Origin of the sequence: Pseudonocardia sp. NPDC046786 (genome assembly GCF_040645415.1) — a bacterium.
GTDB classification, from domain to species: domain Bacteria; phylum Actinomycetota; class Actinomycetes; order Mycobacteriales; family Pseudonocardiaceae; genus Pseudonocardia; species Pseudonocardia kongjuensis.
This window is the reverse complement of sequence record NZ_JBEYYF010000015.1, coordinates 56,835-112,420: the sequence shown is the minus strand read 5'-3', so window position 1 is coordinate 112,420 and position 55,586 is coordinate 56,835. Positions and strand designations below refer to the sequence as shown.

The 55,586-nt window shown below is 74.3% G+C and carries 58 protein-coding genes and 1 pseudogene (2 of these 59 cut by a window edge); 41 read left to right on the top strand and 18 right to left on the bottom strand.

Annotation, left to right across the window (positions count from 1 at the left end; all coding sequences use genetic code 11):
* The 7 genes in view from ABZ881_RS19475 to ABZ881_RS19445 are tightly spaced (at most 51 nt apart) and all read left to right on the top strand, a layout consistent with a single transcriptional unit that may run on beyond the window.
* Positions 1-33, top strand: the end of a protein-coding gene (locus ABZ881_RS19475; protein WP_358486451.1) for a carboxyl transferase domain-containing protein. It extends 1,545 nt beyond the left edge of the window; the window shows 33 of its 1,578 coding nt (coding positions 1,546-1,578); its start codon lies off the left edge, out of view; its stop codon occupies positions 31-33.
* A 17-nt stretch (positions 34-50) separates the two neighbouring features.
* Positions 51-2,060, top strand: a complete 2,010-nt coding sequence (locus ABZ881_RS19470; RefSeq protein ID WP_358486450.1) for a biotin carboxylase N-terminal domain-containing protein — start codon at positions 51-53, stop codon at positions 2,058-2,060.
* Entirely contained in the window at positions 2,057-3,214 is a 1,158-nt protein-coding gene (locus tag ABZ881_RS19465; protein WP_358486395.1) for an acyl-CoA dehydrogenase family protein, read from the top strand. Before ABZ881_RS19470 ends, ABZ881_RS19465 begins: the two co-directional genes overlap by 4 nt.
* A gap of 32 nt (positions 3,215-3,246) precedes the next feature.
* Positions 3,247-4,278: an NADP-dependent oxidoreductase gene (locus ABZ881_RS19460; RefSeq protein WP_358486394.1), complete on the top strand. Its 1,032-nt coding sequence runs from the start codon at positions 3,247-3,249 to the stop codon at positions 4,276-4,278.
* Between the two features lie 49 nt (positions 4,279-4,327).
* The gene (locus ABZ881_RS19455; protein WP_358486391.1) at positions 4,328-5,794 is read left to right on the top strand and encodes a fused MFS/spermidine synthase; all 1,467 of its coding nucleotides are present in this window, start codon (positions 4,328-4,330) and stop codon (positions 5,792-5,794) included.
* 41 nt (positions 5,795-5,835) lie between these two features.
* A complete protein-coding gene (locus tag ABZ881_RS19450; protein ID WP_358486390.1) occupies positions 5,836-6,276 on the top strand; it encodes a hypothetical protein in 441 nt (146 codons plus the stop codon).
* Positions 6,277-6,327: 51 nt separating this feature from the next.
* Positions 6,328-6,927 (top strand): superoxide dismutase, encoded by a 600-nt coding sequence (locus ABZ881_RS19445; RefSeq protein ID WP_358486388.1) that lies wholly within the window; start codon positions 6,328-6,330, stop codon positions 6,925-6,927.
* Positions 6,928-6,933: 6 nt separating this feature from the next.
* Here the strand turns inward: ABZ881_RS19445 and ABZ881_RS19440 are convergent, their stop codons facing one another.
* Positions 6,934-7,701 carry a glucose 1-dehydrogenase gene (locus ABZ881_RS19440; RefSeq protein ID WP_358486385.1) on the bottom strand — a complete coding sequence of 256 codons (768 nt, stop codon included), beginning with the start codon at positions 7,699-7,701 and terminating at the stop codon, positions 6,934-6,936.
* Between the two features lie 349 nt (positions 7,702-8,050).
* Here ABZ881_RS19440 and ABZ881_RS19435 point away from each other — a divergent pair, with 349 nt between their 5' ends.
* Positions 8,051-8,416, top strand: coding sequence for a helix-turn-helix domain-containing protein (locus ABZ881_RS19435; protein WP_358486384.1), 366 nt, complete (start codon positions 8,051-8,053; stop codon positions 8,414-8,416).
* A 9-nt stretch (positions 8,417-8,425) separates the two neighbouring features.
* Here ABZ881_RS19435 and ABZ881_RS19430 read toward each other — a convergent pair whose 3' ends face one another.
* Positions 8,426-9,199, bottom strand: a complete 774-nt coding sequence (locus ABZ881_RS19430) for a 5'/3'-nucleotidase SurE (protein ID WP_358486381.1) — start codon at positions 9,197-9,199, stop codon at positions 8,426-8,428.
* Positions 9,200-9,318: 119 nt separating this feature from the next.
* Here ABZ881_RS19430 and ABZ881_RS19425 point away from each other — a divergent pair, with 119 nt between their 5' ends.
* A complete protein-coding gene (locus ABZ881_RS19425; RefSeq protein ID WP_344021436.1) occupies positions 9,319-10,695 on the top strand; it encodes an ATP-dependent 6-phosphofructokinase in 1,377 nt (458 codons plus the stop codon).
* 16 nt (positions 10,696-10,711) lie between these two features.
* Here ABZ881_RS19425 and ABZ881_RS19420 read toward each other — a convergent pair whose 3' ends face one another.
* Positions 10,712-11,542: a transglutaminase-like domain-containing protein gene (locus ABZ881_RS19420; protein WP_358486380.1), complete on the bottom strand. Its 831-nt coding sequence runs from the start codon at positions 11,540-11,542 to the stop codon at positions 10,712-10,714.
* Positions 11,543-11,589: 47 nt separating this feature from the next.
* Complete coding sequence (locus ABZ881_RS19415; protein ID WP_358486378.1) at positions 11,590-12,552, bottom strand: ATP-binding protein; 963 nt, start codon at positions 12,550-12,552, stop codon at positions 11,590-11,592.
* Between the two features lie 222 nt (positions 12,553-12,774).
* On the opposite strand from ABZ881_RS19415, the gene ABZ881_RS19410 reads away from it, so the two are divergent.
* Entirely contained in the window at positions 12,775-13,227 is a 453-nt protein-coding gene (locus ABZ881_RS19410; protein ID WP_358486376.1) for a MaoC family dehydratase, read from the top strand.
* Between the two features lie 24 nt (positions 13,228-13,251).
* Positions 13,252-14,463 (top strand): acetyl-CoA C-acetyltransferase, encoded by a 1,212-nt coding sequence (locus ABZ881_RS19405; RefSeq protein ID WP_358486375.1) that lies wholly within the window; start codon positions 13,252-13,254, stop codon positions 14,461-14,463.
* A gap of 45 nt (positions 14,464-14,508) precedes the next feature.
* On the opposite strand, the gene ABZ881_RS19400 is transcribed toward ABZ881_RS19405, so the two are convergent.
* A complete protein-coding gene (locus ABZ881_RS19400) occupies positions 14,509-14,997 on the bottom strand; it encodes an inorganic diphosphatase (protein WP_085913285.1) in 489 nt (162 codons plus the stop codon).
* A 228-nt stretch (positions 14,998-15,225) separates the two neighbouring features.
* On the opposite strand from ABZ881_RS19400, the gene dacB reads away from it, so the two are divergent.
* The 4 genes from dacB (at position 15,226) to hpt (ending at position 19,519) form a co-directional block, all read left to right on the top strand.
* Entirely contained in the window at positions 15,226-16,635 is a 1,410-nt protein-coding gene (gene dacB, locus ABZ881_RS19395; protein ID WP_358486372.1) for a D-alanyl-D-alanine carboxypeptidase/D-alanyl-D-alanine-endopeptidase, read from the top strand.
* Positions 16,636-16,689: 54 nt separating this feature from the next.
* Positions 16,690-17,787, top strand: coding sequence for a zinc-dependent metalloprotease (locus ABZ881_RS19390; RefSeq protein WP_358486370.1), 1,098 nt, complete (start codon positions 16,690-16,692; stop codon positions 17,785-17,787).
* A gap of 55 nt (positions 17,788-17,842) precedes the next feature.
* Positions 17,843-18,889, top strand: coding sequence for a tRNA lysidine(34) synthetase TilS (gene tilS / locus ABZ881_RS19385; RefSeq protein WP_358486447.1), 1,047 nt, complete (start codon positions 17,843-17,845; stop codon positions 18,887-18,889).
* 69 nt (positions 18,890-18,958) lie between these two features.
* Positions 18,959-19,519: a hypoxanthine phosphoribosyltransferase gene (gene hpt / locus ABZ881_RS19380; protein WP_344021420.1), complete on the top strand. Its 561-nt coding sequence runs from the start codon at positions 18,959-18,961 to the stop codon at positions 19,517-19,519.
* Between the two features lie 19 nt (positions 19,520-19,538).
* On the opposite strand, the gene ABZ881_RS19375 is transcribed toward hpt, so the two are convergent.
* Positions 19,539-20,519: a serine protease gene (locus ABZ881_RS19375; RefSeq protein ID WP_358486368.1), complete on the bottom strand. Its 981-nt coding sequence runs from the start codon at positions 20,517-20,519 to the stop codon at positions 19,539-19,541.
* A gap of 347 nt (positions 20,520-20,866) precedes the next feature.
* Between ABZ881_RS19375 and ftsH the strand changes: the two genes are divergently transcribed.
* The 15 genes from ftsH to ABZ881_RS19300 all read left to right on the top strand — a co-directional run bounded on the left by ftsH (position 20,867) and on the right by ABZ881_RS19300 (position 37,240).
* Positions 20,867-23,482 carry an ATP-dependent zinc metalloprotease FtsH gene (gene ftsH, locus ABZ881_RS19370; RefSeq protein ID WP_358486366.1) on the top strand — a complete coding sequence of 872 codons (2,616 nt, stop codon included), beginning with the start codon at positions 20,867-20,869 and terminating at the stop codon, positions 23,480-23,482.
* 59 nt (positions 23,483-23,541) lie between these two features.
* The gene (gene folE, locus ABZ881_RS19365; RefSeq protein ID WP_344021763.1) at positions 23,542-24,129 is read left to right on the top strand and encodes a GTP cyclohydrolase I FolE; all 588 of its coding nucleotides are present in this window, start codon (positions 23,542-23,544) and stop codon (positions 24,127-24,129) included.
* Between the two features lies 1 nt (position 24,130).
* Positions 24,131-25,024, top strand: a complete 894-nt coding sequence (gene folP, locus ABZ881_RS19360) for a dihydropteroate synthase (RefSeq protein ID WP_358486365.1) — start codon at positions 24,131-24,133, stop codon at positions 25,022-25,024.
* Positions 25,017-25,382 carry a dihydroneopterin aldolase gene (folB, locus tag ABZ881_RS19355; protein ID WP_358486363.1) on the top strand — a complete coding sequence of 122 codons (366 nt, stop codon included), beginning with the start codon at positions 25,017-25,019 and terminating at the stop codon, positions 25,380-25,382. Before folP ends, folB begins: the two co-directional genes overlap by 8 nt.
* Positions 25,379-25,900, top strand: coding sequence for a 2-amino-4-hydroxy-6-hydroxymethyldihydropteridine diphosphokinase (gene folK, locus ABZ881_RS19350; RefSeq protein WP_358486362.1), 522 nt, complete (start codon positions 25,379-25,381; stop codon positions 25,898-25,900). The genes folB and folK overlap by 4 nt, the downstream gene beginning before the upstream one ends.
* Before the next feature lie 56 nt (positions 25,901-25,956).
* The gene (locus tag ABZ881_RS19345) at positions 25,957-26,424 is read left to right on the top strand and encodes a DUF3180 domain-containing protein (protein ID WP_358486360.1); all 468 of its coding nucleotides are present in this window, start codon (positions 25,957-25,959) and stop codon (positions 26,422-26,424) included.
* Positions 26,425-26,500: 76 nt separating this feature from the next.
* Entirely contained in the window at positions 26,501-28,063 is a 1,563-nt protein-coding gene (locus tag ABZ881_RS19340) for a PrsW family glutamic-type intramembrane protease (RefSeq protein ID WP_358486358.1), read from the top strand.
* 145 nt (positions 28,064-28,208) lie between these two features.
* Complete coding sequence (locus tag ABZ881_RS19335) at positions 28,209-29,132, top strand: DUF2520 domain-containing protein (protein ID WP_358486357.1); 924 nt, start codon at positions 28,209-28,211, stop codon at positions 29,130-29,132.
* Positions 29,129-30,001 carry a pantoate--beta-alanine ligase gene (gene panC, locus ABZ881_RS19330; RefSeq protein WP_358486354.1) on the top strand — a complete coding sequence of 291 codons (873 nt, stop codon included), beginning with the start codon at positions 29,129-29,131 and terminating at the stop codon, positions 29,999-30,001. The genes ABZ881_RS19335 and panC overlap by 4 nt, the downstream gene beginning before the upstream one ends.
* Positions 30,002-30,015: 14 nt before the next feature.
* The gene (gene panD / locus ABZ881_RS19325; protein WP_358486353.1) at positions 30,016-30,426 is read left to right on the top strand and encodes an aspartate 1-decarboxylase; all 411 of its coding nucleotides are present in this window, start codon (positions 30,016-30,018) and stop codon (positions 30,424-30,426) included.
* A 3-nt stretch (positions 30,427-30,429) separates the two neighbouring features.
* Complete coding sequence (locus ABZ881_RS19320) at positions 30,430-31,242, top strand: type III pantothenate kinase (RefSeq protein WP_358486351.1); 813 nt, start codon at positions 30,430-30,432, stop codon at positions 31,240-31,242.
* 153 nt (positions 31,243-31,395) lie between these two features.
* Positions 31,396-32,910 (top strand): lysine--tRNA ligase, encoded by a 1,515-nt coding sequence (gene lysS, locus ABZ881_RS19315; protein WP_344021396.1) that lies wholly within the window; start codon positions 31,396-31,398, stop codon positions 32,908-32,910.
* 268 nt (positions 32,911-33,178) lie between these two features.
* Positions 33,179-33,523 (top strand): Lsr2 family protein, encoded by a 345-nt coding sequence (locus ABZ881_RS19310; RefSeq protein ID WP_344021394.1) that lies wholly within the window; start codon positions 33,179-33,181, stop codon positions 33,521-33,523.
* Positions 33,524-33,635: 112 nt separating this feature from the next.
* On the top strand, positions 33,636-34,463 hold the full coding sequence (locus ABZ881_RS19305) for a siderophore-interacting protein (RefSeq protein ID WP_358486349.1): 828 nt from the start codon (positions 33,636-33,638) through the stop codon (positions 34,461-34,463).
* A 233-nt stretch (positions 34,464-34,696) separates the two neighbouring features.
* On the top strand, positions 34,697-37,240 hold the full coding sequence (locus tag ABZ881_RS19300) for an ATP-dependent Clp protease ATP-binding subunit (RefSeq protein ID WP_344021390.1): 2,544 nt from the start codon (positions 34,697-34,699) through the stop codon (positions 37,238-37,240).
* A 126-nt stretch (positions 37,241-37,366) separates the two neighbouring features.
* Here ABZ881_RS19300 and ABZ881_RS19295 read toward each other — a convergent pair whose 3' ends face one another.
* Complete coding sequence (locus ABZ881_RS19295) at positions 37,367-38,020, bottom strand: nucleoside/nucleotide kinase family protein (protein ID WP_358486347.1); 654 nt, start codon at positions 38,018-38,020, stop codon at positions 37,367-37,369.
* 27 nt (positions 38,021-38,047) lie between these two features.
* Between ABZ881_RS19295 and ABZ881_RS19290 the strand changes: the two are divergent.
* Positions 38,048-38,263: pseudogene (locus tag ABZ881_RS19290) on the top strand (YhjD/YihY/BrkB family envelope integrity protein); the annotation flags it as partial.
* Between the two features lie 105 nt (positions 38,264-38,368).
* On the opposite strand, the gene ABZ881_RS19285 reads toward ABZ881_RS19290, so the two are convergent.
* On the bottom strand, positions 38,369-39,796 hold the full coding sequence (locus tag ABZ881_RS19285; protein WP_358486346.1) for a GAF domain-containing protein: 1,428 nt from the start codon (positions 39,794-39,796) through the stop codon (positions 38,369-38,371).
* Positions 39,797-39,965: 169 nt separating this feature from the next.
* Between ABZ881_RS19285 and adh the strand changes: the two genes are divergently transcribed.
* The 3 genes from adh (at position 39,966) to ABZ881_RS19270 (ending at position 42,541) form a co-directional block, all read left to right on the top strand.
* Positions 39,966-41,489: an aldehyde dehydrogenase gene (gene adh, locus ABZ881_RS19280; RefSeq protein WP_358486343.1), complete on the top strand. Its 1,524-nt coding sequence runs from the start codon at positions 39,966-39,968 to the stop codon at positions 41,487-41,489.
* Complete coding sequence (locus tag ABZ881_RS19275; protein WP_358486341.1) at positions 41,489-41,887, top strand: DUF779 domain-containing protein; 399 nt, start codon at positions 41,489-41,491, stop codon at positions 41,885-41,887. The genes adh and ABZ881_RS19275 overlap by 1 nt, the downstream gene beginning before the upstream one ends.
* 63 nt (positions 41,888-41,950) lie before the next feature.
* Positions 41,951-42,541, top strand: coding sequence for a cysteine hydrolase family protein (locus tag ABZ881_RS19270; RefSeq protein WP_344021366.1), 591 nt, complete (start codon positions 41,951-41,953; stop codon positions 42,539-42,541).
* Here ABZ881_RS19270 and ABZ881_RS19265 read toward each other — a convergent pair.
* From ABZ881_RS19265 to ABZ881_RS19255, 3 genes are all read right to left on the bottom strand, one after another.
* Positions 42,520-43,296, bottom strand: a complete 777-nt coding sequence (locus ABZ881_RS19265) for a Sir2 family NAD-dependent protein deacetylase (protein ID WP_358486339.1) — start codon at positions 43,294-43,296, stop codon at positions 42,520-42,522. The genes ABZ881_RS19270 and ABZ881_RS19265 overlap by 22 nt on opposite strands.
* A gap of 74 nt (positions 43,297-43,370) precedes the next feature.
* Positions 43,371-43,688 (bottom strand): antibiotic biosynthesis monooxygenase, encoded by a 318-nt coding sequence (locus tag ABZ881_RS19260; RefSeq protein ID WP_358486338.1) that lies wholly within the window; start codon positions 43,686-43,688, stop codon positions 43,371-43,373.
* A gap of 9 nt (positions 43,689-43,697) precedes the next feature.
* Positions 43,698-44,051: a hypothetical protein gene (locus ABZ881_RS19255; protein WP_358486335.1), complete on the bottom strand. Its 354-nt coding sequence runs from the start codon at positions 44,049-44,051 to the stop codon at positions 43,698-43,700.
* Positions 44,052-44,073: 22 nt separating this feature from the next.
* Here ABZ881_RS19255 and ABZ881_RS19250 point away from each other — a divergent pair, with 22 nt between their 5' ends.
* Positions 44,074-44,877 carry an alpha/beta hydrolase gene (locus ABZ881_RS19250; RefSeq protein WP_358486333.1) on the top strand — a complete coding sequence of 268 codons (804 nt, stop codon included), beginning with the start codon at positions 44,074-44,076 and terminating at the stop codon, positions 44,875-44,877.
* On the opposite strand, the gene ABZ881_RS19245 is transcribed toward ABZ881_RS19250, so the two are convergent.
* Together ABZ881_RS19245 and ABZ881_RS19240 are read right to left on the bottom strand one after the other, a co-directional pair.
* On the bottom strand, positions 44,871-45,365 hold the full coding sequence (locus ABZ881_RS19245) for a 2'-5' RNA ligase family protein (protein ID WP_358486331.1): 495 nt from the start codon (positions 45,363-45,365) through the stop codon (positions 44,871-44,873). The genes ABZ881_RS19250 and ABZ881_RS19245 overlap by 7 nt on opposite strands.
* Positions 45,365-46,228 carry an A/G-specific adenine glycosylase gene (locus ABZ881_RS19240; protein WP_358486329.1) on the bottom strand — a complete coding sequence of 288 codons (864 nt, stop codon included), beginning with the start codon at positions 46,226-46,228 and terminating at the stop codon, positions 45,365-45,367. Before ABZ881_RS19240 ends, ABZ881_RS19245 begins: the two co-directional genes overlap by 1 nt.
* A 278-nt stretch (positions 46,229-46,506) precedes the next feature.
* Here ABZ881_RS19240 and ABZ881_RS19235 point away from each other — a divergent pair, with 278 nt between their 5' ends.
* Positions 46,507-47,304: a hypothetical protein gene (locus tag ABZ881_RS19235; RefSeq protein ID WP_358486326.1), complete on the top strand. Its 798-nt coding sequence runs from the start codon at positions 46,507-46,509 to the stop codon at positions 47,302-47,304.
* A 6-nt stretch (positions 47,305-47,310) separates the two neighbouring features.
* On the opposite strand, the gene radA is transcribed toward ABZ881_RS19235, so the two are convergent.
* Positions 47,311-48,684, bottom strand: a complete 1,374-nt coding sequence (gene radA / locus ABZ881_RS19230) for a DNA repair protein RadA (protein ID WP_358486445.1) — start codon at positions 48,682-48,684, stop codon at positions 47,311-47,313.
* Positions 48,681-49,397 (bottom strand): copper chaperone PCu(A)C, encoded by a 717-nt coding sequence (locus tag ABZ881_RS19225; protein ID WP_358486325.1) that lies wholly within the window; start codon positions 49,395-49,397, stop codon positions 48,681-48,683. The genes radA and ABZ881_RS19225 overlap by 4 nt, the downstream gene beginning before the upstream one ends.
* A 331-nt stretch (positions 49,398-49,728) precedes the next feature.
* On the opposite strand from ABZ881_RS19225, the gene ABZ881_RS19220 reads away from it, so the two are divergent.
* The 3 genes from ABZ881_RS19220 to ispF are packed head-to-tail and all read left to right on the top strand — an operon-like array spanning position 49,729 to position 51,428.
* Positions 49,729-50,220, top strand: a complete 492-nt coding sequence (locus ABZ881_RS19220) for a CarD family transcriptional regulator (protein ID WP_085910376.1) — start codon at positions 49,729-49,731, stop codon at positions 50,218-50,220.
* Between the two features lie 10 nt (positions 50,221-50,230).
* Entirely contained in the window at positions 50,231-50,941 is a 711-nt protein-coding gene (ispD, locus tag ABZ881_RS19215; RefSeq protein WP_358486323.1) for a 2-C-methyl-D-erythritol 4-phosphate cytidylyltransferase, read from the top strand.
* Positions 50,942-50,954: 13 nt separating this feature from the next.
* Complete coding sequence (gene ispF / locus ABZ881_RS19210; RefSeq protein ID WP_358486321.1) at positions 50,955-51,428, top strand: 2-C-methyl-D-erythritol 2,4-cyclodiphosphate synthase; 474 nt, start codon at positions 50,955-50,957, stop codon at positions 51,426-51,428.
* On the opposite strand, the gene ABZ881_RS19205 is transcribed toward ispF, so the two are convergent.
* Complete coding sequence (locus ABZ881_RS19205; protein WP_358486319.1) at positions 51,419-51,844, bottom strand: VOC family protein; 426 nt, start codon at positions 51,842-51,844, stop codon at positions 51,419-51,421. The two genes, ispF and ABZ881_RS19205, sit on opposite strands and share 10 nt — an antisense overlap.
* Positions 51,845-51,911: 67 nt before the next feature.
* Between ABZ881_RS19205 and cysS the strand changes: the two genes are divergently transcribed.
* Together cysS and rlmB are read left to right on the top strand one after the other, a co-directional pair.
* Entirely contained in the window at positions 51,912-53,303 is a 1,392-nt protein-coding gene (cysS, locus tag ABZ881_RS19200; RefSeq protein WP_358486317.1) for a cysteine--tRNA ligase, read from the top strand.
* A gap of 14 nt (positions 53,304-53,317) precedes the next feature.
* Positions 53,318-54,292 (top strand): 23S rRNA (guanosine(2251)-2'-O)-methyltransferase RlmB, encoded by a 975-nt coding sequence (gene rlmB / locus ABZ881_RS19195; protein ID WP_358486315.1) that lies wholly within the window; start codon positions 53,318-53,320, stop codon positions 54,290-54,292.
* Positions 54,293-54,305: 13 nt separating this feature from the next.
* Here the strand turns inward: rlmB and ABZ881_RS19190 are convergent, their stop codons facing one another.
* Positions 54,306-55,526, bottom strand: a complete 1,221-nt coding sequence (locus ABZ881_RS19190) for an MFS transporter (protein ID WP_358486314.1) — start codon at positions 55,524-55,526, stop codon at positions 54,306-54,308.
* Positions 55,523-55,586, bottom strand: the end of a protein-coding gene (gene wrbA, locus ABZ881_RS19185; protein ID WP_358486311.1) for an NAD(P)H:quinone oxidoreductase. 560 nt of this gene lie beyond the right edge of the window; 64 of the gene's 624 nt are visible here — the last part of the coding sequence; its start codon lies beyond the right edge, outside the window — the gene reads right to left on this strand; its stop codon occupies positions 55,523-55,525. The genes ABZ881_RS19190 and wrbA overlap by 4 nt, the downstream gene beginning before the upstream one ends.

Here is a 55,586-nt window from a genome sequence, read left to right as displayed (position 1 = left end):
GCTGATCCGGCCTTCGGCGTCTTCCGGATGTGAGGCCCGACATGTCCCGCATGTTCGACACCGTGCTCGTCGCGAACCGCGGCGAGATCGCGGTCCGGGTGATCCGCACGCTGCGCGCGCTCGGGGTGCGCAGCGTCGCCGTGTACTCCGACGCCGACGCCGCCGCTCCGCACGTCCGGGCCGCCGACGAGGCCGTCCGGATCGGCCCGGCCGCGGCCGCCGAGTCCTACCTGTCGATCGACGCCGTGATCGGCGCCGCCCGGGCCACCGGCGCGCAGGCGATCCATCCCGGCTACGGCTTCCTCTCCGAGAACACCGCGTTCGCCGCCGCCTGCGAGGCGGCCGGGATCGCCTTCGTCGGCCCGCCGTCGTCGGCGATCGACGCGATGGGCGACAAGATCCGCGCCAAGCAGACCGTCGCCAAGGCCGGCGTGCCGGTGGTGCCCGGTTCGGACGGCGCCGGGTTGTCCGACGAGGACCTGCGGGCGGTGGTCGCCGAGGTCGGCTACCCGGTGCTGCTCAAGCCGTCCGCCGGCGGCGGCGGCAAGGGCATGCGCGAGGTGCACGCCGAGGCCGGGCTCGCCGACGCCATCGCCGGGGCCCGGCGCGAGGCCCGCAACTCCTTCGGCGACGACACGCTGCTCGTCGAGCGGCTGGTCACCACGCCGCGGCACATCGAGATCCAGGTGATGGCCGACACACACGGCACCGTCGTGCACCTCGGCGAGCGCGAGTGCTCGCTGCAGCGGCGGCACCAGAAGATCATCGAGGAGGCGCCGTCGGCGCTGCTCACCCCCGCGCAGCGCGCCGAGATGGGCCGCGCCGCCTGCGAGGCGGCCCGCGCGGTCGGCTACGCCGGCGCCGGCACCGTCGAGTTCATCGTCAGCTCCGACAACCCGGGAGAGTTCTTCTTCCTGGAGATGAACACCCGGCTGCAGGTCGAGCACCCGGTCACCGAGGAGGTCACCGGCCTGGACCTGGTCGAGCTGCAGCTGCGGGTCGCCGCCGGCGAGCCGCTGCCGATCACCCAGGACGACGTCGTGCTCACCGGGCACGCGATCGAGGCCCGGGTGTACGCCGAGGCCACCGCCGTGTCCGGGGACGCCCTCAGCTTCCTGCCGTCCGGCGGGCCGGTGCTGGAGTGGGACCCGCCGCCCGGCGTGCGGGTCGACGCCGGGATCGAGACCGGCACCGTCGTCGGCTCGGACTACGACCCGATGCTCGCCAAGGTCATCGCGCACGGCGCCGACCGGGACGAGGCGCTGCGCCGGCTCGACGCCGCGCTGGGCGGCACCACGCTGCTCGGCCTGGACAGCAACATCGGCTTCCTGCGCCGGCTGCTCGCCGACGACGACGTCCGCGCCGGCCGGCTGGACACCGGCCTGATCGCCCGCCGCGGCGCCGCGCTCGCCGACACCGGTGTGCCCGCCGACGTGCTCGGCGCGGTCGCCGGGAACACGCTGCTCGGGCTGGAACCGGACGGCGCCGTCGTCGACCCGTTCGACATCCCCGGCGGCTGGCGGGTCGGCGAGCCGGCCTGGACGGTGCGCCGGCTGGTCACCGACGGCCCGGACGCCGTCGAGGTCCGGGTCCGCGGCCGGGCGTCCGGCTTCGACCTGGCCCTGCCCGAGGTGCCGGTCGCACCCTGCCGCACCGTCGCCGTCGCGCCGGGGGTGGTCGAGCACAGCCAGGACGGCCGCACCCGCCGCTACCGGATCGCCCAGGTGTCCGGCGGGATCGTCTGGATCTCCCGGGACGGCCGCACCTGGGGGGTGCGCGAGCAGGAGCCGCTGGAGGCCGCGCGCACCGCGGGCGGCACCGCGGGCGGGCCGGTGGTGTCACCGATGCCCGGCACCGTGACCGTCGTCGAGGTCGCCGAGGGCGACACCGTCACCGCCGGTCAGAAGCTGGTCGTCGTCGAGGCCATGAAGATGGAACACGTGCTCACCGCCTCGGTCGACGGGACGGTGCGCGAGCTGAGGGCACGCCCCGGAGCCACCGTCGCCAAGGACGCGGTGCTGTGCGTGGTCGAGCCCGAGAACGAAGGGGAGCAGGCATGACCACCACCGAGCAGACCTCCGCGGAGGAGTACGAGGCGCTGCGCGCCGCCGTCGAGGAGTTCGCGCGCTCCGAGGTCGCCCCGGTGATCGGGGACCTCTACATCCGCGAGGAGTTCCCTTACGACATCGTCGCCAAGATGGGCGCGATGGGCCTGTTCGGCCTGCCCGTCACCGAGGAGTACGGCGGCCAGGGCGGCGACTACTACGCCCTCTGCCTGGCCCTGGAGGAGCTGGCCCGGGTCGACTCGTCGGTCGCGATCACCGTCGAGGCCGGCGTCGGGCTGGGCGCGATGCCGATCATGCGGTTCGGCACCGACGAGCAGAAGGCCCGCTGGCTGCCCGACCTGGCCGCCGGCCGCGCGCTCGGTGCCTTCGGGCTGACCGAGCCGGGCGGCGGCTCGGACGCCGGCGCCACCCGCACCACCGCCCGCCTCGACGGCGGCGAGTGGGTGATCAACGGCTCGAAGTGCTTCATCACCAACTCCGGCACCGACATCACCTCGGTCGTCACGGTCACCGCGGTGACCGGGGAGAAGCCGGACGGCCGCAAGGAGATCTCGGCGATCCTGGTCCCGGCCGGCACGCCCGGGTTCACGGTGAGCGAGAAGTACTCCAAGGTCGGCTGGAACTGCTCTGACACCCGTGAGCTGTTCTTCGACGACGTCCGGGTGCCGGAGGCGAACCTGCTCGGCGACCGGGGCCGCGGCTACGCCCAGTTCCTGTCCATCCTGGACGAGGGCCGGATCGCGATCGCCGCGCTGTCGGTCGGGCTGGCCCAGGGCTGCGTCGACGAGTCGCTGCGCTACGCGGGCGAGCGCGAGGCGTTCGGCCACACCATCGGCTCCTACCAGGCGATCCAGTTCACGATCGCCGACATGGAGGTGCGCGCGCACACCGCGCGGCTGGCCTGGCAGCACGCCGCCCGGCTGATGCTGGAGGGCAAGCCGTTCAAGCACGAGGCGGCGATCGCGAAGCTGGTCGCGTCGAACGCCGCGATGGACAACGCGCGCGCCGCCACCCAGGTCTTCGGTGGTTACGGCTTCATGAACGAGTACCCGGTCGGGCGGTTCTACCGGGACGCGAAGATCCTGGAGATCGGCGAGGGCACCTCCGAGGTGCAGAAGATGCTGATCGCGCGGCACCTGGGTCTCTGACTCCCGGCCGCCCCGGGGAGTAGAACGTACTCATGGGTGACTCCGAGGGGAACACGACGGTCAACCACCAGGTCCGGCTCGCGGACCGGCCGACCGGTACGCCGGGCCCGGAGGTCTGGGAGCACACGACCGAGCCGGTCCCGGTCCCCGGGCCGGGCCGGCTGGTCGTGCGGGTCAGCCACATCTCGCTGGACCCGGCGATGCGCGGCTGGATGAACGCCGGCCGGTCCTACGTTCCGCCGGTCGAGATCGGCGCGGTCATGCGGGCGCTCGGGCTCGGCGAGGTCGTCGCGTCCGAGCACCCGGACTTCGCCGTCGGCGATGTCGTCACCGGGATCTTCGGCGTGCAGTCCCACGCCGAGAGCGACGGCTCCGGGCTGCAGAAGGTCGCCCCCACCGGCGACGTGCCGCCGGAGCGCTACCTGGCGCTGCTCGGCATGACCGGGATGACCGCGTACTTCGGGCTGTTCGACGTCGGCGCGCTCGCCGAGGGCGAGACCGTCGTCGTGTCCGGCGCGGCCGGCGCGGTCGGTTCCGTCGTCGGGCAGCTCGCGAAGATCAAGGGCTGCCGGGTGGTCGGCATCGCGGGCGGCCCGGAGAAGTGCGCCTGGCTGGTCGACGAGCTCGGCTTCGACGCCGCGATCGACTACCGCACCGAGGACGTCCGGAAGGCGCTGCGCAGCGCCGCACCGGACGGCCTCGACGTGTACTTCGACAACGTCGGCGGCGAGATCCTGGACGCCGCGCTGACCCGGCTGCGGCGCGGCGCCCGGGTGGTCATCTGCGGGTCGATCTCCACCTACAACGCGACCGAGCCGCCGCCCGGGCCGTCGAACTACATGAGCCTGCTGGTCAACCGGGCCCGGATGGAGGGCTTCGTGGTGTTCGACTACACCGACCGCTACGGCGAGGCCGCCGCCGAGCTGTCCGGCTGGCTGGCGCAGGGCCGGATCCGCAGCCGGGAGGACGTCGTCGACGGCACCGTGGACGACTTCCCGGACGTGCTGCTGCGGTTGTTCCGCGGCGAGAACACCGGCAAGCTGGTGCTCCGGCTGACCGGCTGATCAGGCCCCACCGGTCCGGGGCCGCGGCGCGGACCTCCATGATGGCGGGGTGCGCCTCGCGATCGCCCGGACCGCCGTCGTCGTCTCGGGGGCGGCGATCCTCGTGGTCGAGACCCTCGCGACCCGACTGGTCGCGCCCTACGTCGGGCTCACCCTGGAGTCGACGACCGCGGTGATCGGGGTGGCGCTGGCCGGGATCGCAGCCGGCGCCGCGCTCGGCGGGCGCTGGGCGGACCGGCACGACCCGGTCGCGGTCGCCGCGCTGATGCTGGTGGTCGGCGGGCTCGGGACGCTCGCGGTGCGCCCGGTCGTCCGGCTGCTCGGCCCGCTGCTCGGCGCCGGTCCGGTCGCCGCGGTGCTGCTCGTCGCGGCGTCCACCCTGGTATCGGTGACCGCGCTGGCCGCGGTCACCCCGGCGGTGACCAAGGCCCGATTGACCGGGCTGGACCGGTCCGGCGAGGTTGTCGGCGGGCTGTCCGCCGCCGGCACGCTCGGGTCGCTGGCCGGCAGCTTCCTGACCGGCTTCGTGCTGGTCGCGTTGCTGCCGGTGAGCGCGATCCTGCTGGTGACCGCGGCCGCCTGCCTGTTGCTCGGGCTGGTCGTCGCACCCCGGCGGCGGCGCGCCGACGTCGCGAAGGGCGGCGCGGCGGCGGTGCTGCTGGCCGTCGCGCTGGTCGCCGTCCCGGGCCGCTGCGACGCCGACACGACCTACTACTGCGCCTCGGTCACCGCCGATCCCACCGATCCGGCCGGCCGCTATCTGGTGCTCGACGACCTGCGACACTCCTACGTGCGCCTCGGCGACCCGGCGCACCTGGAGTTCGCCTACACCCAGCGGTTCGCCGCCGCGATCGACACCGCCTTCGCCCCCGGCCGGCCGCTGGACGTCGTGCACGTCGGCGGCGGGGCGCTCACCATGCCGCGCTGGCTGGACGCGACCCGCCCCGGCGGTACGTCCACCGTGCTGGAGCTGGACGGCGGCGTGATCGATCTCGCCGTCCGCGAGCTGGAGGCGGGCGGGATCCCCGGCACCACCGTGCGCACCGGCGACGCCCGGGTCGGCCTGGCCGAGCTGCCCGACGACTCGGCCGACGTGCTGATCGGCGACGCGTTCGGCGCCCGCTCGGTGCCCTGGCACCTGTCCACCACCGAGTTCCTCGACCACGTGCAGCGGGTGCTGCGGCCCGGCGGGCTGTACCTGCTCAACGTGATCGACCGGGACCCGCTCGACCTGGTCCGCGCCTCGGTCGCGACGGTGGACACCCGGTTCGGCACCACCATGGTGGTCGCCCGGCCCGCCGAGTTCGAACCCGGCGGGGGCGGCAACGTCGTGCTCGTCGCCGCGGACCGGCCGGTGGACCCGGTCACGCTGGACGCCGCCGTCACCGGGCGGGGCGAGCCGGGTGCGGTGCTCGACCCGGGCCGGACCACGGCGTTCGCCGGTGAGGCGCCGGTGCTCACCGACGACCGGGCCCCGGTCGACCAGCTGATCACCACGGCCGCCGGGAACCGCTAGGGTCGCCCGCGTCGGGGCGGACTCATCGAGGGGGACACGACGTGGCGACCTGGGACGACCTGCAGTCCTACGTGCGGGTGCGGTACGAGATCGTCCGGCAGAGCGCCGACGAGCTGCGGTTCCGGCTGCCGACGACCGGGGACCGGACCCAGCTCGTGGTCGTCAAGCGGATCCGGGAGGACGTCGACCGGCCGGGCGTCGAGGTGACCGAGGCGGCCGCCGCCGTCGCCGATCCGGAGCAGGAGTGGGTGCAGATCGAGTCGCCGGTCGCCCGGCTCGCCGAGGTCGATCTCGCGAAGGCCCTCGAGCTGGCCGGCCCGTCGCCGGTCGGCGGGCTCGCCGCGGAGGAGGGCGTCGTGGTGTACCGGCACTCCATCCCGCTGCGGCCCGCCGCGCTCGACGGCTTCGAGTTCCCGTTCCGGCAGGTCGTGCACCTGGCCGACGAGCTGGAGCACGCGCTGACCGGCCGCGACGAGCACTGAGGGGCACCTCACAGTTGACCTGAAGTCCGGTGCAGGTCGGAGGCTGTCCGCATGGCCGACTACACGCTTCCCGACCTTCCCTACGACTACTCCGCCCTGGCGCCGCACATCGCGCCGGAGATCATGGAGCTGCACCACTCCAAGCACCACAACACCTACGTCCAGGGCCTGAACGTCACCCTGGAGAAGCTCGCCGACGCGCGGGAGAAGAACGACTTCGGCGCGATCGTCGGTCTGGAGAAGACCCTCGCGTTCAACCTGGGCGGGCACGTCAACCACTCCGCGTTCTGGAAGAACCTGTCCCCGGACGGCGGCGACAAGCCCACCGGTGACCTCGCCTCGGCGATCGACGAGGACTTCGGTTCCTTCGACGCCTTCCGGGCCCACTTCACCGCCGCCGCCACCACCATCCAGGGCTCCGGCTGGGCCATCCTCGGCTACGACCAGCTCGGCGGGAAGCTGCTGATCCACCAGCTCTACGACCAGCAGTCCCAGCTGCCGGCCGGGCAGACCCCGATCGTGCTGCTCGACATGTGGGAGCACGCGTTCTACCTGCAGTACCGCAACGTGAAGCCGGACTACGTGAAGGCCTGGTGGAACGTCGTGAACTGGGCGGACGCCGCGCAGCGGTTCGCCGCCGCGAAGGGCTGAGCGCGCTCAGTCCGGGATCGGGGCGCCCGCGGTGTAGCCGCCGTCGACAGCGAGCTCGGCCCCGGTGATCAGAGACGCCTCGTCGGAGAGCAGGAACAGGGCTGCGTAGGCCACCTCGTCGGCCTGCCCGATGCGCTGCATCGGGACCAGCTTGAGGAGCCTGCGCAGCTCGTTCTCCGGCACCCCGTTCCGGATCAGCGGGGTGTCGATCATCGTGGGGTGCACCGAGTTGACCCGGATCGCCTCCGGCGCGTACTGGACGGCGGCGGTCTTGGTGATCAGCCGGACCGCGCCCTTGGTCCCCTGGTAGGCGGTGGCCAGGCCGGAGCCGGTGAGCCCGTAGATCGAAGAGAAGTTGACGATCGATCCGCCACCGGCGCGGCGTAGTGCCGGGATCGCCGTCTTCATCCCGAGGATCACCCCGAGCTGGTTGATCGCGGTGATCGTGTTGAACAGCTCGACGGTGGTCTCCTCGACGCCCTCCGGCCGGAAGATCCCGGCGTTGTTGCTGAGTGCGTGCAGGCCGCCGAGCTCGTCCTCGGCGAGCGCGACGACCCGGATCCAGTCGTCCTCGGACACCACGTCGGCGGTGGTGTGGACGACCCGGTGGCCGTCGGCGACGAGTTCCGCGGCCAGCTTCGCGACGCCCTCGGCGTCGATGTCGAACAGCGCGAGCCGGGCGCCTTCGCGGGCGAACAGGCGGGCCTGCGCCGCCCCGATCCCGTGGGCGGCCCCCGAGATGATCACGGACTTCCCGGACAGTCGTGCGGACATGCTCTCTCCTCGGTGGTGGTCGTGGTGGTGATGATGTGTGCCGGTCAGCCGTGCACGGTGAGATCGGCGGCCAGGCCGCCGTCGGTGGCGAGATCGGCGCCGTTGATCCAGACGCTGTCCCCGCCCATCAGGAACCGGAAGACCGGACCGGGCGAGACGCAGTTGACCCGGATCCCGTGCGGCCGCTGCCCGGCCGCGGCGACCTTCGTCCAGACGACGAGGGCCTCCTTGAAGTACGGGTAGCCCCGGTCACCAGCACCGTCTTCTGCGACATGCGTGAGAGCATGCGTCGACGCATGTCGATCGGGAAGAAGGCACCTCGTAGTGCTGTACGCACCAGGAGGAGAGTGTGCAGGAAGAGCCGCAGTGGGACCCGTACTCGAAGGACTGCCCGACCCGCCAGCTGCTGGACCGGATCGGTGACCGGTGGACGGTGCTCGTCGTCGGCGCGCTGGCCGGCGGACCGATGCGCTACACCGCGCTGGCCCGCCGGATCGAGGGCGTGAGCCAGAAGATGCTGACCCAGACGCTGCGCGCGCTGGAACGGGACGGGCTGCTCGTGCGGACGGTGCACCCGGTCATCCCGCCGCACGTGGAGTACGAGCTCAGCACGCTCGGCCGGAGCCTGCTCCCGGTGCTCGGCGCGCTCGAACGGTGGGCGATCGACAACATCTCCGGCGTTCTCGCCGCCCGCGACGGCTACGACCGGGACTGAACGGCCGGCTCAGCCCGGGTAGCCGGTGGCGCCGGCCCGGTGCCCGATCGGGGCGAGCTCGGTGATCGTCGGGTGCCCGGCGGCGAGCAGCGCCACGTCGGTGCCCGGCTCGGCCTCGCCGTAGTGCTCGGAGACCAGCGCCCGCAGCCCGCCCGGCCGCTCGCCGTCGGGCCCGCGGTGCACCATCCGCACCCGGACCGCACCCGAGTCGCACAGCCGCGCCTCGCGCAGCGCGGGCAGCTCCGGCTGCGGCACGTCCGGGACGTTGACCGACCAGGCGGTCCCGGCGGGGCGGCCGGCGAGCCGATCCAGCAGCTCGCCGAGCAGCCCGGTCGCCGACGCCCAGTTCGGGCGCTCGGGCAGCCGCAGTCCGCAGTGCAGCGAGAACGCGATCCCGGACCAGCCGTTCAGGGTGCCGGCCAGCACCGCGCCGACGGTCCCGGAGTGCAGCACCTGCCCGCCGGTGTTCGCGCCCGGGTTGATCCCGGACAGCACGAGATCGGGCTCCCGGTCGAACCAGCCCTGCCCGGCCGCCCGCACGATGAACCCCGGATCGGCGTCCACCCCGTACGCGGGGATCCCGTCCAGCGCCGGGATCTCGTGCTCGGTGACGCCGATGTGCCCGTCGGTCAGCACGCAGCGCACCGAACCGCCGGCGCCGCTGGCGTCCCCGGCCGGGGCCGCGACGATCACGTCCAGGCCGGCGTCGCGGGCCGCGCGGGCCAGCGCGTGCAGGCCGGGGGCGTGCACGCCGTCGTCGTTGGTCAGCAGGGCGAGGGGCACGCTCGTCACACTAGGCGCGGCCCGGCCTGACACCGGGACCGGTGGTGCAGCATGATCGGGCACCGGATCGCGGCGCGGACCGTCTGCATCGATCCACCCGGAATCCGGAGGAGGACAGCGTGACGACCTGGGAGTACAGCAGCATCACCCCGGACGACCTGGCGATCGACACGCTCGGACCCGCCCGGATCACCTCGCCGCTGGCCCCGCTGCTGGACGCCCGCCGCACCACCGAGCACTACGTGGACGCCGGGGACAGGGTGTTGCTCGACGACACCGCCGCCGGGCTCAAGTCGCGCGGCGTCGACGTCGAGGAGCTGCCCGGCCTGGAGCCGTGCGGCCCGCGCCGAGAGATCTACTTCGACCCGTCGAAGACCCGGGCCGGGATCGTCACCTGCGGCGGATTGTGCCCCGGCCTGAACGACGTCATCGCCGGCCTGGTCCGCACCCTGACCTACCACTACGGCGTCCGGCGGGTCGTCGGCTTCCGCAACGGCTACCGCGGCTTCATCTCCTCCTACGGGCACGACGTCGTCGAGCTGTCCCCGGAGTCGGTGCGCGACATCCCGGTCGACGGCGGTACCTTCCTCGGCACCTCGCGCGGCCCGCAGGACCCGGGGGAGATCGTCGACTGCCTGGAGCAGATGCACCTCAACGTGCTGTTCGTGATCGGCGGCGACGGCACCATGCGCGGGGCGATGGAGATCGCCAGGGTGGTCGCCGAGCGGGGCCTGCGGATCGCCATCGTCGGGATCCCGAAGACGATCGACAACGACATCCCCTTCATCGACCAGAGCTTCGGCTTCCAGACGGCGTTCTCGCAGGCCAGCGAGGCGATCCGGTCGGTGACGGTGGAGGCCAAGTCCACCCCGGGCGGGGTCGGCCTGGTGAAGCTGATGGGCCGGCACTCCGGCTTCATCGCCTGCTACGCCTCGCTGGTCCGGTCCGACGCCGACGCGGTGCTGATCCCGGAGGTCCCGTTCGAGCTGGACGGCGAGACCGGCCTGCTGCACCACCTGCGCCGGCGGGTGTCCCAGCGCGGGCACGCGGTCGTCGTGGTCGCCGAGGGGGCCGGGCAGGAGCTGCTGCCGCCGGTCGGGCGGACCGACGCCTCGGGCAACGCCAAGCTCGCCGACATCGGCCCGTGGCTCAAGGAACGGATCGGCGACTCGTTCGCCGAGGCCGGCATGGAGACCACGGTCCGCTACGTCGACCCGAGCTACATCATCCGCAGCGTCCCGGCGAACCCCTACGACAGCGTCTACACCGTCCGGCTGTCGCAGGCCGCGGTGCACGCGGCGATGTCCGGGCGGACGTCGATGGTGGTCGGCCGGGTCCGGCGCCGGTTCGTGCACATCCCGATGACCCTGGCGGTGAGCCGGCGCAACCAGGTCGACCCGCACGGCGACCTGTGGATGGCGGTGCTGGAGTCGACCGGGCAACCGTGGCGGTTCGGCGAGGACTCCGGCGCGCCGACCAGGGCGCCGCACTCCTGACGGTCCGGCCCGGCGCTCAGTTCAGGTGCGCGCGGTGCCTGCGGGCCTCGACGCGCACCTCGTCGAGCACCTCGGCGCCGGACCGCGATCCCCGGCCCGGGCCGTCCGCCCAGGACTCCATCAGCCGGGCGGCCTCGTCCCAGCGGGCCTGCGCGGCCAGCACCTCGCCGAGCTGGCGGATCAGGTCGGGGCCCTGGTGCCGCAGGCCAAGCCGCATCCGCAGCACCCACTCCAGGTTCACGTGGTCCTTCGTGCGGGCGTAGTTGGCGCGCAGGTTGTCCAGCATCCGGGCCAGGATCTGCCGGGTCGAGGTACGGGGGAGCAGGCCGGGCCCGAACGGCACCTGGGGCCCGGCCCCGGTGGTGGCCCGGTACAGCGCCTCGCAGCCCGCCAGGTCCAGCCGCCGCCCCTGGTCGAACATGTCCAGGTAGCGCTGGGTGCCGGGCAGCCGGACCAGGAAGTGCCCTGGCATCCCGACGCCCTCCAGCGCCACCCCGGCCCGGCGCCCGACCTCTATCGCCACCACCGACAGCGTGATCGGGATGCCGGTGCGGCGCTCCAGCACGTCGGGCAGGAACGAGTTGCGCGGGTCGCGGTAGTTCGCGGTGTCGCCGGTGAACCCGGCCTCGGTGAACAGCCGGTGCAGCAGCGACTCCGGCCCGCTGACGCCGTCGGCCAGCTCGTCGAGGCGGGTACGGGCGCGGACTGCGTCGGCGGCGGCCCGCGCCGGGTCGGCGGCGGCTCCGGCGGCGATGGCGAGGGCGCCCTCGTCGAGCGAGGGCTCCGGGCCGGTCACCATCCGGAGGAAGCGGGACACCGGGTCGGCGGCGCGATCGGGCTGCGTCACCTCGTCACTCTGTCACTTCCCCGGCACCTCCGGCCGCGTCACATCCGTCACGGCGGGTTCATCACGACCCGGACGACGGTGCCCTGGACCTGACCGGGATCGTCGTCGGCGGTCCACACCTGCAGCACGTCGGCCAGCTCGGAGGCCAGCCACAGGCCGCGGCCCCGCTCGCCGGACGGCGGCGGGGCGGCCAGGCCGGGGAAGGCCAGCCGGCCGGGCACCGTGTCGGTCATCTCGGCTACCAGGCCGGCGGGGGTCCGCCACATGCGCAGCACCGGGCACCCCGATCCGTGCTCGATCCCGTTGCTGACCAGCTCGTTCACCGCGAGCACCAGGTCCTCGACGCGGGCCGGGCCGAGCCCGGACAGCTGTCCCTCGCGGCGCACGGTGTGCCGCATCCCGGACAGCCGGTGCAGCTCGACCGGTTCGACGAGCAGCGGCTGTCCGAGATCGGCAGGCGGCCGCTGCGGGTTCTCCTGCAGCAGCTCGTGGTCGTCGCGGCGGTGCGTGCTGGGCACGGCCGCGCCGTCGACGAGGAACTCGTCGTGCAGCGCGCCGGCCTGCTCGCGGGCGCCGTCCTGGTCGGCGAAGCAGCACAGCATCTCCACCGGCAGCGCCCGCATCGCGTACCCGATCGCGAGATCCAGCCGGGTCCAGTACGACGGATCGGCCCCGGGCAGGGCGACCGGCTGGGCGACCGCGCAGACGCCGGACGCGCCCTCGGCGATCGCGTCCCGCACGGTGCGGCTCCACCGGCCCGCGACGGTGAACGGCGGCGCCGAGTGCAGCTCCTCCGGCCGGACGTAGCGCACCCCGGCCTCGTCACCGAGTGCCCGCTCCAGCTCGGCGCGGCACCGCGGCTCGACGACGACGATCGCCCGGCGGCCGCGTTCCAGCGCCCCGGTGACCGGCCCGGTCAGCACCTGGGCCTGGTGCTCCGGGGTGCGGTACGGCACGGCCCGGTGCACGAGCCCGGGCGGCGGATCCTGCGTCGTGGGGGGCGAGCTCATCGGCACTGGCGGTGGGTCGTGTTCATCGGCGTCGGCGCTCCACGTCGGAGTCGGCCCGGCGGGCTGCAGGCCGTCCTACGCGCTCCGACCATAGCCAAGGAGCGCCGATCGCGCGGGACGGGGCGTGTGGGTTTGGTGACTTCACCGACCCCGGGTACCCGTGGTGGGGTAGAGACACGGTGATCGGCACCGGTGGGTGTGCCGGAGCGAGGGGAGTGACGGATGCGCGTCTTCAACGGGGTCGACGAGCTGCGGGCGGCGAAGGGGACCGAGGTCGGTGTCTCGGAGTGGTTCGCCGTCGCCCAGGAGCGGATCGACGGGTTCGCCGACGCGACGGAGGACCACCAGTGGATCCACGTCGACGCCGCGAAGGCCGCCGACGGCCCGTTCGGCACCACCATCGCGCACGGCTTCCTGACGCTGTCGCTGCTGCCGAGGCTGGTACAGGACGCCTACCGGGTCGACGGCGTGCGGATGGGCGTCAACTACGGCCTCAACAAGGTCCGGTTCACCAGCCCCGTCCCGGTCGACAGCCGGGTCCGGGCGCGGGTCGAGCTGGTCGACGTCACCGACGTCACTGGCGGGGTGCAGCTCACCATCGGGGTGACGGTCGAGATCGAGGGCTCCGAGAAGCCCGCGCTGGTCGCCGAGTGGCTCACCCGCCAGTACGTCTGAGTGGAACGTCGAAGGAGCGAGTTCATGCGTGATGCGGTGATCTGCGAGCCGCTGCGGACCCCGGTGGGCGGATTCGGCGGGTCGCTGCGCGACGTGCCGGCGCACACCCTGGCCTCGACCGTGATCGGGGCGTTGATGGAGCGGACCGGGCTGGACCCGTCCGCCGTCGACGACGTGGTGCTGGGCCACTGCTACCCGACGATGGACGCGCCGGCGATCGGCCGGGTCGCGGCGCTGGACGCCGGCCTGCCGGTGACCGCGGGCGGGATCCAGATCGACCGCCGCTGCGGCTCCGGGCTGCAGGCGGTGCTCTACGCCGCGATGCAGGTGCAGACCGGCGCGGCCGAGGTGCTGCTGGCCGGCGGCGCCGAGTCGATGTCCGGGGCGTCGTTCTACTCCACCGGGATGCGGTGGGGGGTCAAGGGTGGCGCCGGGGTGCTGCTGAACGACTCGCTGGCCCGCGGCCGGGTGACCGCGGGCGGGCGGAACCATCCGGTGCCCGGCGGGATGCTGGAGACCGCGGAGAACCTGCGCCGCGAGTACGCGATCCCGCGCGAGGAGCAGGACGAGTTCGCGGTCCGGTCGCACCGGCGGGCGGCGGCGGCGCAGGCCGCGGGCCGGTTCGCCGACGAGATCGTGCCGGTGACGGTGCCGGGCCGCAAGGGCGACACCGTGGTCGACGCCGACGAGCACATCCGGCCGGACTCCTCGGTCGAGAAGCTGGCGACGCTGCGCCCGGTGCTGGGCCGCGACGACCCGGACGCGACGGTCACCGCGGGCAACGCCTCCGGGCAGAACGACGGCGCGTCGATCTGCGTGGTGACCAGCCCGGAGACCGCCGCCGAGCTGGGGCTGCGGCCGCTGGTCCGGCTGGTGTCCTGGGGACTGGGCGGGGTGCCGCCCGCGACGATGGGGATCGGGCCGGTCCCGGCGACGGCGACGGCGCTCGGCGCGGCCGGGCTCGGCCTGGCCGACATCGACCTGATCGAGCTGAACGAGGCGTTCGCGGCTCAGGTGCTGGCCTGCACCCGGGAGTGGAAGTTCACCGAGGCCGACTTCGAGCGGACCAATGTGAACGGCTCCGGGATCTCGCTGGGCCACCCGGTCGGCGCGACCGGCGGCCGGATCCTGGCCACGCTGGCCCGGGAGATGCACCGCCGGGACGCCCGGTACGGGCTGGAGACGATGTGCATCGGCGGCGGTCAGGGCCTGGCCGCCGTGTTCGAGAAGTTCTGAACCCCGGCCCCGGGGCGGCCGGCCGGGCCGCCCCGGGGGCGCGGATCAGTGACCCGCCTGCTTGGCCCGCTCGTAGGACGCCTTGATCTCGCGCTCGGCGTCGGCGCGGCCGACCCAGGTGGCGCCCTCGACGCTCTTGCCCGGCTCGAGCGTCTTGTAGATCTCGAAGAAGTGCTGGATCTCCGCGCGGTCGAACTCCGCCAGGTGGTGGATGTCGCGCAGGTGCTCCTGGCGCGGGTCGCTGGCCGGCACGCACAGGACCTTGTCGTCGCCGCCGGCCTCGTCCTTCATCCGGAACATGCCGATCGTCCTGGCGCGGATCACGCAGCCGGGGAAGGTGGGCTCCTGGACGAGCACCAGCGCGTCCAGCGGGTCGCCGTCCTCGCCGAGGGTGTCGTCGATGAACCCGTAGTCGGCCGGGTACTGGGTGGCGGTGAAGAGGGTCCGGTCCAGCCGGATCCGGCCGGTCTCGTGATCGACCTCGTACTTGTTGCGGCCACCCTTGGGGATTTCGATGGTGACGTCGAAGTCCACGATTCGTTGCTCCTTGAAGAGGGTCACGGTCGCGCCGGGGCCGGGCGGAGCCGGGTGGCCCGCCCACTCCGGCGGTGTCTGTGCTGCCCCCTAGTGTGAGGGACCGGGGGCCGACGGTGGCAGGCCGGTGACCCCGAACCGGTGCTGATGTGGCGGGTGTCGCACCATCGGCCGGGCAGGTCGGCCGGTCCCGGAGCCCGGGGCCGGACGTCACGAGCAGGAGGCGGAGTGGGACGCAGGCATCGCCGGCCGGACCGCAGCACCCGGCGGATCGCCGTCATCGCGGTCGCGGTGATGGCACTCGCCTCGCTGTTCGGCGCGGTCGCGCTGGCCGGTCCGGAGACCCGCGACCGGCTCGGGCTCGGTGAGACGGCGGCCCAGTACCCGCCGGTCCCGATGCCCGCGCTGCGCCCGCTGACCCCGACCGCCCCGGTCCCGACCGCGGCCGGCATCACCCAGGCGCTGGCCGACCAGATGGAGTCGCCGGCGCTGGGCGACGTGACCGGCGTCGTCATCGACTCCTCGGCGCCGCGCGGCGTGGAGCCGCTGTGGGAGCGCGACGGCGGGCGGGCGATGGTCCCCGGCTCCACCACCAAGCTGCTCACCGCGGCCGCCGCGCTGCTGTCGATGAACCCGACCGACCGGCTCGCCACCCGGGTGGTGCCCGGCCCGGACCCGGGTTCGGTGGTGCTCGTCGGCAGCGGCGATCCCACGCTGACCGCGCTGCCGGCCGGCGAGACCGGGCTCTATCCCGACCCGTCCCGGATCGACGATCTGGCCGCCGAGGTGCGGGAGGCGGTCGACCAGCCGGTGCGCACCGTCTACGTCGACACCTCGCAGTGGACCGGGCCCGCGCTCTCGCCCGGCTGGGGCCCCGGCGACGTCGCCGACGGCTACGTCGCGCCGATGTCGCCGCTGATGCTCGACGGCGGCCGCACCGACCCGCAGCAGCAGGACGGGCCCCGCTCGTCCGACCCGGCCCGGGCCGCCGGGCAGGCGCTGGCCGCCGCGCTCGGCGCCACCGAGGTCCGGGAGGGCACCGCCGCCCCGAACGCGCCGGTGCTGGGCAGCGTCGCCTCCCCGCCGATCGCCGCACTCGTCGAGTACATGCTCACCGCGTCGGACAACGTCACGGCCGAGGCGCTGGCCCGCCAGGTCGCGATCGTCCGGGACACCGAGGCGTCGTTCGACGGCGGCTCCCGCGCGGTCACCGAGGCCCTGGTGCAGGCCGGGTACGACGTCAGCGGCCTGGTCGCCGCCGACGGCAGCGGACTGTCCCGGGAGAACCGGGTCCCGGCCCGGCTGCTCGGCGCGGTGCTGGCCTCGGCCGCCGCCCAGTCGGACAGCCCCGCCGACGTCCAGTTCCTCCGGCCGATCCTCACCGGGCTGCCGGTCGCCGGCGGCGCCGGCACGCTGACCGAGCGGTTCACCGACGGGCCGTCGATCGCCGGCCGGGGCGTGGTCAGGGCCAAGACCGGCACCCTCAGCGGGGCGTCCAGCCTGGCCGGCGTGGTCACCGACGTCGACGGCAGGCTGCTGGTCTTCGCGCTGCTGTCCAACGGCACCTCGCCGGCCGACGCCCGCCCGGCGCTGGACCGGATCGCCGCCACCCTGAGCCGCTGCGGCTGCCGGGACTGACCGGCCCCCCTCGGCGGACCGGCCCGCGGCGCGGTCGCGGGTAGCGTGGCGGCCATGCAGCCCGACGCGACCGGCCCGGCCACCGTGACCGATCCCGCACCCGCGTCCGACCGGTGCGCCGCGCGGGGCCTGCCCGTCAACTGGTCGCTGGCGGCGAGCACCGCGACCCGGCTGATGCCGGCCGGCCCGCGCACCACCCCGGCGGCCGCGCGCGAGCTGGTCGAGCGGCTGCGCACCGACTCGGCGCGCGCCGAGGGGCACGTCCGCGAGGTCACCGGCCTCGGCGCGGGCCTTCCGCTGCTGCCCGCCGACGTCCTGGACCGCCCGGCCTGGGCGCGGGCCGCCACCGAGGGCATGGACGCGCTGACCTCCGGCGCGGAGCTGCCCGCCTCGCCCTGGCCGCTGCGCAGCGTCACCGCGGCCGGCTCCGGCGTCCAGCTCGGTGCGCTGCTCGCCTACCTCGGCGCCCGGGTGCTCGGCCAGTACGACCCGTTCGGCGGCCCGGACGGCGCCGGGCGGCTGATCGTCGTCGCCCCGAACGTGCACGCCGCGACCGGCACCCTCGGCGTCGACGGCGAGCAGTTCGGGCTCTGGGTCTGCCTGCACGAGGCCACCCACCGGCTGCAGTTCACCGCGGTGCCGTGGCTGCGCGACCACTTCGCCGGCCTGGTCACCGAGCTGCTGTCGCTGCAGGAGCCGGACACCGCGAAGCTCACCCGGCTGCCCGAGGCGATCCGCTCGATGCGCGGGGAGAACGGCGAGAAGGGTGACGTGCTTGCGCTCGTCGAGCTGCTGCAGGGCCCCGAGCAGCGGGCCGTGCTCGACCGGCTGCTCGCGCTGTCCACCCTGCTGGAGGGGCACGCCGATCACGTGATGGACGCGGTCGGCCCGGACGTCGTGCCGGACGTCGCGGTGATCCGCCGCCGGTTCACCGAGCGCCGCCGCGGCGGCGGGCTGGTCGACCGGCTGCTGCGGACGCTGCTGGGCGTGGAGGCGAAGATGCGGCAGTACGCGGTCGGCGCGGCGTTCTGCCGGGAGATCGAGGCCGCCGTCGGGATGGACGGCCTCAACCGGGTCTGGGTGTCGCCGCAGACCCTGCCGACCCGGGCCGAGCTCGCCGAGCCGCAGGCGTGGCTGCGCCGCGCCGGCTGAGGTGAACCCTCCGGCCGCGCGGCGGGTGCTGGCGGCGGTGCGCGAGGCGTTCGGCCTGCTCGGCGACCCCGACCGGCCCGGTTGCGCGGCGCCGCTGGTCGGCTGCTCGGGCGGCGCCGACTCCACGGCCCTGGTGCACGCCGTCCGCGAGGTCGTCGACGGTCCGGTGCACGCGCTCGTCGTCGACCACGGCCTGCAGGACGGTTCCGCGGAACGCTCCGCGGAGCTCGCCGCCGCGCTGCGCCGCTCCGGGGTGGACGCCGCGGTGCAGGCGGTCCGGGTGACCGGCCCGGGCGGCACCGAGGCCGCCGCCCGCCGGGCCCGCCGGGCGGCGCTGCTGGCCGCCCGCCCCGGCCCGTCGTCGCCGGTGCTGCTCGGGCACACCCTCGACGACCAGGCCGAGACGGTGCTGCTCGGGCTGGCCCGCGGGTCCGGGGCGCGCTCACTCGCCGGGATGCGGCTCTGGTCGGCGCCCTGGCTGCGCCCGCTGCTGGGCCTGCGCCGGGCGGACACCGTGGCCGCCTGCGCCGAGCTCGGGCTGCCGGTCTGGGACGACCCGCACAACGCCGATCCGCGGTTCACCCGGGTGCGGCTGCGCCGGGAGGTGCTGCCGCTGCTGGAGGAGGTCCTGGGCGGCGGCGTCGCCCCGGCGCTCGCCCGCACCGCCGCCCAGCTGGCCGACGACGACGCCGCCCTCACCGAGGCGGCGGCGCGGCTGCGGGAGCTCGCCTCCCGCACCGGTCCGCCGGACCCGCCGGCACCCGCGCCGACGGGTGATCTGAGCGACAGCGGCAGCCCCGCGCCCGGCCCGCCGGGGCCCGCCGGACCGCCCGCCGCCGGTCCCGGCGACCCGGTCGCGCCCGCTCTCGACACCGCGGTCCTGGTCACCGCTGCGGCCGCCGTGCGCCGCCGGGTACTGCGCGAATGGCTCACCGGGCACGGCGTACCGGCCCTCACCGACGAGCAGCTGCGGCGCGCCGACGATCTCGTCGGCCGGTGGCGCGGGCAGGGCGGACCCGCCCTCGGCGGCGGCTTGGAGCTGGTCCGCACGCGTGGCAGGCTCGTGCTGCGCCGCCGTCGCTGGGGGCGTGACCGGGCGTGACCGAGACCGCCCGGTGGCGGAGAGCCGGCCGGGACCGGTGGGTGCCGGGCACGAGGGAGACGTGAGCGCGTGTACGACGGTGACATCTCGTCGGTGCTGGTCACCGAGGAGCAGGTGCGGGACAAGACCGCCGAGCTGGCCCGACAGGTCGCCGAGGACTACGCCGACGTCGTGCAGGGCGGCCGGGAGCACGACCTGGTGCTGATCGGCGTGCTCAAGGGCGCGGTCATGTTCATGACCGACTTCGCCAGGGCGCTGCCGCTGCCGACCCAGCTCGAGTTCATGGCGGTGAGCTCCTACGGCTCGTCCACCTCGTCCTCCGGCGTGGTGCGCATCCTCAAGGACCTCGACCGCGACATCGCGGGCAGGCACGTGCTGATCGTCGAGGACATCATCGACTCCGGGCTGACCCTGAACTGGCTGCGCGGCAACCTGCAGACCCGCTCGCCCGCCTCGCTCGAGGTGGTCACCCTGCTCCGCAAGCCGGACGCGGTGAAGGTCGACGTGCCGGTCCGCTACGTCGGCTTCGACATCCCGAACGAGTTCGTCGTCGGGTACGGCCTGGACTACGCCGAGCGCTACCGGGACCTGCCCTACATCGGCACCCTGGACCCGAAGGTCTACGCCTGAGCGGTGCCCGGCCGGCGGCTCAGCGGCCGAGCCCGGGCCCGGCCGGCAGCGCCAGCGCCCGCGGGTCCACCCCGGGCGGGGTCGCGGTGAACGGCGCGCCCGCGGCCAGCGTCAGCCCCGGCGGGCCGTCGGTGCGCTCGGCGTAGGCCAGCGCGCGGGCCAGGTCGGTGTACTCGATGCTGGGCCGGTCCGCCGTCGTCGACAGGCTGGACAGGACGCCGACTGCGCGGCCCTCGCCGTCCAGCAGCGGGCTGCCGGACTCCCCGGCCACGCCCGGCGTCAGCGAGTACACCGAGTGTCCCCAGCCCCCGCCGACCTCGCCGGCGATCGCCCCGGCCCGCGCCCCGACGGTGCGCACCCCGGCCGCGTCCGGCGGGTTGGCCAGGCCGAACACCGGCGTGCCGACGGCCGGCGCTGCGCTGCGGACCCGGTCCGGGCCGCCGAAGAACGGCACCGCGGCGCCCACCGCGGAACGAGCGTCCCGGGGCAGCTCGACCAGCGCCAGGTCGTTGTAGGCGCAGGTGTCGCGGTCGCGCTCGCCGCGGGCCTGCATCGTGTTCCACGAGCTCCACGCCAGGGTCCCGGTCACCGTGCGGTCGGTGCCCCGGACGGTCACCGGGGTGCCGAGCGGCACCGCGTCGGAGGTGCAGCCGTCGGTCTCGGTCTCGTCGCCGGTCCCGCCGCAGTGCGCGGCCTGCGCGAGGAAGGTCCGGTCGCCGGAGGTGAACACGAACCCGGCGGTGCACAGCCCGGCGCCCGCGGTCTCGGTCACCACACCCGGCCCGACCGGCGCCGGGCCCGGCAGGACCGCCGGGCGGGCGGGCGCCGGCTCGGCGCGGGCGGTGGTCACGGTCCCGGCCGGCCGGGTCCCCGGCGGGGCCGGCTCCGCGGCCGGCGGGACCGACGGCGCGACGGCCAGGGTCAGCGCGGCCGAGACGGCCAGACCGACCGCCAGCGCCGGCACCGTCCGGCGGGCACCGCCGCCAGCGCGCCATGTCATCCGATCCGCCCCTCCCGACCCGCAGACCAGCCCGGTTCGGCCGGACGGAGCAGGACCCGAGCGCGGTGTGCCGCCGGTCCGGCACCGAGCGTGCCGCACAGTTGTCCCACACCCCGCGCGGCAGGTGTGCGGCGGGACACCCCTGTGGGGGAACCGGGCAGGTCGGCCGGGCGTTGATCGGGTGGACGGCCGGGAACGGTCGTCGACAGCCGGATCCGCCCGGCGCGCTCGCTCCGGCGTGCGGCTATCCTGGCGGGTCAGGGCCGTCCGGCGGGGCGGTCGCACTCTCCGCCGCCGCTGCCGTGAACCACTCTCGGGAAGGTGAAGGCCACCCAGGCCGACGTTGCATGGATCGCAAGCGCCTGCTCCGCAACCCGTTGATCTGGATCCTCGTCGCGCTCCTGATCTATCTCGGGTTCAGCTTCATGTTCGACGACACCCGGGGCTACACGGAGGTCCCGACCTCGGTGGCGCTCGCGCAGATCCAGGAGGGCAACGTCCGTGACGCCCTCGTCGAGGACCGCGAGCAGCAGCTCCGGCTGACCCTGAACACGCCGGTCGACGGCGAGACCCAGCTCATCACCCAGTACCCGGCCCAGCTGTCCGGGCAGATCTTCGACTCGCTGCGCGGGGTCCCGGGCATCGGCGAGTACGACACCGTGGTGCGCCAGGACTCGTTCCTGTCCTCGCTGCTGATCATGATGATCCCGCTGGCGCTGGTGCTGATCATCCTGTTCTGGTTCCTGAACAACGCCCAGGGCGGCGGGAACCGCGTGATGAGCTTCGGCAAGTCCAAGGCCAAGCAGCTGAACAAGGACATGCCGAAGAACACGTTCGCGGACGTGGCGGGCTCCGACGAGGCGGTCGAGGAGCTCCACGAGATCAAGGACTTCCTGCAGAACCCGGCCCGCTACCAGGCGCTGGGGGCGAAGATCCCGAAGGGCGTGCTGCTCTACGGCCCGCCCGGCACCGGCAAGACGCTGCTGGCCCGCGCGGTCGCCGGCGAGGCGGGCGTGCCGTTCTACACGATCTCCGGCTCCGACTTCGTCGAGATGTTCGTCGGTGTCGGTGCATCCCGGGTGCGGGACCTGTTCGAGCAGGCCAAGCAGAACGCGCCGTGCATCATCTTCGTCGACGAGATCGACGCGGTCGGCCGGCAGCGCGGCGCGGGCCTCGGCGGCGGGCACGACGAGCGCGAGCAGACGCTGAACCAGCTGCTGGTCGAGATGGACGGCTTCGACGCGCGCGGCGGCATCATCCTGATCGCCGCCACCAACCGGCCGGACATCCTGGACCCGGCTCTGCTGCGCCCGGGCCGGTTCGACCGGCAGATCCCGGTCGGCGCCCCCGACCTGGCCGGCCGCCGGGCGATCCTGAACGTGCACAGCAAGGGCAAGCCCTTCGCCGACGACGTCGACTTCGAGTCGCTCGCCAAGCGCACCGTCGGCATGTCCGGCGCCGATCTCGCCAACGTGATCAACGAGGCGGCCCTGCTGACCGCCCGCGAGCACGGCACGCTGATCAACGGCGCGGCGCTGGAGGAGTCGGTCGATCGCGTGGTCGGCGGCCCGAAGCGCAAGTCGAAGATCGTCTCCGAGCGGGAGAAGAAGATCACCGCCTACCACGAGGGCGGGCACGCGCTGGCCGCGTGGGCGATGCCGGACCTGGAGCCGGTCTACAAGCTCACGATCCTGCCGCGCGGCCGGACCGGCGGGCACGCGCTCGTCGTCCCGGAGGACGACAAGGGCCTGATGACCCGGGCCGAGATGATCGCCCGCCTGGTGTTCGCGATGGGCGGCCGGTCGGCCGAGGAGCTGGTGTTCCACGAGCCGACCACGGGCGCCTCGTCGGACATCGACCAGGCCACCAAGATCGCCCGCGCGATGGTCACCGAGTACGGCATGAGCGCCAAGCTGGGCGCCGTGCGCTACGGCCGCGAGCAGGGCGATCCGTTCCTCGGCCGGTCGATGGGCAACCAGGCGGACTACTCGCTGGAGATCGCCCACGAGATCGACGAGGAGGTGCGCAAGCTGATCGAGGCGGCGCACACCGAGGCGTGGGAGATCCTCAACACCTACCGCGACGTGCTCGACGACCTGGTGCTGGAGCTCCTGGAGAAGGAGACCCTGAACCGGCGCGACCTGGAGCGGATCTTCGGCTCGGTGGAGAAGCGGCCGCGGATCACGGCGTTCGACGACTTCGGTGAGCGCACGCCGTCGGAGAAGCCCCCGATCAAGACGCCGCGCGAGCTGGCGCACGAGCGCGGCGAGACGCTGCCCGACGAGCAGGAGCGGACCCCGGCGCAGGTGGGTGCGGGCGTCAACGGCTACGGCGACGCCCCGGGCATGCCCGGCGCCTCCCCGTTCCCGGCCGGCGGATCGACCCAGGCCCGGCCGGACGCGCCGAACGACGGCGGCTACGGCGCGGGGAACGGCAACGGCGCCCCGCACGGCAGCGCACCGCAGGGCAGCGCGCCCTCCGGTGGTGCCCCGAACGGTGGCGCCGCGAACGGTGGGTCCCCGAACGGCGGGTCCCCGAACGGCGGGTCCCCGAACGGTGGAGCCCCCTACGGCGGCGCGCCCCACGGCGGTGCCCCGAACGGCGGCGCGCCGTACGGCAACGGCGCCCAGGGCGGCAACGGCTGGGGCGGCGCCCCGGCCGGCCCGGCGCGGACCGGCTACCAGGGCGGCTACCCGCAGCCCCCGCCGGCCGTCGCCCCGAACTACGGCGCCCCGCCGGACTGGCGGCCGGCGACGACGCCGCGCGGCCAGACCTGGCCGCCGCCGAACTGGAGCGGCCAGCAGGCACAGCAGCCCGGCCGGCCCGCACCCGGCCAGGGTGAGGACCAGCAGCAGGGCGGCCCGTCCCGCAACGGCCCGTGGACCGGATCCGGCGCCGACGGCGGCAGCACGACCGAGCCCGGCGAGAACCGGCGAGGCAGCGACCCGGAGGCAGGACACTGAGCACGTCGACCACGGACGGCCAGCCGGGCACCGTGCACCCGGCCGCCGTCGCGGCCGGGATCACCGACGCCGTGCCGGCGGGCGTGGACCTCGCCCGCGCCGAGAACGCCGTCCGCGAGCTGCTGATCGCGATCGGCGAGGACCCGGACCGCCAGGGCCTGCGGGAGACCCCGGCCCGGGTCGCCCGCGCCTACGGCGAGATCTTCGCCGGGCTGTTCGTCGATCCGGACACGGTGCTGGAGAAGACCTTCGACGAGGGCCACGGCGAGCTCGTGCTGGTCAGGGACATCCCGATGTTCTCGACCTGCGAGCACCACCTGGTGCCCTTCCACGGGGTGGCGCACGTCGGCTACATCCCGGCGGTCGACGGCCAGGTCACCGGCCTGTCCAAGATCGCCCGGGTGGTCGATCTCTACGCCAAGCGCCCGCAGGTGCAGGAGCGGCTCACCGCCCAGGTCGCCGACGCGCTGGTGCGCAAGCTGAACCCGCGCGCGGTGATCGTCGTGATGGAGGCCGAGCACCTGTGCATGGCCATGCGCGGCATCCGCAAGCCGGGCTCGCGCACCACCACCTCGGCGGTCCGTGGCCTGTTCAAGAGCTCCGCCTCCTCGCGCGCGGAGGCTCTGTCATTGATCAGGGGGGCCTGACATGGTCGCCCCCGACGGCACCCTCCCCGACCTGGGCCGCTGCGCGGTGATGGGGATCCTCAACGTCACCCCGGACTCGTTCTCCGACGGCGGCCGCTACCTGGACCGCTCGCACGCCGTCGCGCACGGGATCGCGATGCGCGACGCCGGTGCCGATCTCGTCGACGTCGGCGGCGAGTCCACCAGGCCGGGCGCGCAGCGGGTGGACGCGGCGACCGAGCGGGACCGGGTGCTGCCGGTGGTCCGCGAGCTGGTCGACGCCGGCGTCCGGGTCAGCGTCGACACCACCCGCTCCGAGGTCGCCGCCTCCTGCGTCGAGGCGGGCGCCGCGATGGTGAACGACGTCTCGGGCGGCCTGGCCGATCCGCGGATGGCGGCCGTCGTCGCCGAGACCCGGGTGCCCTGGGTGCTCATGCACTGGCGCGGCCACAGCTCCACGATGCAGCAGCTGGCCGGCTACGAGGACGTCATCGGCGAGGTGCGCCAGGAGCTCGTCGCCCGGGTGGACCACGCGGTGATGGCCGGGGTCGATCCGGGCCGGATCGTGCTCGATCCCGGCCTCGGCTTCGCGAAGACGGCCGCGCACAACTGGGCACTGCTGCGCCGCCTCGACGTGCTCGTCGGGCTGGGCTTCCCGGTGCTGGTCGGTGCGTCACGTAAGCGCTTCCTCGGTGAGCTGCTGGCCGCCGAGGACGGCACCCCGCGCCCGCCCGCCGGGCGCGAGATCGCCACCGCCGCGATCAGCGCGATCGCCGCGAACGCCGGCGCCTGGGGCGTCCGGGTGCACGACGTCGAGTCCACGATGGACGCCGTCGCGGTGAGCGCAGCCTGCTGGCTGGGTGCGACCCGGGCCCGGTCCACGCCCGGATCGTCCCGGGGGCCGGGCGGTGAGTGACCGCATCGAGCTGCGCGGGCTGCGGGTCCGCGGCACGCACGGGGTCCTCGCCCACGAGCGCCGCGACGGCCAGGAGTTCGTCGTCGACCTGGTCGTGCACGCCGACCTGACCGCAGCGGCGGCGTCCGACGAGCTGGCCGACACCCTCGACTACGGCGCGCTCGCCCAGCTCGCCGCGACCGTCGTCGGCGGGCCGCCGCGGAACCTGATCGAGTCGGTCGCCGGCTCCGTCGCCGACGCGGTCCTCGGCTCCGACGGGCGCATCCGCGAGGTCGAGGTGACCCTGCACAAGCCGTCCGCGCCGATCCCGCTGACCTTCGACGACGTCGCGGTCGTGCTGCGCCGGAGCCGGGCGTGACCCGCGCCGTGCTCTCCCTCGGCTCCAACCTGGGCGACCGGATCGGCCACCTGCGGGCCGTCGTCGCGGACCTGGGGCCTGCCCTCGTCGCCGTCTCGCCGGTGTTCGAGACCGCACCGTGGGGGGTCACCGACCAGCCGGACTTCCTGAACGCGGTGGTCGTCGCCGACGATCCCGCGCGGGACGCGTGGGGCTGGCTGCGCCGCGGCCAGGCACTCGAGGACGCCGCCGGCCGGGTCCGCGAGCAGCGGTGGGGCCCGCGGACGCTCGACGTCGACGTCGTGCAGGTGGACGGGCCGGACGGGCCGGTGCTCTCCGACGATCCCGAGCTGCTGCTGCCCCATCCCGGGACGCCCGCACGGGCGACCGTGCTGCTGCCGTGGCTGCTCGCCGATCCCGGCGCCGTCCTGCACGGCCACGGACCGGTCGCCGACCTGCTGGACCGGCTCGGCCCGGACGGCTGCGCCGGCGTCCACCGGCGCGACGACCTGCTGCTGCACCCGGACGGCCCGCGATGATCGGCCCCGGACCCGGCCGGTACCGCCCGGGCTCCGGCGAGGACCCGCGGCCCACGGTGACGCCGACCCGGTACCGCGACCTGATCGCGATCGCGGTGGTCGCGACCCTGCTCGGCAACATTCTCGTCCAGCTGACGTACTCGACCACCCCGCCGCTGCCGGTCGCGGCCGGGGTCACGATCGGGGTGCTCGCCGTCGCCGAGTTCGGCGTCGGGATCGTGCTGCGCCGCCGGATCGAGCGCCGCGGCGGCGCCGCGCCGGTACCCCCGCTGGTGGCCGCGCGGGCGGTGCTCCTGGCGAAGGCGTCCTCGGTGGCCGGCGCGGTGATCGCCGGGCTGTGGGCGGGCCTGCTGGTGCACACGGTGCCGCGGGCCGACGTCGTGGTGGCCGCGTTCCGGGACAGCGTGACCGCCGGGATCGGGCTGGTCTGCGCGTTGCTGCTGGTCGGCGGCGCGCTCTGGCTGGAGTACTGCTGCCGGGCGCCCGAGGACCCCGACGACTCCGACGGCGCCGCGCGCTCCTGATCCCACGCCGGTGTGACCCGGACCGGCGGCGCGTGCGACGGGTGCACCGGCGACGAGTTCTCTAGGCTTCCGGACCATGGGATCTCCCGCCGTGTCCGGACGCACCTACGCCCCGGTGCCGGCCCCCTCGGCGAAGCGGCGCGGGGTCCTGCTCCCGGTCGTCGGGCTCGTCGTGCTCGCGCTGCTGACCGTCATCACCATCGGGATCCTGCAGCGGGCGGTCGGGACGGCCGGCGTCGTCGTCGGCACCCTCGCCGCGCTGCTCCCGGTCGTCCCGGTGGTCGCCGCGTTCCTGTGGGTCGACCGGTGGGAGCCGGAACCGCCGCGGATGCTGATGGGCGCGTTCCTCTGGGGTGCCGGCTTCGCGGCGCTCGTCTCGCTGCTGATCAACACCAGTGCCTCGGTGGTGCTCGACGCCGCGGCCGGGCGCGGCGCCGGCGACCTGTTCGGCCCGGTCGTCGTCGCGCCGATCGTGGAGGAGTTCGCCAAGGGGCTGTTCCTGGTCGGCCTGCTGCTGTTCCGGCGCCGCGAGTTCGACGGCATCATCGACGGCATCGTCTACGCCGGGATCGTCGGCGCCGGCTTCGCGTTCAGCGAGAACATCCTCTATCTCGGCCGGGCGGTCTCCGACCCGGAGACGGCGGGCGTGCTCGCGACGCTGTTCATGCGCGGCGTCGCCTCGCCGTTCGCGCACCCGCTGTTCACCTGCATGATCGGCATCGCGGCCGGGGTGGCGGTGGCCAGTCGCAGCGTCGGCCTCCGGGTGCTGGCACTCGCCGCCGGCTACGTCGCCGCGGTGGTGCTGCACGCGCTGTGGAACGGCGCATCCGTGCTGGCCGCGACGCCCGGCGGCTTCTTCCAGATCTACGCCTTCGTGATGGTCCCGATCTTCGCCGGCCTGGTCATGCTGGTGGTCTACGCCCGCCGCCGCGAGGCGCGGATCGTCGCCGCCCAGCTCCCCGGGTTCGCCGCGGCCGGCTGGATCGCGCCCAGCGAGGTGCCGCTGCTGGCCCGGCTGTCCCGGCGGAAGGGCTGGCGGGCGCTGGTCCGGAAGCGCTCCGGCCGGGCCACGGCCAAGGCGGTCGCCGACTACCAGGCCGCGGTCACCGAGCTGGCGTTCATGCGGAACCGGATCGCCCGCGGCGCGGTGCGGGAGTCGGCGCGCGCCCTGCACGACGAGAAGCTGGCCGCGGTGCTGCGGACCCGGGCGATCGCGGTGGGGGTGCCGGAGGCGCTGGTCGCGGCCTGGGCCCGGCAGCGGCCCTCGGGCTGGGAGCCGCCGCCCCCCGCCGCCCCGGACGGCAGCTTCTCCGGGGCGCACCGGATCCCGACCTTCGACGACGTGCCGCCGGGGGGCGACGGCCCGCCCCGGGGCTGGGCGCCGCCCGGCCCGAGGGGCGCAGCGCCGTGGGTGGGGCCGCCGGGCCCCGGCCAGGTCCCCTACCCCGGCGCCGGGCCCACGCCCACCCCGGGCCCCGATCCGCGCCGCGCCACCGAACCCGGTCCGGCACGCCCCGGGCCGGACCCGGGCGAGGGCGCCACCCGGCCGGTGGAGCGCCCCGCCGGACCCGAGCCCCGGGGCCGCCACCACGACGATCCCGGCGACCCCGGTCCGACCCGCCCGATGCGCAGGCCGTGATCAGGTGAATCCCGTCATAGCGGGTGCTCGGGGGTTCCCGGGCGCGTCTACCCTCGCGGCTGGCGCGGCCACCGGAGGTCGCGTGCACCGCGGATTGCCCGACCGGTACCGACACGGACCGGAGCGGGAGGAAACGGACTGAGAAGTGAACGATGCCGGCCGCCCTGCGCGGCTCGCCGTGGGCGTGGTCTCCGCCGGACGTGTCGGTTCGGTGCTGGGGGCAGCCCTCGCCAACGCGCGCCATCACGTCGTCGCCGCCTCGGGGGTGTCCCGCGCCTCGCTGCGCCGGGCCGCCGAGCTGCTCCCGGACGTCCCCCTGCTGCCGCCGGACGAGGTCTGCACCCGTTCCGACCTGGTGCTCCTCGCCGTCCCCGACGACGTGCTGCCCGGCCTGGTCCGCGGCCTCGCCGCCGCGGACTGCTTCCGCCCCGGCCAGATCGTGGTGCACACCGCAGGCTCGCACGGCGTCGCCGTGCTGGAGCCCGCCGCGGCGCACGGGGTGCTGCCGCTGGCCCTGCACCCGGCGATGACCTTCACCGGCCGCTCCGAGGACGTCGAGCGGCTCGCCTCATGCTGCGTCGGAGTGACCGCGCCGGGCACCGCCGACACCGGGGAGGCGGACCCGCGTGACGCCGTCGGCTGGAGCGTCGCCGAGGCGCTGGTCCTGGAGATGTCCGCCGAGCCGGTGCGCATCCCCGAGGCGGTGCGACCGCTCTACCACGCGGCGCTGGCGCACGGCGCCAACCACCTGATGACGCTGGTCGGGGACTGCGTGCAGCTGCTGGAGTCGGCGGGCGTGCGGCCCGCCGACCGGCTGGTCGCGCCGCTGCTGTCGGCGGCCCTGGACAACGCGCTGCGACACGGTGACCGGGCGCTCACCGGGCCGGTCGCCCGGGGTGACTCGGGCACCGTCCGGACCCATCTGGAACGCATCACGGCCGCGGATCCTGACCTGGCCGCGGGCTACCGCGCGCTGGCCGGGCGGACCGCCCGGCGGGCCGCGGCCGCCGGGCTGCTGGACCGGGCCGCCCTGGACGACGTCGAGAAGGCCCTGGAGGAGGACCGGTGACCGCCACCCGCAACGGCTACGCGACCGGCCGGCTGACCGTGCACGCCGATCCGGCGAAGCTGGCCCCGGTGACCAGGGCGCTGCGCGGCGCCGGCCGCAAGGTCGTGCTGGTCCCGACGATGGGCGCCCTGCACGAGGGCCATCGCGAGCTGATCCGGCACGCCCGGCGGATGCCGGGCGCCGTCGTCCCGGTCGTGTCGATCTTCGTGAACCCGCTGCAGTTCGGTGCCGGGGAGGACCTGGACCGCTACCCGCGCCCGCTGGAGGCCGATCTCGACGCCTGCCGGGAGGAGGGCGTCGAACTGGTCTTCACCCCCGGCGTCGAGCACATGTACCCGCCCGGATCGGAGATCCGGGTCTCGGCCGGGCCGCTCGGCGCGGAGCTGGAGGGCGCGGTCCGGCCGGGCCACTTCGACGGCGTGCTCACCGTCGTCGCGAAGCTGTTCCACATCGTCGCCCCGGACGCGGCGGTGTTCGGCGAGAAGGACTACCAGCAGCTCACCCTGATCCGCCGGATGGTGCGCGACCTGGATTTCGGCCTGGACATCGTCGGCGTGCCGACCGTCCGGGAGGACGACGGCCTGGCCCTGTCCTCGCGCAACGTCTACCTCGATCCCGAGCAGCGGGTCCGCGCCGGGGTGCTGTCCCGGGCGCTCGCCGCGGGCGCCGGGGTGTCCGCCCGCGGCCACGACGCGGTCCTGGCGGCCGCCCGGGCCGCGCTCGACGGCGTGCCCGGGATCGAGCTCGACTACCTGACGCTGCGCGGGACGGACCTCGGCCCGCCGCCCGGCACCGGTGCCGCCCGGCTGCTGGTCGCCGCCCGGTTCGGCCGCACCCGCCTGATCGACAACGTCCCCGTCGCGCTCTGATCCGAGGAGATCCCGTGTACCGCACGATGATGAAGTCCAAGATCCACCGCGCGACCGTGACCCAGGCCGACCTGCACTACGTCGGCTCGGTCACCGTCGACGCCGACCTGATGGCCGCGGCGGACCTGCTGGAGGGCGAGCAGGTCTCGATCGTCGACATCACCAACGGCGCCCGCCTGGAGACCTACGTGATCACCGGCGAGCCCGGCTCCGGGGTGATCGGGATCAACGGCGCCGCCGCGCATCTGGTGCACCCAGGCGACCTGGTCATCCTGATCTCCTACGGCGCCTACGACGAGGCGGAGCTGCCCGGCTACCGGTCCCGGGTGGTGTTCGTCGACGCCGACAACCGGATCGCCGAGCTGGGCACCGATCCCGGTCACGCCCCGGCCGGCTCGGGGCTCCTGTCCTCCGCGGCGCGGTAGCCGGTGCTGCTCTGCATCGACGTCGGGAACACCCACGTCTCGCTCGGGCTCTACCCGGAGCCCGGGCCGGGGACCGACCCGTCCTCGCTCACCCCGGAGCCGGAGCACCGCTGGCGGATGCGCACCGACACCCGGGCCACCGCCGACGAGCTCGACCTGACGATCACCGGGATGCTCGGGCCGCGGTTCGCCGCGGTGACGGCGGTCGCCGCGCTGTCCACCGTCCCCGGCCCGTCCCGCGAGCTGCGCACCCTGCTGGCGCGCTGGTCGGACCGGATGCGGACGCTGGTCGTCGGCCCGGGGGTGCGCACCGGTGTCCCGCTACTGGTCGACCATCCGCGCGAGGTCGGCGCCGATCGGGTGGTGAACACCCTCGCCGCGCACCACCTGTTCGGCACCACCTGCATCTGCGTCGATCTCGGGACCTGCACGAACATCGACGTCGTCTCGGCGCGCGGCGAGTTTCTCGGCGGCGCGCTGGCGCCCGGGATCGACATCGCGATGCAGGCGCTCGCCGAGCGCGCCTCCTCGCTGCGCCCGGTCGACCTGCTCGAGCCCCGCTCGGTGATCGGCCGGACCACGGTCGAGGCCGTCCAGGCCGGCGTGCTCTACGGCGCCGCCGGGCAGGTCGACGGCCTGGTCCGCCGGATCCTGGCCGAGCTCGGCCCGGACGCGCAGCCGGTGACCGTGGCCGTCACCGGCGGGCTGGCCGAGCTGGTGTACCGCCGGGCGGACACGGTCACCGTGCACGTCCCGGACCTCACCCTGCACGGCCTGCGACTGACCCACCTGCGCCACCACCGCCCGGCCCGCTGAGTGCTCAGCGGCGCCGGGCCCGCTGCACGATCGTGCGCATCGGCACCCGGGACGCCCTGGCCCGCGGGACCTTCGATGCGGTGGGCGCGCGCTCGGTCGTCGTCGGGGGGCGCCGCCCGGGCGGCCCGGGCGGCGCCGATAGCCTGACCGGTCGTGAACACTCCCGGCACCCCGAGCGACCCCGGATCCGAGGCGGACCTGCCCGAGCAGCTGCGGGTGCGCCGGGCGAAGCGCGCGGATCTGCTGGCCGCGGGCACCGAGGCGTATCCGGTGCAGGTGCCCCGCACGCACACCCTGCGCCAGGTCCGCGACGCCCATCCCGATCTGCCCGCGGACACCGCGACGGGGGAGAAGGTCGCCGTCGCCGGCCGGGTGATCTTCGTGCGGAACACCGGCAAGCTGTGCTTCGCGACGCTGCGCGAGGGCGACGGCACCGAGTTGCAGGCGATGCTGTCGCTGGACCGGGTCGGCGCCGACGAGCTGACCCGCTGGAAGTCGGTGGTCGATCTCGGCGACTTCGTGCTGGTTCGCGGCGAGGTGATCACCTCCCGGCGGGGGGAGCTGTCGGTCCAGGCCGACGAGTGGTCGATGGTCTCGAAGTCGGTCCGACCGCTGCCGACCGCGCACAAGGAGCTCTCCGAGGAGAACCGGGTCCGGCAGCGCTACGTCGACCTGATCGTCCGCCCGCAGGCGCGGGAGACCGTGCGTGCCCGCTCCACCGTGCTGCGGACCGTCCGCGAGGCGCTCACCGGCCGCGACTTCATCGAGGTGGAGACGCCGATGCTGCAGCTGCTGCACGGCGGCGCGACCGCGCGCCCGTTCGTGACGCACGCGAACGCGCTCGGCTCCGATCTGTACCTGCGGATTGCGCCGGAGCTGTTCCTGAAGCGCTGCGTGGTCGGCGGTATCGAGCGGGTCTTCGAGCTGAACCGGGTGTTCCGTAACGAGGGGATCGACTCGACGCATTCGCCGGAGTTCGCGATGCTCGAGGCGTACCAGGCATACGCGACCTACGACGACATGGCCGTGCTGACGCGCGAGCTGATCCAGTCCTCGGCGCGGGCGCTGTTCGGCTCGACGACTGTCCGGCACCACGACGGCACCGAACACGATCTCGGCGGTGAGTGGCGTTCGATCACGCTCTACGGCGCCGTCTCCGATGCCGTCGGACGCGCTGTGAGCCCGGACACGGAACTGTCGGATCTGCAGCGGATCGCGGCCGAGCACGACGTCGACGTGACCGATTATCCGACCGCCGCACAGATCGTCCTGGAGTTGTTCGAGAAGCTCGTCGAGCACACCCTCGTCGAGCCGACGTTCGTGCGCGACTTCCCGGTCGAGGTGCGGCCGCTGACCCGCGCGCACCGGGACGACCCGCGATTGTCGGAGTCCTGGGACCTGATCGTGTTCGGGGTCGAGCTGGCGACCGCGTACTCCGAGCTGGTCGACCCGGTGGAGCAGCGGGAGCGGCTCCAGGCGCAGTCGCTCAAGGCCGCGGCGGGCGATCCCGAGGCGATGCAGCTGGACGAGGACTTCTTGCGCGCCATGGAATACGGGATGCCGCCGACCGGCGGACTCGGGATGGGCGTCGACCGGCTGCTGATGACGCTGACCGGACTCGGTATCCGGGAGACCATCCTGTTCCCGCTGGTCCGCGGGGAATCCTAGGCACGGTCCGCCCCCCGCCGGTCGCCCCCGGTCGCGTCGTCCGCGGCCGGGGACGACGGCTATGCGCGGCCCGATCGAGTGGCTTTCGGCCGGATTCTGCATTGAACTCGACCCTCGCTCGACGCAGCCAACAATTCTCGGTTACTGTTGAATCGAGTCGGTTCCGGTGCTCTGCATGTCAGTGTCATTGCGTCCGGGTATTGCTTCGGCGTCCGCCGGACCGGTTCGCCCGCATATACCTGCACGGTCTTTCAGGGAGGCTGCGACGATGGCGCAGATCAAAGAGGTCCGGCTCGTCGACGATCTGACCGGCGACGCGGCAGATGAGACGATCGAGTTCGGTCTCGACGGCCGCAACTACGAGATCGATCTGACCGGTGACAACGCGAAGAAGCTGCGCGACGTTCTCGCCGACTACGTGGCCGCCGCCCGGCGTGCGGCCGGTCCGTCCCGGCGGCGCGGTTCCGCGTCGGGTTCCGCCGCCCGCCGCCCGTCGGTCGACCGCGAGCAGAACCAGGCGATCCGCGAGTGGGCCCGCAAGCGCGGGATGAAGGTCTCCGACCGCGGCCGGATCCCGGCCGAGGTGCTCGAGGCGTATCACCAGGAGAACTGAGGGCCCCGCGCGTTGAACCGGTCACACCAGGCAAGGCTCACCTGAGCGGGGCGGCCGGGAGGGGTACCGTCGCCCGGGCCCCTTCCCACCCCCGCACCGGGAGGCAGCCGCCATGGCCCGTCGTGTCACCGAACTCGAGGTCCTCCGGACCGAGCGTCTGAGCCCACACCTGGTGCGCGTCGTCGCCGGTGGCCCGGGCCTCGCGGCGTTCCCGGAGACCGGGTACACCGACCGCTACGTCAAGATCCTCTTCCTGCGGCCGGGCGTCGACTACCCGGAGCCGTTCGACCTGGACCGGGTGCACGCCGAGCTCCCCCGCGAGCACTGGCCGGTGCAGCGCACCTACACCGTCCGCGCACTCGACCACGACGCGGGCGAGCTCGTCATCGACTTCGTGCACCACGGCGACATCGGCCTCGCCGGGCCGTGGGCGGCGTCGGCCCGGCCGGGCGACCGGCTGCGGCTGGTCGGGCCGGGCGGCGCCTACGCGCCGGATCCCGAGGCCGACTGGCATCTGCTGGTGGGCGACGAGTCCGCGCTGCCCGCGATCTGCGCCGCCCTGGAGCGGATCCCGGCCGGTCGCCGGGCCGTCGCGGTGCTGCAGGTCGACGGCCCGGACGACGAGCTGAAGCTCCCCGGCGACGCCGACCTCACCGTGCACTGGCTGCACCGCTCGGCCGTTGGTGGCGACCCGGACAGCGTCCAGCTCCCCGAGGCCGTCCGCGCACTGGACTTCCGCCCGGGCCGGGTGCACGCCTTCGTGCACGGCGAGGCGATCGCGGTCCGTGAGCTGCGCCGCCATCTCGGCCGCGAGCGCGGCGTCCCGCGCGACGACCTGTCGATCTCCGGGTACTGGCGGCGCGGCCGGGACGAGGAGGGCTTCCGCGAGTTCAAGGCGGCCGAGCGGGCCCGCGAGGAGGCGGCCGCGGAGGCCGGCTGACCGCACCCGGGAACACGGCCGGCGGATCGGCTGTTACGCCCGGCAGTCCCTCTGTGCACGTCAGGTGGAGGCGCCGGAGGCCGGTCGACCGATACAGTGGTATGAGGTCTTCCCCCGCGGGGGCGGGCCGGCGCAGTGTCACGCGAGGCGCAGTGCCGGTTCCCGGCGTGCCGGGTCCGGGCAGAAGATGCTGGTCGCGCCGTACGTGAGGCGCAGCAGGCAAGGAGTGCGAATTGTTCGAGAGGTTCACCGACCGAGCGCGACGTGTTGTCGTTCTGGCCCAGGAAGAGGCCAGGATGCTCAACCACAACTACATCGGGACCGAGCACATCCTCCTTGGCCTGATCCACGAGGGTGAGGGTGTCGCCGCGAAGGCACTCGAGTCCCTCGGAATCGCTCTGGAGGGCGTGCGGCAGCAGGTCGAGGAGATCATCGGCCAGGGTCAGCAGGCCCCGTCCGGCCACATCCCGTTCACCCCCAGGGCGAAGAAGGTGCTGGAGCTGTCGCTGCGCGAGGCGCTGCAGCTCGGCCACAACTACATCGGCACCGAGCACATCCTGCTCGGGCTGATCCGCGAGGGCGAGGGTGTCGCGGCCCAGGTGCTGGTCAAGCTCGGCGCCGACCTCAACCGGGTCCGCCAGCAGGTGCTCCAGCTGCTGTCCGGCTACCAGGGCAAGGAGCCCGCCGAGAGCGGCACCGCCGGTCGCGGCGAGGGCACCCCGTCGTCGTCGCTGGTGCTGGACCAGTTCGGTCGCAACCTCACCCAGCAGGCCCGCGAGGGCAAGCTGGACCCGGTCATCGGCCGGGAGAAGGAGATCGAGCGGATCATGCAGGTCCTCTCCCGGAGGACCAAGAACAACCCGGTGCTGATCGGCGAGGCGGGCGTCGGCAAGACGGCCGCGGTCGAGGGGCTGGCCCAGGCGATCATCAAGGGCGAGGTCCCGGAGACGCTGAAGGACAAGCAGCTCTACACCCTCGACCTGGGCTCGCTGGTCGCCGGTTCCCGCTACCGCGGTGACTTCGAGGAGCGCCTCAAGAAGGTGCTCAAGGAGATCCGCACCCGCGGCGACATCATCCTGTTCATCGACGAGATCCACACCCTCGTCGGGGCGGGTGCCGCCGAGGGCGCGATCGACGCGGCCTCGATCCTGAAGCCGATGCTCGCCCGCGGCGAGCTGCAGACCATCGGTGCGACCACGCTCGACGAGTACCGCAAGTACGTCGAGAAGGACCCGGCGCTGGAGCGGCGCTTCCAGCCGATCCAGGTGTCCGAGCCGTCGGTCGCGCACACCATCGAGATCCTCAAGGGCCTGCGCGACCGGTACGAGGCGCACCACCGCGTCACGATCACCGACGACGCGCTGGCCTCGGCCGCCACGCTGGCCGACCGCTACATCAACGACCGCTTCCTCCCGGACAAGGCGATCGACCTGATCGACGAGGCCGGGGCCCGGATGCGCATCCGCCGGATGACCGCTCCGCCGGACCTGCGGGAGTTCGACGAGAAGATCGCGAACGTCCGCCGGGACAAGGAGTCGGCGATCGACGCGCAGGACTTCGAGCGGGCCGCGCACCTGCGCGACCAGGAGAAGACCCTGCTCGGCGAGAAGGCCGAGCGCGAGAAGCAGTGGAAGTCCGGTGACCTCGACGTGGTCGCCGAGGTCGACGGCGAGCAGATCGCGGAGGTGCTGGGCAACTGGACCGGCATCCCGGTGTTCAAGCTGACCGAGGAGGAGACCACCCGGCTGCTGCGCATGGAGGACGAGCTCCACAAGCGCATCATCGGCCAGGAGGACGCGGTCAAGTCGGTCTCCCAGGCTATCCGCCGTACCCGCGCCGGCCTGAAGGACCCGAAGCGCCCATCCGGCTCCTTCATCTTCGCCGGCCCGTCCGGTGTCGGTAAGACGGAGCTGTCCAAGGCGCTGGCCAACTTCCTGTTCGGCGAGGACGACGCGCTCATCCAGATCGACATGGGTGAGTTCCACGACCGCTACACCGCCTCGCGGCTGTTCGGTGCCCCTCCCGGGTACGTCGGCTACGAGGAGGGCGGCCAGCTCACCGAGAAGGTGCGGCGCAAGCCGTTCTCGGTGGTGCTGTTCGACGAGATCGAGAAGGCGCACCAGGAGATCTACAACACGCTCCTGCAGGTGCTGGAGGACGGGCGTCTCACCGACGGCCAGGGCCGCACGGTCGACTTCAAGAACACCGTGCTGATCTTCACCTCCAACCTGGGCACCCAGGACATCTCGAAGGCCGTGGGGCTGGGCTTCTCCTCCGGCAACGACGAGGCCTCGAACTACGAGCGGATGAAGACCAAGGTCAACGACGAGCTGAAGAAGCACTTCCGCCCGGAGTTCCTGAACCGCATCGATGACATCATCGTCTTCCACCAGCTCAACCAGGAGCAGATCATCGAGATGGTCGACCTGATGATCGGGCGGGTGGAGAAGCAGCTGGCCAACAAGGACATGGCCATCGAGCTCACGGACAACGCCAAGAAGCTGCTGGCGCGCCGCGGGTTCGATCCGGTCCTCGGCGCCCGGCCGCTGCGCCGGACGATCCAGCGCGAGATCGAGGACCAGCTGTCGGAGAAGATCCTCTTCGGCGAGATCGAGGGCGGCCAGATCGTCCTGGTCGACGTCGAGGGGCTCGACACCGACGCACCGGAGGACTCGAAGGCCTACGACGACAAGGCGCACTTCGTGTTCCGCGGAGAGCCGAAGCCGTCGGAGCCGGTCCCGGACACCCCGCCGACCGCGCTGGCCGGCGAGGAGTGAGCTGAGCAGCAGGTTCTGGCGGAGGGCCCGTCCCGGACGATCCGGGGCGGGCCCTCCGTCATGTCCGAGGGGTCACAACTCGCGCAGGTTCGACTCGTGCTGTGGGTGGCGTCCGGCGGGGACGGGTCAGGCCGGGAGGCCGGCCCGGACCACGACCAGGTCGGCCCGCGCGCGGGTGGACCCGACCAGCCGCGCGTTCGGCTCGTCGGTGCGCTGCACCCACTCCCGCGCCGCGGCGGGGGACCTGCCGAACCGCACGTGCCGGGCCACCAGCCGTTCGAGGCGCAGCGCCTCGTCGGTCTCGTGGAACCAGACCTCGTCGAACGCGGCCCGCACCGCGTGCCACGGCGGGGTGTCGACGAGCAGGTAGTTGCCCTCGCTGACGACCAGCCGGCACTCCGGCGGCACCGGGATCGACCCGGCCACCGGCTGATCGATCTCCCGGTCGAACGCCGGCGCGTACACCGGCCCGGTCTCGCGCCCCGGCGCGGCGCGCAGCCGCTGCAGCAGGGCCGCGTAGCCGGCCGCGTCGAAGGTGTCCGGCGCGCCCTTGCGGCCGGCACGGCCGAGCCGGGCCAGCTCGACATCGGCGAGGTGGAAGCCGTCCATCGGGACGTGCACCGCGGCCACCCCGGCCGCGGTCAGCGCGCGGACCAGGGCGAGCGCCAGGGTGGTCTTGCCGGCCCCCGGGGCCCCGGCGACGCCGAGCAGTGCCCGCCCGCCCGCCGGGACGAGCCGCGCTGCCCGCTGCACCAGGTCGTCGAACCGCTGCTCCGGCATGCGCACCATGATCCCTGTCCTGGGAGCGTGGCGCGCCGGAACTGGCTCCGGCACTCCCGAAACACGGATCATGCCCGCGCGGCGGCCGCCGGGGCCTGGCTGGCCGGATCCGGGCTGCTCGCGCTGTACGTGGCCTCCGCCGACAACTTCGGCGCGACCTACGGCCCGCTGACCGCGGTGATGGCGCTGCTGATCTGGGCGAACGTCACCGGGGTGGCGCTGCTGGCCGGGGTGGCGCTGGCCGCGCAGCTGGAGGCCGTCCGGGCCGGTGAGGACGCCCGCGGCTGCCCGACTCCGACGACGACGGCATCCCCGACCACACCGACCCGCACTGACGGCCACGACGGATCAGCCGGGCAGGTCCGGGCCGGGCAGGTCCAGCACGCGGTGGTCCCCGGCCGGCAGCGCGGCCCGCAACCGCTCCCGCAGCTCGTCGTCCGGGTCGGTGCGCAGCAGCGCGAGCAGCGCGTCCGGATCGCCGGAGCGGAGCACCGCGGTCCGGGTCGCGGCCACCAGGTGCTCCCGCTCGGACCGCACCCCCGGCGACTCCGAGGTCGGCAGCAACGGCCCGCGGGCCGCCTCCGCCGCGGCGTCGCGCACCCGCCCGTCGCGCAGCGCCTCGCGCAGCCGCAGGAAGTCCGCGTCCACCCGGGCGGCGAGCCGGTAGGGCTGGGTGCGCACGGTGCCCTCGCCGACGCAGCGGCGCAGGCGGTGCATCTCGGCCCGGACGGTGATCGGGCGGCCCTCGTCGCCGTAGAGCGCGCCGGCGAGCTGGTCGGCGGTCATCCCCTCGGGGTGCAACGCGAGCAGTGTGAGCACCTCGGCGTGCCGCAGGCCGAGCCGCAGCGGCCGCCCGTCCCGGCGGGCCACCGGCGCGCGGGCCCCGAGGAACGGCAGGGTCAGCGTCGGCAGCACCGGACCGGCCGGTGCGGGCACCCGGAGCAGCCAGCCCTCGCCGAGCGGTTCCAGGACGGCCTCCGCGCCGCCGTCGAGCACGATCCGGTCGCCGCGCTCGGGCAGCGGCACCCGGGCCGGGAAGCGGTGCGCCGGGGTCGCCGCCAGCACCCGGCCGCGCGGCGAGAGCAGCGCGCCGGGCACGTCGCCGAGCCGGGCCAGGTGCGGCAGGTTGGTGTCCCGCAACCGCCGGTCGCGCTCCTCGGTCAGCGCCGCCAGCCGGTGCTCGGCGAGCCGGGCGGCCGCGGTGACCAGCGACAGCGTCATCGGATGGAAGGTCTCCTCCGGCCCGGTGACGTCGACCGCGCCGAGCTGGCGGCCGGTCTCCGGGTCGTGCACCGGCGCGGCCGCGCAGGTCCACGGGTGGTAGGCGCTCACCAGGTGCTCGGCCGAGTGGATCCCGACCGGCCGGTCGTCGGACAGCGCGGTGCCCATCGCGTTGGTCCCGACCGCGTCCTCGCTCCAGCGGGTGCCCTCGACGAGCTCCACCCGCTCGGCCCGGCGCAGCACCTCCCGGGCGCCCTCGCGCCACAGGATGTGCCCGCGCTCGTCGGTCACGATCATCATGTGCCGGGCCTGCTCCGCCGCGGCGACAAGGGTCTCCCGCAGCACGGGCAGCACCCGCGCAAGCGGATGTCCCGCGCGCAGCTCGGCGACCTCGCCGGGCTGGTAGGGGTGCGTCGGCCGGGACCGCTCCGGATCGACGGCGGCGGCCAGCGAGCGCTCCCACGACGCCCGGATCTCCGGGCGCAGCTCCGGCGCGGCCGAGCCGGTCAGCGCGGCACCGCGGGCCCGCTCCAGTGCGGCTCGTTCACGCGTCACGACACTCACCCTACGGTTAGCTCAGCCTTACCTGAATCGAATCCGCGTGATCGGCACTCACCGGAGGTTCAGGTTCCGCATCTGCGTGCAACTCCCGTGCAACCCCCACCTTCCTAGTGTCCGGCATCACGCGCAATGAATGCGACATCTCCCACGGGAAGGACCAACGATGGCCACGTACGCGGCACCGGGTCAGCCGGACAGCGTCGTCTCGTTCAAGCCCCGCTACGACCACTTCATCGGGGGCGAGTACGTCGCGCCGGCCAAGGGGCAGTACTTCGAGAACCCGACGCCGATCACCGGGCAGAACTTCACCGAGGTCGCCCGCGGCACCGCCGACGACGTCGAGAAGGCGCTCGACGCGGCGCACGCGGCCGCACCGGCCTGGGGCAAGACCTCGCCGACCGAGCGGGCGAACATCCTGAACAAGATGGCCGACCGGATCGAGGCGAACCTCGAGGCCGTCGCGATCGCCGAGTCCTGGGAGAACGGCAAGGCCTGCCGGGAGACCCTGGCCGCCGACATCCCGCTGGCGATCGACCACCTGCGCTACTTCGCCGGGGCGATCCGCGCGCAGGAGGGCGGGCTGTCCCAGATCGACGACGACACCGTCGCCTACCACTTCCACGAGCCGCTCGGCGTGGTCGGCCAGATCATCCCGTGGAACTTCCCGATCCTGATGGCGATCTGGAAGCTGGCCCCGGCCCTCGCCGCGGGCAACGCGGTCGTCCTCAAGCCGGCCGAACAGACCCCGGCCTCGATCCACGTGCTGCTGGACCTGGTCGCCGACCTGCTCCCGCCGGGTGTGGTCAACATCGTCAACGGGTTCGGGGTCGAGGCGGGCAAGCCGCTGGCGTCGAACAAGCGGATCTCGAAGATCGCCTTCACCGGTGAGACCACCACCGGCCGGCTGATCATGCAGTACGCCTCGGAGAACCTGATCCCGGTCACCCTGGAGCTGGGCGGCAAGAGCCCGAACATCTTCTTCGACGACGTCGCCACCCAGCAGGACGCGTTCTACGACAAGGCGCTCGAGGGCTTCGCGATGTTCGCCCTCAACCAGGGCGAGGTGTGCACCTGCCCGTCCCGCGCGCTGATCCAGGGCGGCATCTACTCCGATTTCCTGGAGCAGGCGGTCAAGCGCACCGAGCAGATCAAGCAGGGCAACCCGCTCGACACCGACACCCAGATCGGTGCGCAGGCGTCCAACGACCAGTTCGAGAAGATCCTGTCCTACATCGACATCGGTCGTCAGGAGGGGGCCAAGGTCCTCACCGGCGGCGAGAAGGCCGATCTGGGTGGCGACCTCGCGGGCGGCTACTACATCAAGCCGACCGTGTTCGAGGGCAACAACCAGATGCGGATCTTCCAGGAGGAGATCTTCGGCCCGGTCGTCTCGGTGGCCCGCTTCTCCGACTACGACGACGCCATCCGGACCGCCAACGACACGCTCTACGGCCTCGGCGCCGGCGTGTGGAGCCGGGACGCGAACACCGCCTACCGGGCGGGCCGCGACATCCAGGCCGGCCGGGTGTGGGTGAACAACTACCACGCCTACCCGGCGCACGCGGCGTTCGGCGGTTACAAGCAGTCCGGCATCGGGCGGGAGAACCACAAGCAGATGCTCGACCACTACCAGCAGACCAAGAACGTCCTGCAGAGCTACTCGCCGAACGCGCTGGGCTTCTTCTGATGGGGCAGCCGGACGCCGCCGTCACCCCCAGGGTGGCGCTGACGCCGGCCGCCGCCGATCTGCTGGTGAAGCTCACCGAGCTGCACGGTCCGCTGATGTTCCACCAGTCCGGCGGATGCTGCGACGGCAGCGCCCCGATGTGCTACGCGGACGGTGACTTCAAGACCGGCGGCTCGGACATCCATCTGGGGGACCTCCGGGTGGACGGGATCGAGAAGCCGATCGGCTTCTGGATGTCGGCGTCACAGTTCGAATACTGGAAGCACACCCATCTCACCGTCGACGTGGTGAAGGGACGGGGCAGCGGGTTCTCGGTCGAGGCGCCGGAGGGCGTCCGGTTCCTGATCCGCTCCCGGCTGTTCACCGACGACGAGTGGCGGTCACTGAACGACGACTGACCCATCGCGGGCCCGGACCGGTGTGTCCGGGCCCGCGGTGTGTCCGGACGAAGGAGGACACCGATGTCCGCACCGCACACCCTGCGCGGGCTGATGGGGCTGCCGGTCGAGCCGGCCCCGCTGGGCCGCTCCGCCCTGATCATGATCGACCTGCAGAACACCTACACCGAGGGCGTGATGCGCCTGGAGAACGTCGAGCCGGCCCTGGCGGAGGCCGCCGCGCTGCTCGACCGGGCGCGCTCCGCGGGCGCCCGGGTGATCCACGTGCAGCACGACGCGGGCGAGGGCAGCCCGTACGACGTCACCGCCCCGATCGGCGCGATCCACGACTCGGTGGCGCCGCGGGACGGCGAGGCCGTCGTGGTCAAGAACTTCCCGAGCGCCTTCGTGCACACCGGCCTGGCGGACCTGCTGGAGGGCTACCAGGACCTGGTCCTCGCCGGGTTCATGACGCACATGTGCGTCAACTCGACGGCCCGCAGCGCGTTCTCCGCCGGGCACGTCCCGACCGTGGTCGCCGCGGCCACCGCCACCCGGGACCTGCCCGGGGTGGACGGCACCGTCCGGGCCGCCGAGGTGCACTCCGCCGCGCTGGCCGGGCTCGCCGACCTGCCGGCGATCGTGGTGCCCGGTCAGAAGTCCGTGCCGGACTGAGCGGCCGCCCGGGCGTCGAGCAGCTCGTCGATCGCGGCGAGGGTCGCAGCGGCCCCCGCCGCGATGCCGACGCCGCGGCCGTGCCGCACCTGCGGCTCCCGGACGTTGATCCGGACCAGCGCGCCGGTCGCGGCCGAGGCCAGCTCGGAGCGGCGGCGCACGGTCGGCAGCGCGGTGCCGGCCCCCAGCTCGACGACGGCGAGCCCGGCCCGGTGCCGGGCCAGCCAGTCGACGTGCCGCTGCAGCGCCGGCTCGGCGTGCGAGGTGTCCCAGCCGGCGTCGCCGAACATCAGGATGGCCGGCCGGGCGAGCCCGCCGCAGCCGGGACAGGACGGCAGCGGGCCGGTCGCGCGCATGCTGTCCGGGTCGATCGCCACGTCGACGCCGTCGGCCGGCCACACGCCGTACCCGCACAGCCGCAGGCACTGCAGGTGGTGGATCGAGCCGTGCACCTCGGCGACGTCCCCGGCGGGGAACCCGGCGCGCTGGAACTGACCGTCCACGTTGGACGTGAACACGGTGGTCGGGACGCGCTCGGCCCAGCGCCGCAGGACATCGAACCCGGCGTGCGGGACGGTCCGCCGGTACAGGTGCAGGCGGTGCCCGTAGAAGCCCCAGGCCAGCTCCGGGTCGTCGGCGAAGTGCTCCGGATCGGCGAGCTCGACGAACCGCAGTCCGAGCCGGGCGTACGGCGGGTAGGCGCGCCAGAAGCCCTCGTCGCCGCGGAAGTCCGGCAGGCCCGAGTCGACGCCCATCCCCGCCCCGGCGGTGACCAGCAGCGCGTCGGCGCCGCCGATCAGCGCCGCGGCGGAGCGCAGCGCGGGATCGATCAGGACCCCGCCGCGATCTGATCGAGATCGACGACCTCGAACTCCAGCAGTGAGGCGCCGGTGGCGACCGGCTTCGGCGAGCGCGCACCGGCGTGCGCCTCGGCGGCGGGCCCGTCCCGCCACGCCTGGAACGCCTCCTCGGTCTCCCAGTGGGTGACCACGAAGTACCGGTCGTCCCCGGAGACCGGGCGGAGCAGCTGGAACGAGATGAACCCGGGCTGTCCGTCGACGGCGTGCAGGCGGTTCGCGAACCGCTTCTCCAGCTCCGGCCCGGCGTTCTCCGGGACGTCGATCGCGTTGATCTTCACTACGGCCATGCACCCACGTTAGCCCGGACCGGCCTCGTCGACGCGCATCCGCCAGGCGTCGCCGACGAGTTCGGCCAGCCGGTCCACGCCGACCCGCTCCAGGCGCACCAGAACCAGCGGGAACGGCTCGTGTCCCGGGTCGGTGGAGAACAACTCCGGCTCGCCGCGCAGCAGCGCCTGCTTCTCCGCCTCGTCCCCGACGTAGAGCACCGCGATGTCGGTCCGGATCACCCGGCGGCGGCCCGGTACCCGCTCCGGATAGGACCACACGAACCCCTTGCCACGGACCCGGAAGTCGAACCCGTCGGAGGGGTTCTCCGCGGCGCCGTCCAGCCCGAGGGCGATCCGGCGCACGTCGTGCTCGTCGGCCACGGGTGCAGCCTAGGGTCGGCGGGTGCGTTCCTCCGACGGCGTCGAGCTGGCCGTCACCGCGTTCGGTGGCCGCGGGCGGCCGATAGTGCTGCTGCACGGCCTGATGAGCTGCGCCGCGAGCTGGGAGCCGCGTGCGTCGGCGCTGACGCCGTACGGCCGGGTGCTGGCGCCGGACGCGCGCGGGCACGGGCGCTCCGGGCGGCCGGACGGGGCGGACCCGGCGGCCTGGTCACCGGACCGGCTGGCCCGCGACGTCGTCGAGCTGCTGGGGCGCACCGGGCCGGCCGCGCTGGTCGGCCACTCGATGGGCGGGCTGTCCGCGCTGCTGGCCGCCGCCCGGCGGCCGGACCTGGTCACCGCGGTCGTCGCCGAGGACCCGCCACCGGACCTGACCGGCAGCCCGCCGGGGCTGCTCGACGACATGCGCGCCTGGTTCGGCGCGGTCGCCGGGCCGCACCCGTCCCTGGCCGCGCTGGCGGCGGTGCTCGGCCGGCCGCGGCCCGAGGTGGGCGAGCACATGGGGCGCTGCGCCGTCCGCCGCGCCGACGGCTGGTGGCTCGCCTGCGACGTCGACGACGCGTGCGCGATCGCCGCGCACTGGCTGCGCCGCGGCCTGCTCGGCGAGCTGTCGGCGGTCCGCGTGCCGCTGCTGGTGATCGAGGCGGGGGAGTCGGTCGCCCCGCCGGGGCAGCTCGCGCTGCTCGCCGCCCGGGTGCCGGGCGCCCGGCACGTCCGGCTGCCCGGGACCGGCCATCTCGTGCACGACGCGGACCCGGCCGGCTGGGCCGGGGCGGTGACCGCGCTGCTCGGCGCCACCGGTCAGTGAGCGAGCACCTCGGTCACCCCGGTGCGCGAGTCGTGCAGCTCCACGGCGACGATCCGGGCCCGCACCGGGGGCACCGGGTGCAGCAGCGCGAACGCCTCCGCCGGCCGCCCGGTCGCGAGCACGACGTGCGGCAGCCAGGAGCCGGGCAGGTGCGCGGCGTGCGCACCGCGGACCCGTCCGGCCAGCGCGTCGTGCACCGCCGTGTGCACCGCGAGCACCTCCGGGTCGGTGACGGCGGCGAGCACCAGCGCGTCGTCGTCACCGGTCCGGGAGCCGAGCGTGGCCAGCCAGAGCGCGGGCAGCGCGACCAGCCGCAGGTCGGCCACCAGGGCGTGTCTGGCCGGTCCCGGGACGGTCCCGGCGGCGGCGACGGTGACCATCGGGTCGCCGCCCGCGGCGGGCAGCCCGGCGGCCGTGAGCCGGGCCCGCAGCCCCGCCAGCTCGCCCACCGCGGCGGGATCGAGCCGGAACCGGACGGTCGCGGGCATCAGGCGGGGAGTGCGAAGCGGCCGTCGTCGGTCTGCTCGGCGAGGCCGTCGACCAGCAGCGAGTGCAGGCAGCGGTCGCGCTGCCCGGCGTCCGGCCAGACCGCGTCCAGCTCGGCCCGCCGGACCGGGCCGGGGGCGCCGCGCAGCACGTCCATCAGCTTCCCGCGGACCTGCCGGTCGGTCCCGGCGAAGCCCTGCACCGGTTTGCGCGGGCCGTCGTAGGCGGGCCTGCCCGCGGCCACCCAGGCGCACTCCGCCTCGACCGGGCAGAGCGGGCAGCGCGGTGCCCGCGCGGTGCAGACCACCGCGCCGAGCTCCATCAGCCCGGCCGAGACGACCGCCGCGGTCGCGTCGTCCGGCGGCAGGAGCGCGTCGACGTCGGCGAGATCGGCACGGGTCCGGGCCGGGCCGGCGTCACCGTGGGCGTGCACGGCGCGGGCCACCACCCGGCGGACGTTGGTGTCGACGACCGGGGCCCGCAGCCCGAAGCCGAACGCGGCGACCGCGCGCGCCGTGTAGGAGCCGACGCCCGGCAGCGCCTCCAGCGCGTCCACGTCCGACGGGACGGCGTCGCCGTGCTCCCGGGCGATGGCGCCCGCGGCGTCGTGCAGCCGGATCGCCCGGCGCGGGTAGCCGAGCTTGCCCCAGGCGCGCAGCACGTCCGCCCGCGGCGCGGCGGCCAGCGCGGACGGCGCGGGCCAGCGCCGCATCCACTCGGTCCAGACCGGCTCGACCCGGGCCACCGGGGTCTGCTGCAACATGAACTCGCTGACCAGCACCCCCCACGGCGTCGTGCCCGGGCGCCGCCACGGAAGGTTCCGGGCATGCTCGGAGAACCACGGGTGGATCCGTTCGGCCAGCACCCCTCCAGTGTCGCGGGTGCCCGGACGTGATCACGGATCGGGCACCCGGAGCGGCACCGGGCGACCGTCCCGGTACCGGATCCGTGATCAGCGCCCCTGGTCGGGTGTGGCCGGGGCGGTTCCGACGGGACCGCCGGGCACGGTCGGTCGGTGCCGGTGCGCCCCGGTCACCCGGTGGCGCGTCCCCCGTTCCCTCACAGGGGTACAACCGCGCCGACCTGCTCCGCACCGGCGCGGCGCCGACGACATCGAGTAATCATCGATCTACCGTCAGTGACATGTTGGACCCGGTGGGACCCCTACCGGCGTCGGTCTACTGGCGTCGGCGCGCAGTCGCGGTGGGCGCCGCGCTGCTCGCGCTGTTCGCCCTGCTGTGGCTGACCACCTGGCTGCTCATCCCCGGAGCGGCCGGCGAGGACACCACACCGACCGGTGCCGCAGCGGTGTCCACCCCCGACAGCGGAGCGGCGGCTCCGGCATCCCCGGCCCCGGAGTCCCCAGCCCCGGGCGCACCGCAGCCGCCGCTCCCCGCCACCGCCGGCCCCGGACCGGCGGATGAGAGGGAGTCCACCGGGCCCGCGGCCCCGAACGCGGGCCCGGTGGACGAGACGGTGCGGCCCGACGACACCCCGCGCCCGTCGGTGCCGGTGCCGGACGCCGCGCCGTCCCCCGCGACCGGCCCGGTGCCCTGCGCCGACGGGATGATCGAGGTGCGGGCCGAGACCGGGCAGCCGAGCTACCCGGCCGACGCCCGCCCGGAGCTGCGGCTGGTGGTCACCAACGTGTCCGGCGAGCCGTGCGTGCGTGACCTGGACGGTGCGGAGCAGGAGATCGCGGTATGGAGCGGCGACGGCGCGGACAAGCTCTGGTCGTCCAACGACTGCTCGAACCCGGCCACCGACGACCTGCGCACCCTGGTGCCCGGCGAGCCGGTCGCGTTCGCGGTGACCTGGAGCGGGCTGCGGTCCGAGCCCGGCTGCGCGGCCGAGCGGGCCCGGGTCGAGCCCGGCGGCTACCGGGTGCTGGCCCGGCTCGGCGGGGTGGTCAGCGCGCCGGCCCCGCTGCTGATGGGCTGACCGGGCTCAGCGCAGCCGGTCCATGATCTGCTTCAGCGACGCCGCCTCGGTGATCCTCATGCCGGTCGACCCGACCTCGGCGTCCGGCGGGACGATCGCCCTGGTGAAGCCGAGCCGGGCCGCCTCGGCCAGCCGCCGCCCGATGCCGTGCACCCGGCGCAGCTCACCGGCCAGGCCGAGCTCGCCGAGCACCACGAGATCGGCGGGCAGCGCGATGTCGCGCTTGGCCGAGACGACGGCCAGCGCGACCGCCAGGTCCGCGGCCGGCTCGGTGACCCTCATGCCGCCGACGGTCGCGGTGTAGACCTCGGCGTCGTGCAGCTTCAGCCCGCCCCGCCGCTCGACGACGGCGAGCAGCATCGGCACCCGGGACGCGTCCAGCCCGGTCACCGCCCGCCGCGGGCTCGGGATGTTCGCCCCGGCCACCAGCGCCTGCACCTCGGCCAGCAGCGGCCGCCTGCCGTCCATCACCACGGTCACCGCGGTGCCCGGTTGCACCCCGTCGCCGCCCTGGCCGAACCGGCCCAGGAACAGCCCCGACGGGTCGGGCAGCCCGACGATGCCCGAGTCGCGCAGTTCGAAGCAGCCGACCTCGTCGGCCGGGCCGAACCGGTTCTTCACGCCGCGCACCATCCGCAGCGCGGAGTGCTTGTCGCCCTCGAAGTGCAGCACCACGTCGACGACGTGCTCCAGCACCCGCGGGCCCGCGATGCCGCCGTCCTTGGTGACGTGGCCGACCAGCAGCACCGCCAGGCCGCGCTCCTTGGCGAGCGCGGTCAGCCCGATGGTCACCGCGCGGGTCTGGGTGACCCCGCCCGGGGTGCCGTCGACCCCGGCGGTGGACATGGTCTGGATCGAGTCGATCACCAGCAGCGACGGCGCCAGCGCGTCGACGTGCCCGAGCACCGACTCCAGGTCGGACTCGGCGGCGAGGTAGAGCTCGTCGTGCAGCCCGCCGGTCCGCTCGGCGCGCAGCCGGACCTGGCCGGCGGACTCCTCGCCGGACACGTAGAGCACCCGCGATCCGGCCGCCGCGCGGGCCGCGACCTCCAGCAGCAGGGTGGACTTCCCGACGCCGGGCTCACCGGCCAGCAGCACGACCGCGCCGGGCACCAGCCCGCCGCCCAGCACCCGGTCCAGCTCGTCGACGCCGGTCGGGCGGGCCCGGGCGGCGTCCAGCTCGACGTCGGCGATCCGGCGGGCCGGCGTGCTCGGGGCGCCCGCGACGACCGTCCGGCCGTTGCCGCGCGGCGCCTCCAGTTGTTCCAGGCTGCCCCAGGCCTGGCAGCCCGGGCAGCGGCCGACCCACTGCGCGGTGCGCTGGTCGCACTCGGTGCAGCGGTAGCCACCCGAGCGGGCCGCCCGGGTCCTGGTGGTCAGTTGCCGGCGGCGCCGCCGGCGCCGCTGCCCTCGTTGCCGGGGACGGACTCGACGCCCTCGCCGTCGGTGACCGAGGTGTCCTCGCCGTCCTGGCCCTCGTCGGCCGGCAGCTCCGGCGGCGCCGGTGCGGCCTCGGCCTCGGCGGAGAAGTCGTCGCGCTCCGGGCCGGGGCCGAGCGGCACGTCCTCGGTCGGCACGGCGGCGGGCACCTGCGCGGTGACCGAGCCGGCGCGCTCGAAGACGAACGTGACCGGGATGGAGTCGCCGGCGCCGATCGGCTGGGTCAGGCCCTCGAGGGTGATGTTCAGCGGGCGGCTCGCGGTCGGCGACAGCGGGAAGTTCGCCGCCGACACCAGCGCGATGTCCTGCGGGAGGACCGGGTCGCCGTCGATCAGCACGTTCGCGGCGGCCGGAGAGCTGGCCGAGACCAGCCGGTCGGCGACGCTGCCGGAGTTCACCAGGGTGGCGCGCAGCGGCGCCGCGGTGCCCCTGGCGTAGAGCGCGGCCTCGCTGGCCGGCGACTCGGGATAGGCGACCTGCACGTCCCGCAGGTCGACCGAGCCGACCGAGACGTTGACGCCGTTGGTCGCGGCGACCTGCTGGGCGGTCTGCGAGAGCTGTCCCGTACCACACCCGCTCAGCAGCAGGCCGGTCAGGGCGACGGCTCCGGCGACCCCGGCCAGGGTGCGGACGGGACGGCGGTTGCGGCTCACGGTCGGCGTGTCCTTCCTGCCGGCCGGGAGCTGCTCCCGGCGCGCGTACGGCGAGTGCGGACCGGCGCGGTGGAATCGCCCGATCCGCCCGGCAGCCTAGTCGCGTGCCCCGCGCCGGTGCGCGGTCGGGCGCCCGCAGGCCGGCTCCGTCCACCGCGTGGCGGCCGGGTGGAGCGCAGGTGACGGGCTTCCGGCAGACCCGGGACACACCCGCGGGAACACGTTTTTCCGGTGTTGTCAACCCCCTGACCTGCGACGACGGTGAAAGCCGGTCACCGGCCCGTTCGAACGGCGTGTTAATCTGGAGCCAGCGAAAGGGGCCAGAGGACACATGGTTTTCAAGGTCGGAGAGACCGTCGTCTACCCGCACCACGGTGCCGCGCTCATCGAGGCGATCGAGATGAGGACGATCAAGGGCGAGGAAGTGCAGTACCTCGTCCTGAAGGTTCAGCAGGGGGATCTGACGGTCCGCATTCCCGCCGACAACGTAGAGGTCGTCGGCGTTCGGGACGTGGTGGGTCAGGAGGGTCTGGATCGGGTCTTCGAGGTGTTGCGCGCGCCGCACACCGAGGAGCCCACGAACTGGTCCCGCCGTTACAAGGCGAACTGGGAGAAGCTCACCTCGGGCGACGTGAACAAGGTCGCCGAGGTCGTGCGTGACCTGTGGCGCCGGGAGAAGGACCGGGGGCTGTCCGCGGGCGAGAAGCGCATGCTCGCCAAGGCGCGGCAGATCCTGGTCAGCGAGCTCGCGCTGGCCGAGGGCACCGACGAGGAGCGGGCCGAGATCCTGCTCGACGAGGTGCTCGCCACCGCGAACGCCTGAGTATCGCGGAGTGAGCGGTTCGCCCGTCGTCGCCGTGCTGCCTGCGGCGGGTTCGGGGGTCCGGCTCGGTGCCGGGGTGCCGAAGGCGTTCGTCGAGGTCGGCGGCGTGCCCATGCTGGTGCGCGCCGTCGACGGCCTGCTCGGGTCCGGCGTCGTCGATCACGTGGTGGTCGTCGTCCCCGCCGAGCAGGTGCACGATGCGGTCGGGTTGCTCCCGGGCCGGCCGGTGACGGTCGTGCCCGGTGGCGCCGACCGCACCGCGTCGGTGGCCGCCGGGCTGGCCGCGACCCCGCCGCACGCCGAGGTCGTGCTGGTGCACGACGCCGCCCGCCCGCTGACCCCCGCCGGGGTGGTCCGCCGGGTGGTCGGCGCGGTCCGCGCGGGCGCGCCCGCGGTGGTCCCGGTGCTGCCGGTGACCGACACCGTCAAGACGGTGGACCCGGCCGGGACCGTACTGTCCACTGTGGACCGTTCTATGCTGCGGGCGGTGCAGACGCCGCAGGGCTTCCGGGCGCGTGAGCTTCGTCTCGCCTACGCCAGCGGTCCCGATCCGGCGACCGACGACGCCGGCCTGGTCGAGGCGCTCGGCGAGCCGGTCGCGACCGTCGCGGGCGATCCGCTCGCGTTCAAGGTGACGACCGGCTGGGACCTGCGGATCGCCGGGCTGCTGCTCGGCGGTGCGCCGGCACACCCGGCCGGAGGAGCACGGAGTACCGGATGAGGGTCGGTATCGGATGAGGGTCGGTATCGGGACCGACGTGCACCCCGTCGAGCCGGGCCGGGACTGCTGGGTCGCCGGCCTGCTGTGGGCCGGGGTGGACGGCTGCGCCGGGCACTCCGACGGCGACGTCGCCGCGCACGCGCTGTGCGATGCGCTGCTGTCCGCGGCCGGGCTCGGCGACCTCGGTGCGGTGTTCGGCACCGGCCGTCCGGAATGGTCCGGCGCCTCCGGCTCGGCGCTGCTGGCCGAGGTCCGCAGGCTGCTCGAACGCGACGGCTGGACGATCGGGAACGCCGCCGTCCAGGTGATCGGGAACGACCCGAAGATCGGCGGCCGGCGGGCCGAGGCCGAGCGGGTGCTGACCGGGGTCCTCGGTGGACCGGTCTCGGTGTCCGGCACCACCACCGACGGGCTCGGCCTCACCGGCCGGGGCGAGGGCCGGGCCGCGGTGGCGACCGCCCTGCTGCTGGCCGCCGGTCAGGGATAGGCCGCCGCGGTCCGTCGCTGGACCTCCTCCGGGTCCAGCTCCTCGCTGCGCGCGGCGACCATCCAGGCGTGGCCGTACGGATCGGCGATCCGGCCGCCGCGCTCGCCGTAGGGATGGTCGGCGACCTCGACGAGCACCCGCCCGCCGCCGGCCACCATCGCCGCGGCGACCGCGTCCGGGTCGTCGACGTAGAGTGCGACGATCACCGCGCCGGGGCCGGCGGGTGCCGGGTCGACCTCGTCGGCGTCCTTGACCGCCCAGAGCCCATCGCCGGCCCGGAGCAGTGCGTGCACCACCCGGCCGGACCCGTCGGTGTAGCGCTCGACGAGCTCCGCGCCGAACGCCGCGGCGTAGAACCGGACGGCCGCGTCGGCGTCGGACACGACGAGCCTGGGGTACAGCTGCTGAACAGTCATGGGGCACACCTTGCCGCTCGGACACCGCCGGTGTAGTGGACGAATCGGAGAGCCGTACCCTGGTGACGTGAGCCTCAGACTTCTCGACTCAGCGACCAGGGAGCAGCGTGCCTTCACGCCGCTGCGGGCCGGAGCCGTGTCGATGTACGTCTGTGGTGCCACCGTGCAGGGCCTGCCGCACATAGGTCACGTCCGGTCGAGTCTCAACTACGACGTGCTGCGCCGCTGGCTGACCCACGCCGGCTACGACGTCACGCTGGTCCGCAACGTCACCGACATCGACGACAAGATCCTGCGCAAGTCCGAGGCGGCCGGCCGGCCGTGGTGGGAGTGGGCCGCCACCCACGAGCGGGCCTTCACCGCCGCCTACGACGCGCTGGGCTGCCTGCCCGCCTCGATCGAGCCGCGCGCGACCGGGCACATCACGCAGATGGTCGACCTGATCGAGCGGCTGATCGACCGCGGGCACGCCTACACCGCGGCCGGCGACGTCTACTTCGCCGTCCGGACGCTGCCCGAGTACGGCTCGCTGTCCGGCCAGAAGGTGGACGACGTGCACCAGGGCGAGGGCCAGGGCGGGCACAAGCGCGATCCGCTGGACTTCACCCTGTGGAAAGCGGCGAAGCCGGGCGAGCCGAGCTGGCCGACCCCGTGGGGGCGCGGCCGTCCGGGATGGCACCTGGAGTGCTCGGCGATGGCCACCGCCTACCTCGGCCCGGAGTTCGACATCCACGGCGGCGGACTGGACCTGGTCTTCCCGCACCACGAGAACGAGCGCGCCCAGTCGCACGCGGCTGGTGACCCGTTCGCCCGGTTCTGGCTGCACAACGCCTGGGTGACCATGGGCGGCGAGAAGATGTCCAAGTCGCTGGGCAACACGCTGCAGATCGAGTCGCTGCTGCAGCGGGTCCGCCCGGCCGAGCTGCGCTACTACCTGGTCGGCCCGCACTACCGGTCGGCCATCGAGTACTCCGACGCCGCGCTGGACGAGGCGGTCGCCGCCTACCGGCGGATCGAGTCGTTCGTGAACCGGGCCCGCGAGCGGCACGGGCTGCCCGAGCCGTCGGCGGACGTCCCGGCCGAGTTCGCCGCCGCCCTGGACGACGACCTGGGCACCCCCGGTGCCCTGTCGGTGATCCACAAGCTGGTGCGCGAGGGCAACACCGCGCTCGACGCGGGCGACGCCGGCACCGCCTCGCGGGCCGCGTCCTGCGTGCGCGCCACCACCGCCGTGATGGGGCTGGACCCGCTGGCCGCGGGCGGCGCCGCCGAGGCCACCGGTGACGGTGCCCGGGAGGCGCTGGCCACCCTGGTCGAGTCGATGCTGGAGCGTCGCCAGGCGGCGCGCGCCGAGCGCGACTTCGCCACCGCCGACCGGCTCCGCGACGAGCTGCTCGCCGCCGGCATCGCCGTCGAGGACGGCGCCGGCGGCTCCACCTGGACTCTCAAAGACGCATAGGACGCCCGATAACGATGGCAGGCAATTCCAAGCGCCGCGGAGCGATCCGCAAGGACGGCACCAAGAAGGGGATGGTCGTCGGCTCCGGCGGCCAGTCCCGCCGCGCGCTGCGCGGCAAGGGGCCGACCCCGCCCGGTGACCTGCGGCCCGGGCACCCCAAGCAGAAGGCGGCCGCCCGCCGAACGGCCCAGCAGGATCAGCAGCGCCGCCGGCCGGTCGCCGGCCGGCGCGGTGACGGCGAGGGCCCGGAGACGGTGCTCGGCCGCAACCCGGTCGTCGAGTGTCTGCGCGCCGGCGTCCCGGCGACCGCCCTGCACGTCGCCACCGGCATGCCGGCCGACGAGCGGGTCGCCGAGGCGGTCGCGCTGGCCGCGGAGGCCGGGATCTCGATCCTGGAGGTCCCGCGCAACGATCTCGACCGGATCACCGGCGGGGCGTTGCACCAGGGGATGGCCCTGCAGGTGCCGCCGTACTCCTACGCCCACCCCGACGAGCTGCTGGAGCGGGCCGCCCACTCCGGCCGGCCCGCGCTCGCGGTCGCCCTGGACGGCGTCACCGACCCGCGGAACCTCGGCGCGGTCGTCCGCTCGGTGAGCGCGTTCGGCGGGCACGGCGTCGTCGTCCCGCAGCGCCGCGCCGCCGGGATGACGGCGGTGGCCTGGCGGACCTCGGCCGGCACCGCGGCCCGGCTGCCGGTGGCCCGCGCGACGAACCTGACCCGGACGCTGCGCGAGTACGCCTCGGCCGGGCTGATGGTCGCCGGCCTGGCCGCCGACGGCGACGTCTCGCTCGACGACCTCGATCTGGCCACCGGCCCGCTGGTGCTGGTCACCGGGTCCGAGGGCAAGGGGCTGTCCCGGCTGGTCCGGGAGACCTGCGACGTCACCGTCTCGATCCCGCTGGCCGGGAACGTCGAGTCGCTCAACGCCTCGGTCGCCACCGGTGTGGTGCTGGCCGAGGTGGCGCGCCGCCGCCGCGTCGGTCGCTGACGGCGGCACACGCTCAGGCATCCACCGCCGGGGGGATCTCGATCCGGCGCAGCCGGAACGCGACGACCACGACGAGCGCCGCCGCCGTCGTCACGACGAGCGGGGTGGCGTGCCACCCGCCGGCCCACTGCGCCAGCGCGCCTGCGGTGACCGGACCGGCGACCATCCCGATCCCGATGCCCTGTACGACCAGTCCGTTCGTCACCGGGACCAGGTCGGGGCGCGGGGCGAGTACCGGTACGCCGGCCAGCACCGCCGCCGGCAGCAGCCCGCCGACCGCGGAGAACACCAGCGCGCACGCGTAGCTCGCGGCGAAGGGCAGTGCCGCCGCGTACACGCCGACCGCGGCGGCTCCCATCACCCCCGCTGCCACCGCGATCAGCAGCCACCGCGGGGCGCCCCGGCGCAGCAGGACGCCGGCGCCGAGGTTCCCGGCCACGTTCATCAGCACGACAGCGGCGGTCAACAGGGCACCGGTGCCGGGATCCAGGCCCTGCTCGGCGTACACCGTCGGTAGGAATCCCGCGACCGCCACGAACTGCAGGGAGTATCCGGCGAAGGCGAGCGCGAGCAGCCGTGGCCCCGGCGCCCGCAGTGCGGTGGTGATGTCGCGGATCGTGCCGTCCGCCGGGCGGCCCGTGCCGGCTGCGTGGGTGCCGAGGACCCGGTGGGCGAGCACCCCGACGGCGACCAGGACGGCCGCGTTGACCAGCCACAGCCCGCGCCAGCCCGCGGCGGCTACCAGGAACGGTGCCATAAGGATCATCACGGCCTGCCCGCCCGGCATGTAGGTGCCCCACAGCCCGAGCGCGACGCTGCGGTCGCCGGCCGTGGTGGCGCCGGCGACCAGCGAGGGCGCAGCGACGGCGACCACCACGAACCCGGTGCCTTCCACGACGGTGCTGAGCAGCAGCATCCACGGCCCGGTCGCGGCGGCGCCCGCGGCGCTGCCCAGCGCGACGACGGCGAGCCCGACGAGCACCGCGCGCTCCGTGCCGATCCGGCCGGTGGCCACCCCGACCAGCACTCCGGTGAGGGCGGCGACCAGGTTGAACCCGCCGAGCACCGCGCCGGACAGCGCGGCGCCCATCCCTAGCTCGGCGGCGACGACGGGCAGCGTGGCGGCGAGCTTGCCGACCTGGAAGGCGACGACCAGCCCGGCGGAGACGAGGGTGACGACGACGCGCCAGTCCGTCGCCCCGGCAGCAGCGGTGTCCGTTGCGCGGGCGGTCACGGGGCGACCGCGATCGAGCGCCCGCGGGCGAAGGTGGCCGTCACCTCGGCGAGGCGTCGG

Bases quoted from the DNA above. Each gene is read 5' to 3' on its own strand.
- ABZ881_RS19310 (WP_344021394.1), top strand. From the start codon at position 33,179: ATGGCGCAGATCAAAGAGGTCCGGCTCGTCGACGATCTGACCGGCGAC.
- ABZ881_RS19470 (WP_358486450.1), top strand. From the start codon at position 51: ATGTTCGACACCGTGCTCGTCGCGAACCGCGGCGAGATCGCGGTCCGG.
- ABZ881_RS19445 (WP_358486388.1), top strand. From the start codon at position 6,328: ATGGCCGACTACACGCTTCCCGACCTTCCCTACGACTACTCCGCCCTG.
- adh (WP_358486343.1), top strand. From the start codon at position 39,966: ATGGCCACGTACGCGGCACCGGGTCAGCCGGACAGCGTCGTCTCGTTC.
- ABZ881_RS19340 (WP_358486358.1), top strand. From the start codon at position 26,501: ATGGGATCTCCCGCCGTGTCCGGACGCACCTACGCCCCGGTGCCGGCC.
- ABZ881_RS19235 (WP_358486326.1), top strand. From the start codon at position 46,507: ATGTTGGACCCGGTGGGACCCCTACCGGCGTCGGTCTACTGGCGTCGG.
- ABZ881_RS19375 (WP_358486368.1), bottom strand. From the start codon at position 20,519: ATGACATGGCGCGCTGGCGGCGGTGCCCGCCGGACGGTGCCGGCGCTG.
- ABZ881_RS19220 (WP_085910376.1), top strand. From the start codon at position 49,729: ATGGTTTTCAAGGTCGGAGAGACCGTCGTCTACCCGCACCACGGTGCC.
- ABZ881_RS19295 (WP_358486347.1), bottom strand. From the start codon at position 38,020: ATGCCGGAGCAGCGGTTCGACGACCTGGTGCAGCGGGCAGCGCGGCTC.
- ABZ881_RS19460 (WP_358486394.1), top strand. From the start codon at position 3,247: ATGGGTGACTCCGAGGGGAACACGACGGTCAACCACCAGGTCCGGCTC.
- rlmB (WP_358486315.1), top strand. From the start codon at position 53,318: ATGGCAGGCAATTCCAAGCGCCGCGGAGCGATCCGCAAGGACGGCACC.
- ABZ881_RS19410 (WP_358486376.1), top strand. From the start codon at position 12,775: ATGCGCGTCTTCAACGGGGTCGACGAGCTGCGGGCGGCGAAGGGGACC.
- folP (WP_358486365.1), top strand. From the start codon at position 24,131: ATGGTCGCCCCCGACGGCACCCTCCCCGACCTGGGCCGCTGCGCGGTG.
- ftsH (WP_358486366.1), top strand. From the start codon at position 20,867: ATGGATCGCAAGCGCCTGCTCCGCAACCCGTTGATCTGGATCCTCGTC.
- ABZ881_RS19390 (WP_358486370.1), top strand. From the start codon at position 16,690: ATGCAGCCCGACGCGACCGGCCCGGCCACCGTGACCGATCCCGCACCC.
- ABZ881_RS19260 (WP_358486338.1), bottom strand. From the start codon at position 43,688: ATGGCCGTAGTGAAGATCAACGCGATCGACGTCCCGGAGAACGCCGGG.
- ABZ881_RS19265 (WP_358486339.1), bottom strand. From the start codon at position 43,296: ATGGGCGTCGACTCGGGCCTGCCGGACTTCCGCGGCGACGAGGGCTTC.
- ABZ881_RS19275 (WP_358486341.1), top strand. From the start codon at position 41,489: ATGGGGCAGCCGGACGCCGCCGTCACCCCCAGGGTGGCGCTGACGCCG.
- ABZ881_RS19440 (WP_358486385.1), bottom strand. From the start codon at position 7,701: ATGTCCGCACGACTGTCCGGGAAGTCCGTGATCATCTCGGGGGCCGCC.
- ABZ881_RS19245 (WP_358486331.1), bottom strand. From the start codon at position 45,365: ATGCCCGCGACCGTCCGGTTCCGGCTCGATCCCGCCGCGGTGGGCGAG.
- ABZ881_RS19405 (WP_358486375.1), top strand. From the start codon at position 13,252: ATGCGTGATGCGGTGATCTGCGAGCCGCTGCGGACCCCGGTGGGCGGA.
- ispF (WP_358486321.1), top strand. From the start codon at position 50,955: ATGAGGGTCGGTATCGGGACCGACGTGCACCCCGTCGAGCCGGGCCGG.
- ABZ881_RS19465 (WP_358486395.1), top strand. From the start codon at position 2,057: ATGACCACCACCGAGCAGACCTCCGCGGAGGAGTACGAGGCGCTGCGC.
- ABZ881_RS19305 (WP_358486349.1), top strand. From the start codon at position 33,636: ATGGCCCGTCGTGTCACCGAACTCGAGGTCCTCCGGACCGAGCGTCTG.
- ABZ881_RS19270 (WP_344021366.1), top strand. From the start codon at position 41,951: ATGTCCGCACCGCACACCCTGCGCGGGCTGATGGGGCTGCCGGTCGAG.
- ABZ881_RS19205 (WP_358486319.1), bottom strand. From the start codon at position 51,844: ATGACTGTTCAGCAGCTGTACCCCAGGCTCGTCGTGTCCGACGCCGAC.
- ABZ881_RS19415 (WP_358486378.1), bottom strand. From the start codon at position 12,552: ATGAGCTCGCCCCCCACGACGCAGGATCCGCCGCCCGGGCTCGTGCAC.